41 protein-coding genes and 1 pseudogene (1 of these 42 running past the window's edge) are annotated in these 57,671 nt (G+C 74.0%); 16 read left to right on the top strand and 26 right to left on the bottom strand.

Annotation, left to right across the window (positions count from 1 at the left end):
* Both ACIG3E_RS28745 and ACIG3E_RS28740 read right to left on the bottom strand, forming a co-directional pair.
* Positions 1–178, bottom strand: the start of a protein-coding gene (locus ACIG3E_RS28745) for an MBL fold metallo-hydrolase (RefSeq protein WP_399622298.1). Its footprint begins 692 nt before the window's first position; only the first 178 of its 870 coding nucleotides appear in the window; the start codon lies at positions 176–178; its stop codon lies off the left edge, out of view.
* Between the two features lie 177 nt (positions 179–355).
* Positions 356–1,417, bottom strand: coding sequence for an alkene reductase (locus tag ACIG3E_RS28740; RefSeq protein ID WP_399622296.1), 1,062 nt, complete (start codon positions 1,415–1,417; stop codon positions 356–358).
* A gap of 116 nt (positions 1,418–1,533) precedes the next feature.
* Between ACIG3E_RS28740 and ACIG3E_RS28735 the strand changes: the two genes are divergently transcribed.
* A complete protein-coding gene (locus ACIG3E_RS28735; RefSeq protein WP_399622295.1) occupies positions 1,534–1,905 on the top strand; it encodes a MerR family transcriptional regulator in 372 nt (123 codons plus the stop codon).
* Positions 1,906–1,962: 57 nt separating this feature from the next.
* Here ACIG3E_RS28735 and ACIG3E_RS28730 read toward each other — a convergent pair whose 3' ends face one another.
* Entirely contained in the window at positions 1,963–2,838 is an 876-nt protein-coding gene (locus tag ACIG3E_RS28730) for a cupin domain-containing protein (protein WP_399622293.1), read from the bottom strand.
* Between the two features lie 70 nt (positions 2,839–2,908).
* Between ACIG3E_RS28730 and ACIG3E_RS28725 the strand changes: the two genes are divergently transcribed.
* The gene (locus ACIG3E_RS28725; protein WP_399622291.1) at positions 2,909–3,505 is read left to right on the top strand and encodes a TetR/AcrR family transcriptional regulator; all 597 of its coding nucleotides are present in this window, start codon (positions 2,909–2,911) and stop codon (positions 3,503–3,505) included.
* Positions 3,506–3,582: 77 nt separating this feature from the next.
* On the opposite strand, the gene ACIG3E_RS28720 is transcribed toward ACIG3E_RS28725, so the two are convergent.
* On the bottom strand, positions 3,583–3,954 hold the full coding sequence (locus ACIG3E_RS28720) for a winged helix-turn-helix transcriptional regulator (protein ID WP_399622290.1): 372 nt from the start codon (positions 3,952–3,954) through the stop codon (positions 3,583–3,585).
* A 93-nt stretch (positions 3,955–4,047) separates the two neighbouring features.
* Between ACIG3E_RS28720 and ACIG3E_RS28715 the strand changes: the two genes are divergently transcribed.
* Positions 4,048–4,887: an SDR family oxidoreductase gene (locus tag ACIG3E_RS28715; protein WP_399622289.1), complete on the top strand. Its 840-nt coding sequence runs from the start codon at positions 4,048–4,050 to the stop codon at positions 4,885–4,887.
* 7 nt (positions 4,888–4,894) lie between these two features.
* Here the strand turns inward: ACIG3E_RS28715 and ACIG3E_RS28710 are convergent, their stop codons facing one another.
* Positions 4,895–5,272: a nuclear transport factor 2 family protein gene (locus ACIG3E_RS28710; protein ID WP_399622287.1), complete on the bottom strand. Its 378-nt coding sequence runs from the start codon at positions 5,270–5,272 to the stop codon at positions 4,895–4,897.
* Positions 5,273–5,492: 220 nt separating this feature from the next.
* Between ACIG3E_RS28710 and ACIG3E_RS28705 the strand changes: the two genes are divergently transcribed.
* Both ACIG3E_RS28705 and ACIG3E_RS28700 read left to right on the top strand, forming a co-directional pair.
* Positions 5,493–6,254, top strand: a complete 762-nt coding sequence (locus ACIG3E_RS28705) for an HAD family hydrolase (protein ID WP_399622285.1) — start codon at positions 5,493–5,495, stop codon at positions 6,252–6,254.
* On the top strand, positions 6,251–8,596 hold the full coding sequence (locus ACIG3E_RS28700; RefSeq protein ID WP_399622284.1) for a glycoside hydrolase family 65 protein: 2,346 nt from the start codon (positions 6,251–6,253) through the stop codon (positions 8,594–8,596). The genes ACIG3E_RS28705 and ACIG3E_RS28700 overlap by 4 nt, the downstream gene beginning before the upstream one ends.
* Positions 8,597–8,650: 54 nt before the next feature.
* Here ACIG3E_RS28700 and ACIG3E_RS28695 read toward each other — a convergent pair whose 3' ends face one another.
* The 4 genes from ACIG3E_RS28695 to ACIG3E_RS28680 all read right to left on the bottom strand — a co-directional run bounded on the left by ACIG3E_RS28695 (position 8,651) and on the right by ACIG3E_RS28680 (position 11,511).
* The gene (locus tag ACIG3E_RS28695) at positions 8,651–9,508 is read right to left on the bottom strand and encodes a class I SAM-dependent methyltransferase (protein WP_399622282.1); all 858 of its coding nucleotides are present in this window, start codon (positions 9,506–9,508) and stop codon (positions 8,651–8,653) included.
* Between the two features lie 27 nt (positions 9,509–9,535).
* Entirely contained in the window at positions 9,536–9,880 is a 345-nt protein-coding gene (locus ACIG3E_RS28690; protein WP_399622281.1) for a VOC family protein, read from the bottom strand.
* 14 nt (positions 9,881–9,894) lie between these two features.
* Positions 9,895–10,071, bottom strand: coding sequence for a CopG family transcriptional regulator (locus ACIG3E_RS28685; protein WP_399622279.1), 177 nt, complete (start codon positions 10,069–10,071; stop codon positions 9,895–9,897).
* Between the two features lie 66 nt (positions 10,072–10,137).
* Positions 10,138–11,511 carry a serine hydrolase domain-containing protein gene (locus ACIG3E_RS28680; protein WP_399622277.1) on the bottom strand — a complete coding sequence of 458 codons (1,374 nt, stop codon included), beginning with the start codon at positions 11,509–11,511 and terminating at the stop codon, positions 10,138–10,140.
* 104 nt (positions 11,512–11,615) lie between these two features.
* Here ACIG3E_RS28680 and ACIG3E_RS28675 point away from each other — a divergent pair, with 104 nt between their 5' ends.
* Positions 11,616–12,320, top strand: a complete 705-nt coding sequence (locus ACIG3E_RS28675; RefSeq protein ID WP_399622276.1) for a TetR/AcrR family transcriptional regulator — start codon at positions 11,616–11,618, stop codon at positions 12,318–12,320.
* A 108-nt stretch (positions 12,321–12,428) separates the two neighbouring features.
* On the opposite strand, the gene ACIG3E_RS28670 is transcribed toward ACIG3E_RS28675, so the two are convergent.
* Both ACIG3E_RS28670 and ACIG3E_RS28665 read right to left on the bottom strand, forming a co-directional pair.
* Positions 12,429–13,019 (bottom strand): lytic polysaccharide monooxygenase, encoded by a 591-nt coding sequence (locus tag ACIG3E_RS28670; RefSeq protein WP_138957939.1) that lies wholly within the window; start codon positions 13,017–13,019, stop codon positions 12,429–12,431.
* Positions 13,020–13,273: 254 nt separating this feature from the next.
* Positions 13,274–13,732 (bottom strand): carboxymuconolactone decarboxylase family protein, encoded by a 459-nt coding sequence (locus ACIG3E_RS28665; protein WP_399622274.1) that lies wholly within the window; start codon positions 13,730–13,732, stop codon positions 13,274–13,276.
* Between the two features lie 86 nt (positions 13,733–13,818).
* On the opposite strand from ACIG3E_RS28665, the gene ACIG3E_RS28660 reads away from it, so the two are divergent.
* On the top strand, positions 13,819–14,694 hold the full coding sequence (locus ACIG3E_RS28660; protein WP_399622273.1) for a sigma-70 family RNA polymerase sigma factor: 876 nt from the start codon (positions 13,819–13,821) through the stop codon (positions 14,692–14,694).
* Between the two features lie 46 nt (positions 14,695–14,740).
* Here ACIG3E_RS28660 and ACIG3E_RS28655 read toward each other — a convergent pair whose 3' ends face one another.
* Entirely contained in the window at positions 14,741–15,136 is a 396-nt protein-coding gene (locus ACIG3E_RS28655) for a winged helix-turn-helix transcriptional regulator (protein ID WP_399622271.1), read from the bottom strand.
* Between the two features lie 136 nt (positions 15,137–15,272).
* Here ACIG3E_RS28655 and ACIG3E_RS28650 point away from each other — a divergent pair, with 136 nt between their 5' ends.
* The 3 genes from ACIG3E_RS28650 (at position 15,273) to ACIG3E_RS28640 (ending at position 17,732) form a co-directional block, all read left to right on the top strand.
* Positions 15,273–15,704, top strand: a complete 432-nt coding sequence (locus ACIG3E_RS28650; protein WP_399622269.1) for a PPOX class F420-dependent oxidoreductase — start codon at positions 15,273–15,275, stop codon at positions 15,702–15,704.
* Between the two features lie 133 nt (positions 15,705–15,837).
* Entirely contained in the window at positions 15,838–17,280 is a 1,443-nt protein-coding gene (locus tag ACIG3E_RS28645; RefSeq protein WP_399622268.1) for an MFS transporter, read from the top strand.
* A complete protein-coding gene (locus ACIG3E_RS28640) occupies positions 17,280–17,732 on the top strand; it encodes a MarR family winged helix-turn-helix transcriptional regulator (protein ID WP_242714742.1) in 453 nt (150 codons plus the stop codon). Before ACIG3E_RS28645 ends, ACIG3E_RS28640 begins: the two co-directional genes overlap by 1 nt.
* Positions 17,733–17,801: 69 nt before the next feature.
* On the opposite strand, the gene ACIG3E_RS28635 is transcribed toward ACIG3E_RS28640, so the two are convergent.
* Positions 17,802–18,719, bottom strand: a complete 918-nt coding sequence (locus ACIG3E_RS28635; RefSeq protein WP_399622266.1) for a LysR family transcriptional regulator — start codon at positions 18,717–18,719, stop codon at positions 17,802–17,804.
* Positions 18,720–18,790: 71 nt separating this feature from the next.
* Here ACIG3E_RS28635 and ACIG3E_RS28630 point away from each other — a divergent pair, with 71 nt between their 5' ends.
* Complete coding sequence (locus ACIG3E_RS28630) at positions 18,791–19,708, top strand: dihydrodipicolinate synthase family protein (RefSeq protein WP_399622265.1); 918 nt, start codon at positions 18,791–18,793, stop codon at positions 19,706–19,708.
* 30 nt (positions 19,709–19,738) lie between these two features.
* Complete coding sequence (locus ACIG3E_RS28625; protein WP_399622263.1) at positions 19,739–19,993, top strand: hypothetical protein; 255 nt, start codon at positions 19,739–19,741, stop codon at positions 19,991–19,993.
* A 123-nt stretch (positions 19,994–20,116) separates the two neighbouring features.
* Here ACIG3E_RS28625 and ACIG3E_RS28620 read toward each other — a convergent pair whose 3' ends face one another.
* Positions 20,117–22,243, bottom strand: a complete 2,127-nt coding sequence (locus ACIG3E_RS28620; protein ID WP_399622261.1) for an ATP-binding protein — start codon at positions 22,241–22,243, stop codon at positions 20,117–20,119.
* A gap of 243 nt (positions 22,244–22,486) precedes the next feature.
* Between ACIG3E_RS28620 and ACIG3E_RS28615 the strand changes: the two genes are divergently transcribed.
* Positions 22,487–24,664, top strand: coding sequence for an MMPL family transporter (locus ACIG3E_RS28615; RefSeq protein ID WP_399622259.1), 2,178 nt, complete (start codon positions 22,487–22,489; stop codon positions 24,662–24,664).
* Between the two features lie 623 nt (positions 24,665–25,287).
* On the opposite strand, the pseudogene ACIG3E_RS28610 reads toward ACIG3E_RS28615, so the two are convergent.
* The 4 genes and pseudogenes from ACIG3E_RS28610 to ACIG3E_RS28595 form a co-directional block, all read right to left on the bottom strand.
* Positions 25,288–25,774: pseudogene (locus ACIG3E_RS28610) on the bottom strand (AMP-binding protein); the annotation flags it as partial.
* A gap of 147 nt (positions 25,775–25,921) precedes the next feature.
* On the bottom strand, positions 25,922–27,511 hold the full coding sequence (locus tag ACIG3E_RS28605) for a bifunctional 3-(3-hydroxy-phenyl)propionate/3-hydroxycinnamic acid hydroxylase (RefSeq protein ID WP_399622257.1): 1,590 nt from the start codon (positions 27,509–27,511) through the stop codon (positions 25,922–25,924).
* 19 nt (positions 27,512–27,530) lie between these two features.
* Positions 27,531–28,469: a fumarylacetoacetate hydrolase family protein gene (locus ACIG3E_RS28600; protein WP_399622255.1), complete on the bottom strand. Its 939-nt coding sequence runs from the start codon at positions 28,467–28,469 to the stop codon at positions 27,531–27,533.
* Positions 28,470–28,504: 35 nt separating this feature from the next.
* A complete protein-coding gene (locus ACIG3E_RS28595; RefSeq protein WP_399622253.1) occupies positions 28,505–29,650 on the bottom strand; it encodes a VOC family protein in 1,146 nt (381 codons plus the stop codon).
* Between the two features lie 135 nt (positions 29,651–29,785).
* On the opposite strand from ACIG3E_RS28595, the gene ACIG3E_RS28590 reads away from it, so the two are divergent.
* Positions 29,786–30,421 carry a TetR/AcrR family transcriptional regulator gene (locus ACIG3E_RS28590; RefSeq protein ID WP_399622251.1) on the top strand — a complete coding sequence of 212 codons (636 nt, stop codon included), beginning with the start codon at positions 29,786–29,788 and terminating at the stop codon, positions 30,419–30,421.
* Positions 30,422–30,610: 189 nt separating this feature from the next.
* On the opposite strand, the gene ACIG3E_RS28585 is transcribed toward ACIG3E_RS28590, so the two are convergent.
* A complete protein-coding gene (locus ACIG3E_RS28585) occupies positions 30,611–31,210 on the bottom strand; it encodes a TetR/AcrR family transcriptional regulator (protein ID WP_399622249.1) in 600 nt (199 codons plus the stop codon).
* A gap of 220 nt (positions 31,211–31,430) precedes the next feature.
* On the opposite strand from ACIG3E_RS28585, the gene ACIG3E_RS28580 reads away from it, so the two are divergent.
* Both ACIG3E_RS28580 and ACIG3E_RS28575 read left to right on the top strand, forming a co-directional pair.
* Positions 31,431–32,372 carry an alpha/beta hydrolase family protein gene (locus ACIG3E_RS28580; RefSeq protein ID WP_399622247.1) on the top strand — a complete coding sequence of 314 codons (942 nt, stop codon included), beginning with the start codon at positions 31,431–31,433 and terminating at the stop codon, positions 32,370–32,372.
* A 140-nt stretch (positions 32,373–32,512) separates the two neighbouring features.
* Positions 32,513–33,175, top strand: a complete 663-nt coding sequence (locus ACIG3E_RS28575) for a class I SAM-dependent methyltransferase (protein WP_399622245.1) — start codon at positions 32,513–32,515, stop codon at positions 33,173–33,175.
* A gap of 101 nt (positions 33,176–33,276) precedes the next feature.
* Here the strand turns inward: ACIG3E_RS28575 and ACIG3E_RS28570 are convergent, their stop codons facing one another.
* The 7 genes from ACIG3E_RS28570 to ACIG3E_RS28540 form a co-directional block, all read right to left on the bottom strand.
* The gene (locus tag ACIG3E_RS28570) at positions 33,277–34,329 is read right to left on the bottom strand and encodes an HAD-IIIC family phosphatase (protein ID WP_399622554.1); all 1,053 of its coding nucleotides are present in this window, start codon (positions 34,327–34,329) and stop codon (positions 33,277–33,279) included.
* Between the two features lie 89 nt (positions 34,330–34,418).
* The gene (locus ACIG3E_RS28565) at positions 34,419–35,540 is read right to left on the bottom strand and encodes an acyl-CoA dehydrogenase family protein (RefSeq protein ID WP_399622553.1); all 1,122 of its coding nucleotides are present in this window, start codon (positions 35,538–35,540) and stop codon (positions 34,419–34,421) included.
* Positions 35,541–35,613: 73 nt separating this feature from the next.
* Positions 35,614–35,886 (bottom strand): acyl carrier protein, encoded by a 273-nt coding sequence (locus tag ACIG3E_RS28560; RefSeq protein WP_399622243.1) that lies wholly within the window; start codon positions 35,884–35,886, stop codon positions 35,614–35,616.
* A complete protein-coding gene (locus tag ACIG3E_RS28555) occupies positions 35,886–36,797 on the bottom strand; it encodes a 3-hydroxyacyl-CoA dehydrogenase family protein (protein WP_399622241.1) in 912 nt (303 codons plus the stop codon). Before ACIG3E_RS28555 ends, ACIG3E_RS28560 begins: the two co-directional genes overlap by 1 nt.
* A gap of 28 nt (positions 36,798–36,825) precedes the next feature.
* The gene (locus ACIG3E_RS28550) at positions 36,826–42,975 is read right to left on the bottom strand and encodes a type I polyketide synthase (protein WP_399622239.1); all 6,150 of its coding nucleotides are present in this window, start codon (positions 42,973–42,975) and stop codon (positions 36,826–36,828) included.
* Positions 42,976–43,000: 25 nt separating this feature from the next.
* The gene (locus tag ACIG3E_RS28545; protein ID WP_399622237.1) at positions 43,001–53,065 is read right to left on the bottom strand and encodes an SDR family NAD(P)-dependent oxidoreductase; all 10,065 of its coding nucleotides are present in this window, start codon (positions 53,063–53,065) and stop codon (positions 43,001–43,003) included.
* The coding region (locus ACIG3E_RS28540) for an SDR family NAD(P)-dependent oxidoreductase (protein WP_399622235.1) at positions 53,062–57,671 on the bottom strand (4,610 nt) is incomplete at its 5' end. The genes ACIG3E_RS28540 and ACIG3E_RS28545, both read right to left, overlap by 4 nt.

Raw genomic sequence — 57,671 nt, 5'->3', positions numbered from 1 at the left:
GACGGATCGACCGGGTGGGGCAGGCGAAGGCGGCGGCGTGTAAGCGCTGGTTCTCCGCCGCGTCGCGCGGCGGCCGCAGGATCCGCGACTTCCCGTCGGCCTCGCCGATCAGGTCGGGCGCGAACTGCCGCGCGACATCGCAGTTGGTGCAACGGTCGTCCACGTACCATCCGTCCACGACGGGCTCCTTCGCGGGAAGAGGGCCCGGGCAGCGGACTCCGCCCGGGTGCCCTTCCAGGAATATCCCGCCCGTGGACGGAACCGGTAGGCCGTGCCGACCTTGTGTTTCGGGCCGTACGGCTCTCTCAGGGCCCGCCAAATCCGGAGGAACCGTGACGCGGCGGGCAGGCGGTCGTCAGTCGAGGTAGCCGGAGTCCCCTCCCTGGAACCACAGTTCCCGGTCGAGGGTGCGCAGCGGCGCGCCGGTGCGGAAGCGTTCGACGAGGTCGGGGTTGCCCAGATAGGCACGCCCGTAGCTGACCAGGTCCGCACCCCGGGCCAGCCAGTCCTCACCCTGCGCCCGGGTGCTTTCGTCGGGGCCGATCTGGCCGCCGGGGTTGATGATGAAGGCGGTCGGCCAGCTCTTGCGCAGGCCGAGCAGGAGGTCGTCGGGCGCGGTCGCCAGGACGTGGACGTAGGCGAGTCCGAGCGGGGCGAGGGCGTCGAACAGCGCGGCGTACAGGTCCGGCACGTCGTCCTCGACGACGTCCCAGACCTGGCCGCCGGGGGAAAGGCGGATGCCGACGCGCTCGGCACCGATGGCGTCGGCGGTCGCCTCGGCGGCCTCGACGGCGAAGCGGATGCGGCCCGCGACGGAGCCGCCGTACGCGTCGGTGCGGCGGTTGGCGTTGGACGACAGGAACTGCTGGATCAAGTACCCGTTCGCGCCGTGCAGTTCGACGCCGTCGAAGCCCGCGGCCACGGCGCGGCGGGCCGCGTACGCGTACGCCGCCGCCTCTGCCCCGACCTCCGTCAGCGTCAGGGCGCGCGGCACGGGCGCGGGCTTGCGGCCGTCCGCCCCGCCGAACCCGACGAACACCTCGCCGCGCAGCGCCACCGCCGAAGGCCCCACGGGGTGCTGCCCGGCGACGTCCGGGTGCCCCACGCGTCCGCCGTGCATGATCTGGGCGAAGATGCGCCCGCCGTTGGTGTGCACCGCGGAGGTGACGGGCCGCCAGGCGGCCACCTGGGCCTCGTTGTACAGGCCGGGCGTGTTCGGGTTCGACTGACCGAGCAGGCTCGGCTGGACGCCTTCGCTGACGAGGAGTCCCGCGGTGGCGCGCCGGGCGTAGTAGGCGGCGGTCGACGCCGTCGGCAGCCCGTCCGCGCCCACCCTCGCCCGGGTCATGGGAGCCATCACGATGCGGTTCGGCAGGGCGAGTTCACCGAGGCGGAATCCCTCGAAAAGGCTGGTCATGGTGGTGCCTCTCAGGCCGCGGGAGCGCGGGCCGGGGGTTTCCGGCCCGTTCCTCGGCTACGCTAAAACCTGACATCGACGTCAGGGGCAAGGTGAGAGAGGCCACAGGGGGCCACATGCGCATCGGCGAACTCGCGACCCGCACCGGCGTGAGCGTGCGATCACTGCGCTACTACGAGGAGCAGGGCCTGCTCAGTGCCCAGCGCAGCCCGAGCGGCCAACGGCACTACAGCGCCCGTGCCGTGGACCGCGTCCGGCTGATCCAGCAGTTGTACGGCGCGGGGCTGCCGAGCAGGTCCATCCGTGAGGTCCTGCCGTGCGCGGCCACGGGCGAGGCGACACCGGAGCTGATCACCTGGCTCGCGGGCGAGCGCGACCGGATCGACCAGCGGATCGACGACCTCCAGGACACCCGGGACCGCCTCGACGACATCATCGCGACGGCGACCACCGCGCTGCGCACCGGGCGGCCCTGCGCGGTGTCGTGACCTGCCGTCAGGCCCCGGCCGCCCGGACCGCACGTTCCGGTGAAGGCCCCCAGGGAGTCACTCCTCGTAGGTGATCCCGTACGGGGCCGCGACGCGGTTGAGCGCGGCCGCGTCGAGCCTGCCGCCGACGCCGACCCGCGCACGGGCCTCGATCGTGGCCTCGACGAAGCGCTCCCAGCCGCCGGGCGCCGAGATCTGGAGCACCCTGGGCGGCGGCGTCGAGCCCGGCCGCAAGGCGTGCGGGACGCCGTGCGGCAGCAGGACGAACTGCCCCTCGGCGGCGGTGTGCACGCGGCCGTCGTACTCGACGGCCAGCTCGCCTTCGAGTACGTAGATGGCCTCGTCGGCCTCGTGGTGGACGTGCCGGGGTATGTCCTGGGCGACGACGACCTCCAGGAGCGAGAAGCGGCCCTCGGTGTCCTCCGTACGCGCCTTCACGCAGAACGCGGGCGGCACCGCGACGCGCCCGGGGCGCGCCTGCCCCCGGTCCAGGACGATGAACCGATCCGGGTCGCCGGGCCCTTCGGCCACACCACCGAGGCGCGTCGACGCCTCCCCCGACGCCGACGCGCGCAGGAACTCCTCCCGCGCCCCCGGCGCCACGAGATACAGAGCGCGCACGGGTGCGGCGGACAGGCCGTGCACGCGGTGACGCGCCCCGCGCGGCAGCAGGGCGCACATGCCGGGGGCGATCCGGTGCGTGACCCCGTCGCGGTCGACGCCCAGCTCCCCTTCCAGGACGTGGACGAAGACATCGCACTCCTCGTGGACGGACGACGGTACGGGGTGTGCGCCCCGGCTCTCCAGCAGGGTGAACCGGCCTTCGGTGTCGGCCGCGTCGGCCTTGACCAGGAGTGACGGCGACGACGGCGGTGGGGTGCGGCTGGGGCGGGACGCATCGGCATCGAGCAGAATGAAGCGATTCTTGGACATGCGATACCCTTCCAAACGGAATCGGATTCCGCTTCCGATTCGGTTCGACTATGGAGAGGACCCCGCCCCCATGTCAACCCCGCCCCGGCGCCCGCGCGCCGACGCCGGACGCAACCGAACTCGCGTACTGGAAGCCGCCGTCGCGCTCTTCGCCGAGCGCGGCGCGGAGGTGCAGATGGCGGAGGTGGCCAAGGCCGCCGGTGTCGGCGTCGGCACCGTCTACCGGCACTTCCCCACCCGGCAGGTCCTCATCGAGGCGGTCGCCGAGCAACGCTTCGTGGAGATCCTCGCGTTCGCGCGGACCGCGTGCCCGTCGGCTCCTTCGGCGCGCGCGGCCCTGGAGAGCCTCATGCTCCACATCGGCCGGGTCCACGAGCAGGGCCGTACGCTCTCGCTCGTGATCGAGTCGGCCCTGGGCGCCACGTCGCCGCGCGGCCAGGTCGGCGCCGAACTCAAGGACGTCGCCACCGAGATCCTCGACCGGGCCAGACAGGACGGCACCCTCCGCGCCGACGCCACGTTCGGCGACCTCTACATGGTCGTGGGCGCGCTCGCGGCGGTGGCCCGCGCGGATCTGGGCGACTGGAGGCGGTTCGTCACCATCACGTTGACCGGCCTCGCGCCACCGGCGCCGCCTGGACCGGGCACCGCGCGGGCGACGTCGTAACCCGACCGGCCACCCGCTCCCTGGCCGGGCCTCCTCGGGTCGGGCCGGACGCGGCCTCGTGGACGACCGCCGCCGCGCTACTCCGTGGCGCGTGGCGGCAGTTGTCGGGTGATCCGGTCGAACAGGTCCGTCAGCGGCTCGCTGATGTCCTTGCCGAACTCGCTCAGCCCGTAGGTGACTTGGGGCGGGGTCGTCGGCTCGACCTCGCGCCAGACCAGGCCGTCCTTGAGCAGGGCGCGCAAGGTCTGGGCGAGCATCTTCTCGCTGATGCCCTGGATGCTGTCGCGCAGCTCGTAGAAGCGAAGGTCGTTGCGCCGCAAGGAGATCAGCACCCAGATGCCCCACCTGCTGGTCACGTGGTCGACCACGTCACGCGCGGGGCAGTCGGTGTGAAACACCTCATACCGAGGCTCCGCGTCGACCGGTGTCACCTGCGCGCCTTCGCTCATATCCGGAGCTTACCTCCGGGTATGTTCTTACGAAAGGTAAGCCCGGCTCCCTAACGTCACGTGCCGTACCGCACAACGAACGAGGAGCCAGACATGATCGTGGTGACCGGCGCTACCGGCAATGTGGGACGGCCCCTGACGCAGGCCCTGGCCGCGGCGGGCGAGCAGGTGACAGCGGTGTCACGGCACGCGGCGGACGTACCCGACGGGGTCCGGCACGTCCGGGCCGACCTGTCCGAGCCGCGGGGTCTCGCCCCCGCGCTGGAGGGGGCGAAGGCGCTCTTCCTGCTGCTGTCCGGCGGTCTGCACGCCCCCGACGCCCGACCGGCCGACCTCATCGACCAGGCCGCGGCCCGCGGGGTCCGCAAGGTCGTCCTGCTCTCCTCGCAGGGCGTGGCGACCCGCCCGCAAGGCCCCTCGCGGGTCGCGATGCGCGCACTGGAGGACGCCTTGCGCGACTCCGGCCTGGACTGGGCCGTCGTGCGACCGGGCGGCTTCGCCTCCAACGCCCTGGCCTGGGCGGAGTCCGTCCGTACGCGAGGAGTGGTCGCCGCGCCCTTCGGCGACGCCGGGGTCCCGGTCGTCGACCCCACCGACATCGCCGAGGTCGCGGCGGCCTGCCTGCTGGACGACCGCCACACCGGCGGGATCTACGAACTGACCGGACCGGAGGTGATCACACCGCGTCAGCAGGCGCAGACCATCGCCACCGCGCTCGGCTCGCCGGTGCGGTTCCACGAACTCACCCGCGCCGAGGCCAAGGCCGCGATGGTCCGGGCCGTACCGGCGGAACTCGCCGACGACACCCTCGACATCATCGCCGCGCCCAACGCCGCCGAGCTCCGCGTCAGCCCGGACGTGGAACGCGTCCTCGGGCGCACGCCGCGCTCCTTCGGCGACTGGGTCGACCGCAACATCGCCGCCTTCCGCTGAGGCGGGCTCATGACGAGGGCGGCTCGATCTCCCCCGCGAAGACGATGATCTGGTCGATGAGGCTGCGCCGCAGATGGACGACGTCCGTGCCCGCGAGGCGGGGGCCTCCGTCCGGTGTGGTGAACACCCACTGGTAGCGGGCCCACTCGTCCGGCATGTCGACCCCCGAGCAGCGCACCATCGTGCCCGTGCCCGCCGGGTGGCGCCGGATGTCGAGCACGAACCGCTCGACCGCCTCGATGCCCTCACTGCGGCCCAACGGCCCCCAGAACACCACGTCGGAGGTGAGGGCCTGGGCGAGCAGCGTGGTCACGTAGCCGTCGTTCGAGGCGTTGAAGGCGGAGATGAACGTGTCGATCGCCGATCGCGCGGTCTCTTCCTGCATGCACCAGTCATACCAGGCGCATCGCGGACCGCGCCCGTGCCGGTCTCGCTCTGCGCACAGGGGGCTGCCCAACGGGTGCTGAGGAAGACACGAGAGCCCTCTGGGCGCTCGGTGAGTGAAGTGGAGCACCCCCCGGGTCGGCGGGGCCCGAGACACCCGGTCGGCCGACAGCATGTGCGTCCCGCTTGTTCAGAGGCGCCCGACCGGGAACACGCCCTTCATGACGAAACAAGGTCCCCATCTGACCGAGCTCGGCCTTCCGGACACCGTCCGGGCCTGCCTCTTCGATCTCGACGGTGTGATCACCAAGACGGCCGTCGTCCACGCCGCCGCCTGGAAGGAGGCCTTCGACGCCTTCCTTCGCGTGCGGGAGGGCGACGGCTTCCGGCCGTTCGACCCGGTCGCCGAGTACGACGAGTACGTGGACGGCAGGCCGCGCGCCGACGGGGTGCGCTCCTTCCTCGCCTCCCGGGGCATCGACCTGCCCGAAGGCAGTCCCGACGACCCACCGGACCGGCCCACGGTCCACGGCGTGGGCAACCACAAGAACGCCCTGCTCCTGGAGAAGATCCGCACCGGCGGCGTCGAGGCCTACGACGGCACCCTGCGCTACGTCGCGGCCGCGCGCGCAGCGGGGCTGCGCACGGCGGTGGTCTCCTCCAGCGCCAACTGCCGCGACGTCCTGCGCTCGGTCGGGGCGGAGTCGCTCTTCGAGGTGCGCATCGACGGGGTGGTCGCCGCCGAGCGGAAGCTCCCGGGCAAGCCGCGGCCCGACACCTTCCTCGCGGCGGCGGGCGACCTCGGCGTCGAGCCCGCGCAGGCCGCGGTCTTCGAGGACGCGCTCGCCGGGATGGACGCGGGCCGCTCGGGCCACTTCGGCTACGTCGTCGGAGTGGACCGCGTCGGCCAGGCGGACGCCCTGCGGGCCCACGGCGCCGACCGGGTCGTGGGCGACCTCGCGGAGCTCGGGGGCGCGGCATGATCACTCACGCGTCCTACGGCGTCGAGCCCTGGTGCCTGCGCGAGAACGTCCTGAACTTCGACGTCCTGCCGCAGAGCGAGTCGGTGTTCGCCCTGTCCAACGGCCACGTGGGCTGGCGCGGCAACCTGGACGAGGGCGAGCCGCACGGCCTGCCCGGCTCCTACCTCAACGGCGTCCACGAGACCCACCCGCTCCCCTACGCCGAGGCGGGCTACGGCTATCCGGAGTCCGGGCAGACGGTCATCAACGTGACCAACGGCAAGGTCATCCGTCTCCTGGTGGACGACGAGCCCTTCGACCTGCGCTACGGCCGCCTGGTCGCCCACGAGCGGGTCCTCGACCTGCGCGCGGGGGTGCTGCGGCGCACCTGCGAGTGGACCTCCCCAGCCGGTCGCACCGTGCGGGTGCGCTCCACCCGTCTGGTGTCGTTCACCCAGCGTTCGGTGGCCGCCGTCGCCTACGAGGTCGAGGCCGTGGACAGCCAGGTCCGCGTGGTGGTCCAGTCGGAGCTGGTGGCCAACGAACAGCTGCCGAAGCCCGCCAAGGACCCCCGCGCGTCGGCCGTCCTCGAGTCGCCCCTCGCACCGGAGGAGCACTTCGCGCGGGAGGGGCGCCTGCGCCTCGTGCACCGCACCCGGCGCAGCGGGCTGCGGGTCGCCGCGGCCGCCGACCACACCGTCGACGGACCCGACAGGACCCGTACCGGCAGCGAGTCCGGCGACGACGTCGCCCGGCTCACCGTCACCTCCGTCCTCGAACCGGGCCAGCGGCTGCGCCTGGAGAAGGTCGTGGCCTACGGCTGGTCGAGCACGCGGTCCCTGCCCGCCGTGAGCGACCAGGTCGACGCGGCGCTCGCGGCGGCCACCGACACCGGCTGGACGGGCCTCGCCGACGAGCAGCGGGCCTATCTGGACGGATTCTGGGCGCACGCGGACGTCGAGGTCGACGGCGCGGAGGAGATCCAGCAGGCCGTCCGCTTCGCGCTCTTCCACGTCCTCCAGGCGGGGGCGCGGGCCGAGCAGCGCGCGATCCCGGCGAAGGGCCTGACCGGCTCCGGCTACGACGGCCACGCCTTCTGGGACACCGAGACGTTCGTCCTGCCGCTGCTGACGTACACCGCGCCGGACGCGGTGGCCGAGGCGCTGCGCTGGCGGCACTCGACGCTGCCCGCCGCGCGCGAGCGGGCCGCGCAGCTGGGGCTGCGGGGAGCGGCGTACCCCTGGCGCACGATCGAGGGGGCGGAGGGGTCCGCCTACTGGCCGGCCGGGACCGCGGCCTTCCACGTCAACGCCGACATCGCGGACGCCGTGGTGCGCTACGTGGAGGCCACCGGCGACGGGCAGTTCGTCCGTGACACCGCGGTCGAACTCCTGGTGGAGACGGCCCGGCTGTGGCGGTCGCTCGGCCACCACGACGCGCACGGGGCGTTCCACATCGACGGTGTGACGGGCCCGGACGAGTACAGCGCGATCGCCGACGACAACACGTACACGAACCTGATGGCGCGCGCCAATCTGCTCGCGGCGGCCGACTTCGCCGAGGCCCATCCCGAACCGGCCGCCGCGCTCGGCGTCGACGACGAGGAGAGCGCGGCCTGGCGGGACGCTGCGGAGGCCATGCACATCCCGTACAACGCCGATCTCGGGGTGCACGAGCAGCACTCGGGGTTCACCCGCTACCAGCGCTGGGACTTCGCGGCCACCCGGCCCGACCAGTACCCGCTGATGCTGCACTTCCCCTACTTCGACCTCTACCGCAAGCAGGTCGTCAAGCAGGCGGACCTCGTGCTCGCCATGTACACCTGCTCCGCCTTCTTCGACGAGGAGCACCTGGCCCGCAACTTCGCCTACTACGAGCCGCTCACCGTCCGCGACTCCTCCTTGTCCGCGTGCGGCCAGGCGGTCATCGCGGCCCGCACCGGCCATCTGTCCCTCGCCTACGACTACCTGGTGGAGGCGGCGCTGATGGACCTGGAGGACCTGGAGAACAACACGCGCGACGGGCTGCACATCGCCTCCCTGGCCGGGACGTGGACGGCGCTCGTCGCGGGCTTCGGCGGGATGCGGCGCTGCGGGGACACGCTGGAGTTCACCCCCCGGCTGCCCGAGCGGCTGAGCCGGGTCACGTTCAAGCTCCAGCTGCTCGGCCGGTGCCTGCGCGTGGAGGTGCGCGCGACGGCGGTCACGTACACGGTCCTCAGCGGCCCGGAGCTGACGATCCATCACTACGGTGAGCCGCTCACCCTCAGCCCCGAGGAGCCGCGCAGCCGGGAGCTCCCGGACCTCAAGCCCCGGCCCGCCCCCGACCAGCCGCCGCACCGCCGCCCGCACGCCCACCCCTGAGCGGGGGCGGCCGTGACCCTGCGGGCGGGCGCCGCGACGTGCCCGCCCGAGGGGTCAGACGGTGGCCAGCAGGAGGTCCTCCCCGGTCGACGGGCGCAGGCCGTCGGCGCGGTCGGCGAAGTAGCGGGCGGCGAGCGCGCCGCCCGAGACGTGCCGGACGTCGTGGAAGCCCGCCTCACGGGCGAGGTCGAGCATGTCCTGCGGGGCGTAGAAGCTGATGAACGGCGTGCCGGACGCGCGGGCGCCCTCCGCGCTCGCCCGCAGGCCGGGCCGGTCGGCGGGGTCGACGAGCTCGGCCGGAAGCATGAAGGTCATGGCCAGCGTGGAGCCGGGGGCGAGGGCGGCGACCTCGCGCAGCGTCGCCGTGGTGGTCTCCTTGGTGAGGTACATGCTGACGCCGGTGGAGACCACGACCGCGGGTCGGCCAGGGTCGAAGCCCGCGGCGGCCAGCGCCTCGGGCCAGGGCTCGCCGGACTCGAAGTCGACGGGCACCAGATGCAGCCACTCGGGGATGTCGTGGCCGAGTTCGGCCAGGCGGCGGCGCTTCCAGGCCTGGGTGCCGGGCTGATCGACCTCGAAGACGTGCAGGCGGGCGGCGAGTTCGGGCCTGCGCTGGGCGAAGGTGTCCAGGCCCGCGCCGAGGATGACGTACTGGGTGACGCCGTGCTCGGCCCGCTCGGCGATGAGGTCCTCGATGAAGCGGGCGCGGGCGACGATGGCCGCGCGGAAGCCACTGGTGGTCCGTGGATCCATGTCCGGCCGCTCGCGCCAGCCGTCGGCGGGGGCCGCGAGCCGCAGGCCGACCTCGTCCTCCAGCACGTGCGGCGGTGCGTCGACTTCCAGGTGCAGGGCCCGCCACAGGGCGGTGCGCAGTGCGGTGTTGTCCGGTATCTCGGTCTGCTCGACTGACATGGTGCGCCCTCTCGTCGTGGTCAACCGTCAGTTCTTGCCCGGGGCCTGGAGGCTCCACAGCCGCCCGTCGGGGTCACGGACGGTCATCTCCCTGGTTCCGTAGTGGGTGTCCTCGAAGGGGGTGACCACCTCGACGGCGGAGTCGGCGGGGAACGCGTCCGCGTCCGGCACCTTCAGGACGAGCCGCGTCCGCGGCTCCTGGCTCTCGGGGACCTCGGTGATGAACACGTACGGCCCGTCGCCGTTGCGGAGTTGGCCGGAGTTGTGGTCCGTCGAGAACTCCAGTGCGTAGCCCAGCTCCTGGAAGAACTTCGCCGCCTTGCCCCAGTTGTGCGTCTCCAGGAAGACGGCTTCGATGCCTTCGGTCGCCATGTCAGGCCTCCCTCTCAGTCCGCCCCGCCCGATCGCTGGTCCCGCGCGTGGGCGTCGTCGAGGTAGGCGCGCAACGCCTCGGCGGTCAACGCCGACAACGACATGCCCGATTCGATGGCGCGGAACTTGACCTGCTTGATCAGCGCGAGCGGCAGATACACGTTGAACTGTTTGACTTCCTCATCACCCACGTCGGCGATGCTAGCATCCTAGCAAGCCAGGTCGCCGAGGTGTTCGATGGCGGGAGAGCGCGGGCGTCAGGGCGCCTCCACCCTGGTGAAGAGGCGGCCGCCGAGGTCGATGCCGGTGACCGTGCCGTCGGCGTCGCGGGAGAAGTAGCCGCGCTCCCCCTTGAGGCCGCCTTCCAGGACGAGGTACTCGTCGCGGCCGCCGGGGAGGAAGGCGATGGCCGCGGGCGGGTAGCCGGGAGGCATCTCCTCGTCCGAGGCCTCGCGGATCTCCGGCTTGATCTCGACGGCCAGGGTGAGGCGGGTGCCGTCGGCGGCGACGTCGACGTTCATGGCGTCGATGTCGTAGCGGCCCGCGACCTGCCGGGCCGGTGCGTCGTCGTACGGGAGCGGCTCCGGCTCCTTCTCGACGACGCCGAGGTAGTGCTCCAGGGCCCACTTCACGACGGACTGGTTGCAGGTGTAGCCGTCCGGGCCGACGTTCGACAGGGCGACCACCGCGAAGTTCCGCTCCGGCACGATGAGCAGTTCGGCGAACTGTCCGTTGCCCGAGCCGCCGTGCCCGACCCCCCGGACGCCGTCCAGGTCGCGCAGGAACCAGCAGACGCCGAAGCCGTCACCGAGCGAGCTGGAGCGCAGGTCGACCGTGCGCTCGCGCATGCGGTGCAGCGCCTCGGCGGGCAACACGCCCTCGCCGTCGCCGAGGTGGAACCGCGCCCAGCGCAGCAGGTCGCTCGCCGAGGAGGCGAGGCCGCCGCCGGGGTTGTCGGCGCGCGCGCCCTCCCTGAAGGCTCCCCACGGCCGGGCGGGCCGCAACGCGCCGTCGTCGTCGCGGTTGTAGCCCACCGCGAACGGGCGGACCATCACCTCGGCCAGGCCGTAGACGGTGTCCGTCAGGCCCACCGGCTCCAGGACGAGCGAGGCCACCGCCTGCTCGAAGGGAAGGTCCGTGACCTTCTCGATGATCCGCCCGAGCACGTTGTACCCCGCCTGGCTGTACGAGGCGCGGGTGCCGGGCTCCGCGATCTGCGGCAGTTCGTGCAGCCTCGCCACGAGCCCGGTCAGGGAGCGGTCGCCCCGGCCGTCGTCGATCAGGTTCCAGTCCAGGCCCGCGGTGTGGTTGAGCAGGTTCAGGACGGTGATCCGCTCCGCCGCGCCCTCGTCGGCGAGCCGCAGCTCGGGGACATAGCGCCGCACCGGGGCGTCCAGGTCGACCTTCCCCTCGGCGACCAGGCGCATCAGGGCGGTCGCGGTGAACGTCTTGGACACCGACGCCAGGTGGAACAGCGTCTTCTCGTCGACCGGCGTCGGGGCGCCGAGGCTCGTCACGCCGTGCGACGCGAAGACCTCCTGACCGTCCATCAGGATCCCCACGGACAGCCCGGGCACCCCGAACTCCACGGCCCGCGCCGTGACCGCCTCGGCCAGCTTCTCCTGCGACATCGCCCCCCCTCCGGGCACTTGAACTAAGTACGAGTGCAGCGTAGACCGCCTCTTGAACTAAGTGCAAGAGTGGGCATGAACTAAGTGCAAGTAGGGTGTCCTTCATGGCGCGAGAAACGCTCACCGCAGACCGGATCGTCCGCGCGGCCATCGAGCTCCTGGACGACGAGGGCCTCGACGGCCTGAACATGCGCAGCCTGGCCCGGCGGCTCGGCTCGGCCGCCACGGCCGTCTACTGGCACATCAAGACCAAGGACGAGCTGGTCCGGCTCGCCAGTGACGCGGTCTGGCAGGAGGTCGAGCTGCCGGACCTCGACGCCACCGACTGGCGCACGGCCGCCACCGCCCAGGCCGCCGCCATGCACGCGATGCTCACCCGGCACCCCTGGCTCGGCCAGGCGTTCGGCAGCCACCTCATGCACGGCCCGGGCCAGGCGCGCTTCGACGACCTCAGCCTCGCGGTCTACGAGAAGGCGGGCTTCGCCGCCGACGACGCGGACCGGGCCGCCGCCACGGTGTTCATCTTCGTCCTCGGCAGTGCGCTCGGGCCCGCCGCTGAGGTCTCGCTGAAGCGCCGCCTCGGCAAGAACGGCGCGGACGCCGAGCAGTTGATGGCCGACGCCATGGCCCGGGCCGCCGAGGACGCCGAGCCCTACCCGCGGCTGCGCGCACGCCTCGGCACCACCTCCGCCGAGCAGTACGCCGCGGCACCCGACGACACCTTCGCCTTCGGCCTCGGGGCCATCCTCGACGGCTTCGAGGCCCGGCTCGCCGCGGAGCGCGCGGCCACAGCCGTGCGGAGCGGGTGAACGCGCGCGGCACCACAGCGAAAAGCCCCGGGTCGGTGACCGACCCGGGGCCAGGTCCCGGCGTTCGCCGATGAGCCGGGGAGGTGGTGGCGAGATGCGCGGGACCCGTCAGAAGCGCACGTCGGAGCAGGCGTAGAAGGCGTTGCCGGTGTCGGCGATGGTCCAGACACCGAGGATGAGGTGACGGCCGGTCTTCTGGGGCAGGGTCCCGGCGTGGGTGACCGTGGAGCCGGGCAGACGGCCGCCGAAGGCGACCGTGAGGAACGGCTGCGGGTCAAGGTCGGCCCTGGTCAGCGGCTTGGTGGCGTCCCAGCCGTCCTTGGTGATGTAGTAGCGGAAGTCGGTGGTGGCGTGGCGGGCGGTGATCCGCCAGACGAAGGTGTGGCTCTGGCCCGCGGTGAGGCTGGTCGTCGGCCAGTTGCCGCCGCGCGGATCGTCCAGTTCGTGGAAGCGCCCGATGCCGCCCGAGCAGATGTTCCCGTCGGCGGGCCCGCGCGCGGGGAACCCCTTGGGCCCCTCCACGCTCGGCGGCTCCCACTGGATCTGCCCGCAGTTGCGGACGGTGCCGTTGCCGCAGAGCTGCTGGCGGCTGACGGGCGAGTCGGTGTAGCCGTGGCCCTGGGCGCTGCCGCTGGTGGCGAGCACGGCCGTGCCTGCGAGACCGAGGCCCAGGAGTAACGAGGTGAGCTTTCTGCGCATGCTGCGCTCCCGTGGTCCGAGGGTGCGGGTGGGGGCGGACGCGCACCCTCGGACGCACTGCCTGCGCGAACGGTGAGGGCGAGGCGGCAGTACGGAAACAACCGGAGGGCACACGTCCGACGCGGTCTAGACCAAGTTCGAGACTAGCCCCAGGGTTTGGTCATGTCCATACCAATGACAGCTCGTCAGGGCGAGCGGAGCGATCTGACCACCTCGTGCGCCGCTCCCTTCGTCGCCGCCGTGCGCGGCCCGGCTCAGCCCCAGGTCTGACCGGCCGGTTCCTTGATGGTGCGGTTGATCCGGTTGAAGAAGTTGGTCAGCGCGATCTCCAGGTTGAGCGCGCCGATCTGCTCCTCCGTGAAGTGGGCGTTGACCTCGTCCCAGAGCGCGTCGGTGACGCCCTCCGCACCGTCCTGCAGCCGGGTCGCGCCCTCGGCGAGGGCCAGTGCCGCGCGCTCCGCGTCCGTGTAGAACGGCGCCTCACGCCACGCCGCCACGCCGTGCAGCCGCTCGTCGGTCTCACCGGCCTTCTTCCCTCCGGCGACACCGGCGTAGACGCACGCCGAGCAGCCGTTGATCTGGCTGGCCCGCACATGGACCAGCGCGAGCAGCTTCGGGTCGACTCCCCCGGCCGCGATCGCCTTGTGGAGGTGCTGGATCGCGGTCCACACGTCCGGGTTGCTGGCCTTCTTGTTCTTGAGCCGGTTCTCCATGCGAGAGTGCACTCCTCCATCGGGTTACGTCGCCGGGCTCGTGCCCGTCACCCCTATGACGGAGCAGCTTCGAGAGAGGTAACACCATGTCCGGCACCCACCCCGCGGATCCGATCGCCGATGCCTTCGAGGCCCACCGCGACCGCCTCCGAGCCGTCGCCCACCGCGTGCTCGGCTCGTACGCCGACGCGGAGGACGCGGTCCAGGAGGCGTGGCTGCGGCTTCAGCGCCAGGACGCCGACACCATCGACAACCTCGGCGGCTGGCTGACCACCGTGGTCGGCCGCATCAGCCTCGACGTGCTGCGCTCGGGCCGGACCCGCCCCGACGTCCCCCTCGACGACCGGCTTCCCGAGTACACCGTGACGCTCGACGACGCCCCCGCTCCCGAAGAACTCGTGGCGCTCGGGGACTCCGTCGGCCTCGCGCTCCTCACGGTCCTCGACTCGCTGCGCCCGGACGAACGCCTCGCGTTCGTCCTGCACGACGTGTTCGCCGTGCCCCACGGGGAGATCGGCACCATCCTCGGCAAGTCCGCGGACGCCACCAAGATGCTCACCAGCCGCGCCCGCAGGAAGGTGCGCGCGGCCCGGCAGCCGGAAGGCACCGGCCGACAGCGACGGGAGGTGGTCGGGGCCTTCCTGGCGGCGGCCCGCGAGGGGCAGTTCGAGCAGCTGTTGCAGGTCCTGCACCCCGAGGTGGAGTTCACCGTGCACGCCCCGGGCGGCCGGTTCGTCACGATCGGGGCCACCGAGGTCGCCGCCCGCGCCCGGGTGGCGGGCAGCGCGGCTCACGGCCGTACGGTGACCGTCAACGGCCGCCCCGGTGTCCTCTCCTGGAACCAGGACGGCACCCCGGCCGCCCTCCTCGCCTTCACCGTCACCGACGGCCGCATCACCGCAATCGCCGCGGTCGTCGACCCGGCCCACCTCGCGCTCATGGACCTGCCGGAGCCGGAGTGACTCCCTGCGGGAGACGGCGGCTCACCGACCCTTGACCGCGGTGGAGTTACGGCGTCTCCGGGCGCTCCTGGGTGTCACCCGCCGGGGTGGCGTGGGTGGTCGCGGGTGCGTGCCGGGCGGCCCAGGCGGTGAGGCCGGTGAGCTGGGCGTACAGCTCGCGCGCCTCCTCGGTGGCGGTGTACTCGACCTTGGGCGGCACCGTGGGGTACACCGTGCGGGTCAGCATGCCGTTGGCTTCGAGGTCGCGCAGCGTCAGGGTGAGGATCCGGCGGCTGATGCCGTTCAGCGAACGTTCGAGTTCGGCGAAGCGGACGGGCCCCCGCGTGGTCTCGCTCAGGACCCCGAGGCTCCACTTGCCGCTCACCCTGCCGAGCACGTCGAGGACGGTGCAGACCTCGCGGCCCGCGGCCTCCGCCGCGGTGCACGCGTTCTTACGTGACATAAATGTGCCTTCTTCCGTTGTGCGGCGTGCTCTTCGAGGATGAGGTGCGGGCACGTCGGTGCCCCCGCGGGAGACGGCCTCGGCCCCTCGCGGCGATCCACACGCTCGACGAGCGACGAGAGACGAGGAACGACGAGTGAACAACGTCCGCAGGACGGAAGAGCTTCCCGCACCGGTGGTGCTCGACTCGGCGGTGAGGGAGCTGCTCGACGGGCGGAACTTCGCCGTGGTGGCGACGCTGAACCCCGACGGCGGCCCCCAGACGTCCGTCGTCTGGGTCGGGAGGCGGCAGGACACCGTGGTCTTCTCCACGACCGCGGGCCGGAAGAAGGCGCGCAACCTCGCCCGGGACCCGCGGATCAGCCTGACGGTGTACGACCTCGCGAACCCGTACCGGTCCGTGGAGATACGGGGAACGGCTGAGTTGCTGCCGGACCCCGACAAGGCGCTGCCGCGCGAACTGTCGCAGCGGTACCTCGGCGAGGACCCCCCGGCGGAGCCGGATGACGTCGTCCGCCTGGTCGTACGGATCACCGCGGCGAAGGTGATCGCGATAGCTCTCCAGTAGGTACCGCGGCAGGGGTTCAGCCGGTGCCTCGCCGAAGGGGGCCCGCAGCACCAAGAGCCGGGCACGACAACACAGCCCATTCACTTGTACTCTTACAATGATTTCACTCATACAAGTAAATCGGAGCTCCGTCATGCCCGACGCCCCCTCTCGGCGGCCCTGGCTCGTGCTCGCCATCTGCTGCATGAGCCTGCTGATCGTCAGCCTCGACAACACGATCCTGAACGTCGCCCTCCCCTCCATCCAACGGGATCTGCACACCTCCGTGTCCGGACTCCAGTGGACCGTCGACGCCTACACGCTGGTCCTGGCAAGCCTGTTGATGTTCTCCGGGTCGACGGGCGACCGGGTGGGCCGCCGCCGGGTCTTCCAGGTGGGGCTCGTCGTGTTCACCGCGGCCTCGCTCCTGTGCAGCCTCGCCCCCGGCCTCGGCTGGCTCGTCGTCGCGCGGATGCTCCAGGCGGTGGGCGGCTCGATGCTGAACCCCGTCGCCATGTCGATCATCACCAACACCTTCACCGACGCCCGGGACCGCGCCCGCGCCATCGGCGTGTGGAGCGGTGTCGTGGGCATCAGCATGGCCGCGGGACCGATCGTGGGCGGAGCCCTGGTGGAGTCCGTCGGCTGGCGGTCCATCTTCTGGCTCAACGTGCCGATCGGCCTGGCCGCGCTGTTCCTGACGCGTCGGTACGTACCGGAGTCACGGGCCCCGCGGCCCCGGCGGATGGATCCGGTCGGCCAGGTCCTCATCGCCGTGCTCCTCACCTCGCTCACGTACGCGATCATCGAGTCGCCCGAGCGCGGCTGGGCCTCGCCCCTCGTCGTCGGCTGCGCGGCCGCGGCACTGGGCGCGCTGCTCGGTCTGCTGTGGTTCGAGCCGCGGCGCAGCGATCCCCTCATCGACCTGCGCTTCTTCCGTTCCGCACCGTTCTCGGGAGCCACCGCGATCGCGGTCGTCACGTTCGCCGCGCTGGGCGGCTTCCTGTTCGTCAGCTCCCTGTACCTGCAGAACGTACGGGGCTACGACGCCTTGCACGCCGGGCTTTTCATGCTGCCGATGGCGGTCATGGCGCTGCTGGCCGCACCGGTGTCCGGCCGCCTCGTGGCCGCCCGGGGGCCGCGCCGTCCGCTGCAGCTCGCCGGGGCGGCGCTGTGCGCGAGCGCCGTGCTCCAGGCGCTCACCTACGCCGAGTGCCTTCCCACGTCCGTGCTCGTCGTCGCGTATCTGCTCTTCGGTACCGGCTTCGGCCTGGTCAACGCACCCATCACCAATACGGCGGTGTCGGGGATGCCCCGCGCGCAGGCGGGTGTCGCCGCGGCCGTGGCCTCCACCAGCCGCCAGATCGGCCAGACCCTCGGCGTGGCCGTCATCGGCGCCCTCATGGCGGGCACGGCCCGCACGGACACGGCGGCCTTCGTCGACGCGGGCCGGACCGCGTGGTGGATCGTCGCCGGGTGCGGCGCCGCCGTACTGATCCTGGGTACCCTCACTACCGGCCGCTGGGGCCGGGCAACGGCGCAGCGCACCGCGCGGCAGTTCGCTGCCGAGGAGACCAAGGAGAAGCTGAACGCCTGATGGAGCGCCTGCACGCCGACAAGGGCCCCGAGAAGGACGACGACACCGCCAGGGCGGCGGCCCGCGCCTGGCAGGGGCTGCACACGCTCCTGCTGGAGCGCCACGACCTCCGCAAAGCCGTCTCCGAAGCCCTCGGCATGAGCTTCAGCCGGGTGCGGGCGCTGCGTCGCCTCGCCGCGGGGCCGATCAGCCTGCGGGAGCTGGCCGAGCGGCTCGGCGCGGACCCGCCCTACACCACGGTCATCGTCGACGACCTCGTGCGCCGCGGCCTGGCCGAGCGCATCACCAACCCCACCGACCGCCGCTCCAAGCTGGTCCACCTCACCGAGGACGGCCAGGAGAAGGCCGAGCGGGCCGTCGCCATGCTCACCACCCCGCCCGACGCGCTGCTCGCCCTGCCCCGGGAGGACATCGAGGCGCTCGACCGGGTCGTGGCGAAACTCCTCGACTGAGCCTGCCCGACCCTTCGGGCGGCGCTCCCCCGTCGTCCACGAGCACGTAGAAGCGGGTGCCGTCCTGGCTCACGGCGCGGCGGCGCTCCCCGCCGTCACCGCCGCTGTCGCCGCGGCCACGAAGGCGGCGATCGCCGGGTGGCCCGCGCTGCCCGCGCGGAAGGCGACCTTCGAGCGCCGGAACAGGGGCAGTTCGGTCAGGGCCAGGCCCGCGGGGCCCTGCGCGGTGGCCGTTTCGGGGACGAGACCGGCGCCTTGGCCGGTGGCGGCCAGGGCCAGGACCGTGCGGAAGTCGTTGACCTGGTGGCGGATGCGCGGCTGGAACCCGGCCGCCTGGCAGGCGCGCACGGCCATGGCGTGGCCGGTGGTGCCGTCCCGTGCGGTGATCCACGGGGCGTCGGCGTAGGCCCCGAGCAGTTCCGCCAGGGTCTCGCCGCGGCCGGTGGCCCGGGTCGCGGCACTGGTGACGAGGTACATCGGCTCGTCCACCAAGGGGATCTCGTCGACGGTGCTGTCCGGTGTCGCGGGGACGAAGTCGTAGTCGTGGACGAGGGCCACGTCGAGCTCACCGGCCCGCAGGCCGTCGGAGACGCGCGCGGAGTCGATCTCCCGCACCATCGGCTCCAGCGCGGGGTGCCGCCGGGCGAGCTCGGCCAGGGCCGCGGGCACGATGGTGTGGCCGCCGGAGGGGAAGGTCCCGATGCGCAGCGGCCCGCCGACGCCCTCCCGCGCGCTGGCCAGCTCGGAGACCGCCACCTCAAGGCGTTGCAGCACCGCGTCGGCGTGGGTGACGAGGGTCCGGCCCGCGGGGGTGAGCACCACCCGTCTGCCGCTGCGCTCCAGCAGGGGCACGCCCGCCTCGCGCTCCAGGACGCCCAGTTGCTGGGAGACGGCGGACGCGGTGAAGGTCAGCGCCTCGGCCACGGCGGCGATGGTGCCCCGCCGGTCCAGTTCGCGCAGCAGGGAGAGACGACGTACATCGAGCATAAGTTCAGCTTAGGCATGGAGATAGAAATCGGAAATGGATCTACCGGGTGGGTGTGCGCCAGGGTTGAGCCATGAAGCCCGAACCGAACTTCCACGGCCTGTACGTCCCCTTGGTGACCCCCTTCACCGACGACCTGCGCCTGGCCCCCGACGCGCTCGCCCGCCTCGCCGACGAGGCGCTCTCGGCCGGTGCGTCCGGCCTGGTCGCACTCGGCACCACCGCGGAGGTGGCCACGCTGACCGAGGCGGAGCGGCAGACGGTGGTGCGCGTCTGCGCGGCAGCCTGCCGGGCGCACGGCGCCCCGCTGATCGTCGGTGTCGGCACGGGTGACACCGCGGCCGCCATCAGGTCGCTGCGCGCCCTCGCGGCCACCGGCGACGCGGCGGCGGCGCTGGTCCCCGCGCCGCCCTACGTCCGGCCCGGCGAGGCGGGGACGGTGGCGCACTTCACCGCGCTGGCCGCGGAGGGCGGCGTACCGCTGATCGTGTACGACATCCCGTACCGCACCGGGCAGTCGCTGAGCGCGCGCACCGTCGCCGCGCTCGGCAGGCTGCCGGGGATCGTCGGGACCAAGCACGCCACCGGCGCGCTCGACGCGACCACGGTGGAGCTGCTCGGCTCTCCCCCGCCCGGCTTCGCCGTGCTCGGCGGGGACGACGCCGTCATCTCACCGCTCGTCGCGGCGGGCGCGCACGGCGGGATCCTCGCGTCGGCCAACCTCCGCACCGCCGAGTACGCCGAGCTGATCGCGCTGTGGCGGCGCGGCGCCGCCGGGCCCGCCCGCGCGCTCGGAGCGGATCTCGCCCGGTTCTCCGCCGCCCTCTTCGCCGAGCCGAACCCGACCGTGATCAAGGGCGTGCTGCACGCGCAGGGGCGCATCCCCAGCGCCGCCGTCCGGCTGCCGCTGCTGCCCGCCTCCCCCGACGCGGTCCGCCGGGCCCGGGACCTCGCGCGACAACTGCCCCTGAGTGAGCCCGCCTTGGTGTGACGTACCGGCCGAGGGACCTTCGGGCTTCGGGTGGAGGAACTCGCGGGCCTGGTCCGCGGCGCGGGCGATTCGCTCGCTGACGAAGCCGATGAAGCCGACGAAGCGGGCGTTGTTCTCCAGGCGCGCGGCGGCCGGGGTGCCGGTGCCGAGGACGCCGATGCCGGGTGCGACAGCAGGCCGGTGTCCCGGACGGCGGCGATCGGACCGTCGACGTCGTCGAGGCCAGAGCGCTGCTTGCGGGCGTTGTCGATGGCCCGGCGGGCGGTGACAGCCTCCCGCGTGTGAGGGCGGCGCTTTGGAGAGGCGCCCTTGGACCCGCGTGGCCGGTCTTGTCGCAGAGGGGCCGTGCGGTCGCTGTGTCCCGCAGGGACGGACGGGGGTCGTGGAGGCTCTGCGGTGGGTGCCGCGTCAGGGCGGCGGTGGGAAGGTGGAGTTGAGGACGTGTGCGATGCCGGTGTGCAAGTGGGTGGCGCGGCCGTCGTCGAAGGCGTGCCGGTAGGCGTCTGGTCCGAGGGCTTCGAGGGTCCTGCGCTCGCAGATCTCGTGGGCGGCCACCACGGCGGGGATGCCCGCCTGTGGCCGGCCTAGCGTCTCCCACAGCTGCGCGGCCAGGCCGAGGAGCCACGCGGCCTGCGTGCTGCGGCCCGCGGCGAGTGCGGCGCGGGCCAGCGACTCCAGGGCCATACCGGTGCCCACACCGTCACGCAGCCGGTGTTTGACCAGCAGCGCGGCCCTGGCGTGCTCGCGCGCCTGATCGAACCGGCCGAGGGCCAGCTCGGCCTGGGAGCGCACGAAGTCACCCCAGGCGCGCATGCTGCGCTCGCCGTTGCGCTCGCAGGTGGCACTCAGCTCGTCCAGCCAGACGAGGGCCTCCTCGAAGCGTCCCGCGGCGACGAGGCAGTGCGTGCCGAAGACCAGAGCGGCCAGAGGGAGCAGGGTAAGGGGCTTGTCGCGCCAGTCCGTGGCGAGTTGGGCCTCGACCCGTGAGACCACCTGTGCCAGCTCGCCGCGCAGCACCGACACCCGCAGCTCGGTGGCGGCCGCGTAACTGCGCTCGGTGTCACCGAAGCGTGCGGCCAGAGCGGTGCACTCGGCGGCCCGTTCCTCCAGGGCAGGCAGATCGCCGAGGTAGACCAGCACGGGCCCGCTGGCGTACAGGGCCTTCACCCGGACCGGGGTGGGGGCGGTGTCGGCGGCCAGGGCCCGGTCCAGATAGTGCCTGCCCTCCTTCAGGAACCCGCACCCGTACCAGAAGAACCACAGAGCCGCCGCCATCTCCAGCGCGGCATGGCCCTCGCCCTCGGCCTCGCCCTCGGCCTCGGTCAGGCTGTACTCCAGCGCGGCGCGGAGGTTGTCGTGCTCGTCGCTCATCCGGTCGTACCAGGCGAACTGGTCGGGCCCGATCCAGGCGGCGTCGCCCCTGCGGGCCACGTCCAGGTAGTGGTCGCGGTGGCGGCGCCGCAGTGTGCCGTCCTCGCCGAGGCCGCGCAGCCAGTGGGCTCCGTACTCGCGGATGGTGTCCAGCATCCGGTAGCGCTCGCCGACTCCGATCGGCTCCCAGATCAGGATCGACTTCTCCGCCAGCGCGTGCAGGATGCCGGGGACCTGCTCACCGCCGACGAGCTCGTCGGCGCACACCTGGCGGGCCCCTTCGACGTCGAAGGTGCCGGAGAAGACCGACAGGCGGGCCCAGACCAGGCGTTCGGCGGGAGTGCATAGCTGATGGCTCCAGCCGATCGCGGTACTCAGCGCTTGGTGCCAGGGCGGGTCGGCCTCGTAGTCCGTGGCTTCGGTGTTCCCCAGGACGGTGTACCGGTCGGCCAGGCGCTGGTTCAGCTCGGCCACCGGGAGTTCGCGCAGCCGGGCCGCGGCGAGTTCCAGGGCCAGCGGCAGCCCTTCCAGACGGCGGCACAGGGCAGCCAGATCGGCGCGGTTGGCGTCGGTCACGGCGAACCCGGGCACCACCTCCGCGGCCCGGTCGGCCAGCAGCACCACCGAGTCGGCCACCTCACCCCCGCCGGCCCCGTCGGTGCCGGGCACCGGGAGCGGGTCGAGGCCGAGCACCTCCTCCAGGTGCAGGCCCAGCGGGCGGCGGCTGGTGGCCAGGATCCGCAGGCCCGGCGCGACCGACAGCAGCGTCGCCGCCACCTCCCTGCACTCCTCGAAGAGATGCTCGCAGGTGTCCCACACCAGCAGCGTCTCCCGCCCGGCCAGATACTCGGCGACCACCTCCAGCATCGGCCGTGTGGTCTGGTCGGCCAGCGGCAGCGCCTCGGCGATCGCGTACGGCAGCACTCCCCAGGCAACGGTCAGCGGGGACAGCTCCACCCACCAGGCCCCGTCCGCGAAGCCGGGCTGCAGCTCGCTCGCCGCCCGCCGGGCCAGCCGCGTCTTGCCCACTCCCCCGACCCCGGTCACGGTCACCATCCGCGACCGCCCGAACAGCCGGGCCATCTCCTCGAGCTCACCCCGCCGCCCGACCAGGCGGCCGGATTCCCCAGGCAGGTTGCCCACCCGCCGCTCCGCCGCCACCATGACAGCCCCCCCTTCCCGATCCCGCCGCGGTTGCGCTGACGCGGTGACTCGGTGCTATCAACACGCCGGGCCCGCCCGCAGCACTTCGGCCGCTTTGCCCACCGCCCGTCACCCGGAAGTGAGAACGGGCGCCGCGTCCTGCGATCCGTGCGCGACCCAACGCAAGGCTGGCCCAAAATGCACAATTTCATCCGTTTTGAGATATTCATCAGAAGATTCATGACGTGACGACCGGAGCGTGCCATGGCCACCTTTCTCTACCGTCTCGGGAAGCTCGCGTTCCGGCGCCGCAGGCTCGTTCTCGCTCTGTGGGCGGTGGTGATCGCCGCGGTCGTGGCCGGTCTCGGAGTGGCCGGTGAGGACACCGACGACACGTTCACGATTCCTGGATCGGAGTCCCAGCAGGCCCTCGACACCCTCCGGCGGGTGTATCCGGCGGGTGGCGGTACCAGCGCGCAGATCGTGTTCACCGCCCCCGAGGGAGAGCAGGTCACCGCGCGGCAGTACCAGGCGGGGATCGCCGCGACGCTCAAGGAGGCCGCGGCCGCTCCGCAGGTGGCCGGGGTCCTGTCGCCCGAGCAGACCCGGGCCGTGTCCAAGGACGGCCGCGCTGCCCTCGCCCAGGTCCAGTACTCCGTCCCCAACGCGAAACTCGAAGACGGCTCGCTGGACTCCCTTGAGGACACGATCGCCCCGGCCGAGAAGGCCGGGCTCACGGTGTCGGTGGGTGGCCAGGCGTACAACAGCACCGGTGTCGACATCAGTGCCAAGGAAGTCGTCGGTGTCGTCATCGCCCTGATCATCCTGGTGATCACGTTCGGCTCGCTGCTCGCGGCCGGGATGCCGGTGCTCACCGCCGTCATCGGCGTCGTGATCGGCGCGGGTGGGCTGCTCCTGGTGAGCCACCTGACGACGATCTCCTCCACGGCGCTGACCCTGACGGTCATGCTGGGCCTCGCGGTCGGCATCGACTACACGCTGTTCATCCTCTCCCGCCACCGGGACCAGCTCAAGGCGGGTATGGCCACCGACGAGTCGGCGGCCCGCGCGATCGGCACCTCCGGCAGTGCGGTCGCCTTCGCGGCGCTCACCGTGATCATCGCCATGGTCGGCCTCTCCGTCGTCGGCATTCCCTTCCTGACCGCGATGGGCCTTGCCGGTGCGGGGGGTGTGGCGATCGCCGCGCTCGTCGCCCTCACCCTGTTGCCCGCGCTCCTTGGATTCGCGGGCGAGCGGCTGCGGCCGAAGCCGAAGAAGGCGGACGCGCCGGGCGACCGGGCCGAACCGCAGCAGACGCTGGGCGCCCGGTGGGTGCGGGCGGTGACCCGCGTCCCCGCCCTCACCGTCGTTCTGGTGACGGCCGGGCTCCTGGTCGTCGCCTGGCCCGCCCGCGATCTGCAACTGGCTCTGCCCGACAACGGCAGCGCCGCGAAGTCCACCACCCAGCGCGAGACCTACGACACCATCACCAAGGAGTTCGGCCCCGGCCTCAACGGCCCGCTGCTGATCCTCATGAACACCGGAGGCGCCAAGGCGTCCTCCGCCCAGGAGCTGACCGGGCAACTGAACACCGTACGTCAGGACTTGGCCGCCACCAAGGGTGTCGCCCTCGCCTCGGCCGCCCAGCAGCTCAGCTCCGAGTACGCGCTGTTGACCGTGGTGCCGACCACCGGCTCCGGGGACGAGGCCACCAGCGACTTGGTCAAGGCGCTGCGGGACAAGGAGTCCTCGGTCCGGTCCGGAACCGGGATCTCGTACCAGGTCACCGGGCAGACCGCCGTCAACGTCGACGTGTCCCAGAAACTCAGCGACTCGCTGCTGACCTTCGCGATCGTGGTCGTGGGCCTGTGCCTGCTGATCCTCCTTGTGGTCTTCCGCTCCCTCGTGGTCCCGGTCAAGGCGACGGTCGGTTTCCTGCTGTCCGTCGCTGCTTCCTTCGGTGCGGTGGTCGCGGTCTTCCAGTGGGGTTGGGCCGCGGACTTCATCGGTGTCACGAGGACCGGGCCGGTCGTGTCCTTCCTGCCGATCATCCTCATGGCCGTGCTCTTCGGACTCGCCATGGACTACGAGGTGTTCGTCGTCTCCAGCATCCACGAGGAGTACGCGCACAGCGGTGACGCCCGCCAGGCCGTCCTGCGGGGCTCGCCCCTGGCGTTCCGGGTGGTCACCGCGGCCGCGCTCATCATGGTGGCGGTCTTCGCCGGCTTCGTCACGATGCAGGACGCCATCGTGAAGCCGATCGCCTTCGCCCTGGCCTTCGGGGTGCTGGTCGACGCCTTCCTGATCCGGATGACGTTCGTGCCCGCCGTACTCATGTGGGTCGGCCAGGGTGGGTGGTGGCTGCCACGCCTGCTGCGGAGGATTCTGCCGAACGTCGACATCGAAGGACGCGATCTGCCCAAGCCGACGACACAGCCGTAGAGCCAGGGGCAGGGCGATGGCGAGCCGGTGGTCATGCGGTGGTTCTGCCCTCGCGGCGCTGGGCGCCCAGTTCCGCGTAGTGCGCGAGGAGGTCGGGGTTGTCCACGGCAGCAGGGTTGACGACTGTTCGGCCGGGGCGCCCTGGAGCAGCCGCTTGACCGGGACCTCCAGCTTCTTGCCGGTGCGGGTGTGCGGGATGCCCGGCACTGCGAGGACCTCGTCGGGGACGTGACGCGGTGAGGCGCCCCCGCGGACGGCGTCGCGGATCTTCTCGCGCAGGGCGTCGTCCAGAGCCACGCCAGACGCCCGGGTAGGTGGAGAAGTAGGCATCGCGGTAGCGGGTGCCGTCGGGGTCGTTCCAGAAGTGCAGCGGCATCGACGGCATGGGGCGGGTGACGACCAGCTCGCCGACCTGGTCGGTGACCGGGTGGCCCGCACTGTCGTAGGCGGCCAGGGCCACGCCGAGGCGGGCAAGGACAACTCCCCTGCCCAGATGGGGGTGTTGGGCGCTGCCTGCGAAGCCGGAGACACGTCGGTGCCACCGCTGGTGGAGCGAGCAGCACATGACCGCCGACGTGGTCGCGAACCCAAGGGTAGGCGGAGGCCGGCAGGGCGGAGCCGGTGCAGCCGACCACGCGGACCGCGGACAGGTCGTGCGTGGACGGGGTGATGCCGAACTTGGCCATGCCCAGGAGATACTGGGGGCTGGTGCCGAAGACGGGGACGCGGTGGCGGGCCGCGAGTTCCCAGAGGATGCCGGGCCGGGCTGAGGGTGCCGGGCTGCCGTCGTAGGTGCAGGTCGTGGCGCCGGTCAGCAGGGTGGAGGGGACCAGGTTCCACATCATCCAGTGGGGTGGTGGTGTACCACAGGAGGCGGTCGCCCGGGCCGAGGTCCGAGTGCAGGCCGAGGGTCTTGAGGTGCTCCAGGAGGACACCGCCGTGGCCATGGACGATGCCCTTGGGCAGGCCGGTGGTGCCGGAGGAGAAGACGACCCGCAGGGGGTGATCGAACGGCACCGGCGTACAGGAGAGTTCTTCGGTACGGGTGGTGGCGTCCTGCCACGGCACCACCGGCGAGGGGTACGCCTGCGAGGGCCATGGCAGTCCCACGTGGTCCACCAGGAGCGTCGCCTGCGACGTCGGGAGGGCGTGGGCGAGTTCGAGGGTGGCGTAGTCGTCGGGGGCGATGCCCTGGCGCCGGGCGAAGTCCGCGATGCGGCTGGCGGCAGCCGTCCCGGGGTCGAGCGTGAAGAAACATCAACAGGCTGTCCGGGAGCGGCTGTTCGGGTGGTCCGGGCGTCGTGTGGTGTGCAGCAGCGGCGCCCAGGCGGCGGTCGCGGTGAAGTCGCGCGCGCCGGACGGGACGACGTCCAGCACGATCCGGTCGGGGCGCAGCAGGACCGCGTCCGCGCGCCCGGCGTGCAGCCAGGCGGTGAGCTTGCCGTCGTCTGAGAGGTCGGTCACCGGGATCGCAGGGATGCCGAGACCGCGGGTGAGCGCGGTCAGCCAGGGGCCGGGTTCGGTGGCGGTCAGCACCGCGAAGGAGTCACCGAGGGCCTCGTCGAGGCGGGTACGCCGTCCGTCGACGCGCACCCAGGGCTGCGGGCAGTGCGTGCCCGCCAGGCCCCGGTGGGCGGTGCGCCGCACGAGCGGTCCGGCGGTCAGGGGCGGGCTGAGGTCGCGGCCGGTCAGCCTGGGCAGGCCGGGTATGCGGCAGGCGGCGGCCAGGAGCCTGCGGCGAAGGGCGGCGGCGCCGTCCTGGCCGCCGGTCATGGCCCAGCCCAGGGCGACCGCAAGCCGGATCACATGCCGTGCGTGGGGCTTGCGTTCGCCCTCGTACGTGTCCAACAGCCGCTCTGGAGAGCCTTGTTGGAGGACGCGGGCCAGCTTCCACGTGAGGTTGTAGGCGTCCCGCAGGCCCGCACACAGGCCCTGGCCGATGAACGGCGGGGTGAGGTGGGCGGCGTCGCCGAGCAGGAAGACCCGGCCGCTGCGCCAGCGGTCGGCGACGCGGGCCCGGAAGGTGTACTGCGTCTCGCGGACGATCTCGAAGTCCCCCGCGTACGAGGGCGGCAGCCACGGGGCGGCCAGGTCGCGCACCGGCTGCTTCGCCCCCTCGCGCTGACGGAACTCCCAGCGGTAGCGGTCCTCGCCCACCCGCATGAAGGTCGCCGGTCGTTCCGGGTCGCAGACCTGGTCGACACCCTCCCAGCAGCGGACGTCGGCTGTGGTCCTGACGTCGATGACGGTCCAGTCCTCCTCGAAGCGCAGGTCTTCCCAGACGGCGCCGACGGCTTCGCGGGTGAGGCTGTTCGCACCGTCGCAGCCGAGCACCGCCTCGGCCCACAGTGCGTGCTCGCCGTCGTCGTCGCGGTAGGCGACCCGTACGGGGCCGGTGGTGTTCGGGCCGATGCCGGTCACCTCCACGCCACCTCTGAGCTCGCACTCCGGGCGCCGGGCCAGGGCGTCGCGCAGCACGCGTTCCAGTTCGGGCTGGTCGAACATGGTGGTCTGCGGGTAGCCGTGCAGACCGTGCGCGGAGCGGCGGAACTCGGCCAGCACCCGGTGCCGGGCATCGAGCAGCCGCAGCCCGTTCGACGGGCGGGAGATCGCGGCGAACTCCTCACCGACGCCTGCGGCCTGGAGGATCCTGCGCACCTCGTCGTCGGTGGCGACGGCGCGCGGAAGCGGATAGACGTCCCGGTGGCGCTCCAGGACAACACTGCGGATTCCGCGCCGCGCCAGGAGCAGGGCGGCGGTCACGCCCACCGGCCCGGCGCCGACGATCACGACGGGCACACCCACGGCTTCCACGACGGACACACGTGCGGTTTCATCAACGGTCATGTGCGGCTCACCTCGGGAGTCAGTTCGCGTCCATGACGGGCGTGCGCTGCTCGCCGAGGTCGATCCGGCCGTCCGGGGTCGCGATCGACGCCGTGATCACGTCACCCGCGCTCAGGTAGTGCGGGTTCTTCGCCTGGCTCTTGAAGAACGCCTTCCACTTCACCGCGGGCGGCAACAGGGCGCCGATCTTCTCGACCGCCTTCGGCGGCGCCTTGAGGGCGGTGCCACCGGGCGTACCGGTGAGCAGCAGGTCACCGGCGTCCAAGGTCTGGAAGCGGGCCAGCAGTGTCAGCGCCCGCGCCGGGCGGACGATCATGTCGGCGAGGGTGCGGTCCTGCCGCAGCTCCCCGTTGACGCTCAACTTCAGCCGGAGGTCCAGGAGATGGGCGAAGTCCTCCGGCTCCAGCAGGGCCAGGTGCGGCCCGGTCGGGGTGAAGGTGGGGTACGACTTGCTCTCGTAGAACTGCGTCTTGGTCAGCTGGACGTCACGGGCGCTGATGTCGTTGGTGACGACGAGCCCGGTGACGTACGACGGCAGGTCCGGCTCCTCGACGACGGTGCCGACGGGGAGCGGCGCGCCCATGACGAGGCCGAGCTCGATCTCGTAGTCGAGGAGCTTCACGTGCGAGGGGCGGACGACGGCCCCTCCGGGTCCGCTGACCGAGCCGGACGCCTTGCGGAAGAAGGCGGGTGGGATGTCGCCGGTGAAGCCTGACTCGCGGGCGTGGCTGCGGTAGTTGACCATCTGGGCGACGACCCGGCAGGGCGTGGTGACCGGCGAGAGGGCCACCAGGTCGGCGAGGGGCGCGCCCGCCTCCCCGGAGGCGGCGGCCTCACGGACGGCGGCGCGGTCGGCAAGGAGCTCGGCGGTAGTGGCGGCCTTGGTCTCGACAGGGACGGCGCGGTCGCCTCGGGCGACCCACCAGCCGTCGGCGGTGCGCAGGATATTGATGCTCATGTCAGTGCCTTTGTCAGGGATCGGCGTGCGGAGGTTCAGGAGTTGGCGGCCTTGAGCAGGCCGAACAGTCGCGCCCGGTCCAGTTCGTTGTCACCGCGCAACGCCTCGATGACCTCGCGGACCCGCTGCGGGGAGGGACGGGAACCGAGGAAGTCACGGGTGGCGGGCGGGCCCCACTGGGCCAGACCACTGCTCGACATCGGCGCCCAGCCGGGCTCCACGTCGCAGGAGAACAGGTCGCCGTCGGCGAAGTGCTCCAGCATGAAGCGGTCGGGGTCACGCCAGTAGTCGAAGAGCTGGCTGCCCTGGAGGTGTCGGCCGATTCCCCAACTGCGCTGGTAGCCGCGCTCTTTGAGGTACTCGCCACCAGCGGCGATGGAGTCCAGGTCGGTGACCTGGTAGGCGGAGTGGACATACCCGGTGCCCGGCCCCAGATGCATGGCCAGTGTGTGGTGGTCGGCCGGTACGTCGCCCAGGTCGCAGCGGATGAACGCCATCGTCGGACCGCGGTCGCGCTGGCCGTCCAGGAACAGGAAGTCGGAGACGATCATCCCGAGGGTGTCCAGGTACCAGTCCAGGGCCCGGCCGAACACCCGCGTCTCCAGCACCACATGCCCCAGCCGCTGGATGCGCGACGGTTCGCGCGGCGGGCGCTGGATGGCGTTGGTACGCCGGTGATCCGTACCGAAGTTGAGGAGCAGCGGCCGCTGTTCCGGCAGCGCCGGGAGCCGCTGACCGCAGTGCACGACCCGCACCGGGAAGCCCGACGGATCGAGCAGATCCACCACCTTGCCGCCCCCGGGCACGTCGGCATCCCGTACCGATGCCCCGGTGGCGCGGGCCAGCCGGTCCAGGTCACCCCGCTCGGCAGCCCGGAACGCGGGGCCGATGAAACGGGACGTGTGCCCCTTGCGGATCACCATGCACGGCGGACCGGCGAAGGTACCGCGCAGCCATAGCTCCCGCTCGGTGCGCGCCGCGATTCCGAAGCCGAAGTCCCCGGCGAAGACCTCGGCGCGCTCCAGATCCGGCTTCTCGAACTCAAGCCAGGCCAGGTCGGCCACCTTGATCACGGGGTTCCGGGAGCGGCCGGGGTGTTCGCCGCGCCGGGCGCCCTGCTCACCGTGGAGGTCCTGGTGGGCCGTGATGACGTCGGCCCCGTCGACGCGAGGTTCAGACATGGCGCCCTCCAAGCGACATCGCCGTAGTGATGAAATCATCAGCTTTGACAGTTGCATCGTCAAGGTGTCCGCAGCGAGTAATGATGAAATCATCAGGACTGTGAGCGTCATCGTCCCGGTGGTTAGACTCGGCACATGCCCACGCAAGCCCCGCCCAGCAACCGGTTCGAGCGGCGCCGCGCGGAGACCCGCAGGGCTCTCGTGCGGGCGGCCCGGCAGATACTCGCCGACACCGGCGACACCGGCGCGAGCATCCAGGCCATCGCCGGGCGCGCGGACGTTGGCTTCGGCTCCTTCTACAACCACTTCGACTCCAAGGCGGAGCTGTTCGAGGCGGCGGTGGTGGACGCCCTGGAGGAGTTCGGACAGAACTTCGACGAGCGCCTGGCCGGGATCGACGACCCGGCGGAACTCGTCGCGGCAGGCTTTCGGCTCAGCGCCCGCATGGCCGACTCCCACCCGGAGCTGATGCAGGTCCTGCGCCGCCGGGGCCTGGGGCACGTTCACGCGGACAACGGACTGGCCCGCCGGGCGCTGCGCGACCTCCAGGTCGGCATGGCCTCCGGCCGCTTCACCACCCTCGACCCGACGGTCACCCTGTCCGCACTGGGCGGAACCCTGCTGTCCCTGGTGGAACTGCGATTCGCCCGCCCCGAGGTGGACGGCGACGAAGCCGCCCTCCACCTCGCCGAGATGGTCCTGCGCATGCTGGGCCTGTCGGCCGACGACGCCCACGAGGTCGCCCGGCGGCCCCTCCCCGGCCTCGACTGAACCCGGGGCCCCAGTCCCTCGACGCGACCGTCGAGGGACTGCTGGACGGGGCATTTCCCCAGGTGAAGCACCGTTAACCGGGGCAACGGACATGCCGGTGAACGCCATGGAACCGGTCCGGCTTCGCCATGACCTGACGGTCGGCGCGCCCCGGTCCCCATCGGGTCGCGAAGGGCGGAACCCGCGCGATCAGCGCGACTGGCGCAGGCCCGCGACGAGGAGCGCGACCAGCTGGCGGGGGTCGTAGCGGGGGTCGCTCTCGGCGCCGATGCAGAGGTTTCCGATGCCGCGCATCAGCTGGTAGGCGTCGGCGCCGGGCCGGATCTCGCCCGCGACGGCGGCAGCGTCGAGGAGTTGGGCGCACACCGGCAGGAGGCGGTCGAGGAAGTAGGCGTGCAGCGCCTCGAAGCCGGTGCTGTCGCTTCGCATCGCGGCGGCCAGGCCGTGCTTGGTGACCAGGAAGTCGACGAAGAGGTCGGCCCACTTCCCGAGGGCGGCATGCGGGGTGGGGCCCGCCGCCAGCAGGGCCGGGCCCGCCTCGGCGCAGGCGTCGACCTGATGGCGGTAGACGGCGATGATCAGGTCCGCCCTGGTCGGGAAGTGCCGGTAGATCGTGCCCATCCCGACCCCGGCCTCGGCCGCGATGTCACGCACCGGGGCCTCCACCCCGGAGGCAACGAACACGGCGGCCGCCGCGTCCAGCAGGGCCTGCTGATTGCGCCGGGCGTCCTTGCGCCTGGACCCCGCCGCGCCAGCCGCGCCCTCGCCACCCGCGCCGCTCTCGTCCATCGCGGTACCCCTCTCGAAACGAACCCTTGCGAAGCGGAACAGCGCTCCGTATCGTTGGCGGAGCAACGTTCCGCTTTGCTCATGATGCCAGAGCGGGGGCGCGGCCCCGAGGGCTGCCGTGCGCCCCCGTGCCCTCCGGGTCCTGCTCCCGCGCCCGCCCCGGCACCCCTGCGTGCCGGGCCCGCAGCGCCACGTACACCGAACGGAAGCGCTCACCGACATGCCCCACTCGCAGATCGCCCCCGCACAGAAGACCGCGCACGCACCCGCCACAGTGGTGTCCGCGAAGCCCGTCGTCCTGCCCGCCCCGGGCCGCGGCGAGGACCTCCAAGTCCGCGTGTCCGCCCCCGCGGCCGGCGGTGACCTGCCCGTCGTCGTCTTCTCGCACGGCTTCGGCTGGTCGATGAACGGCTACGCCCCGCTCGCGGACCACTGGGCCGCGCACGGGTTCGTGGTCGTCCAGCCCACCCATCTCGACTCCAGGACGCTCGGCATCCCCGCCGACGACCCCCGTACGCCACGGATCTGGCGCTTCCGCGTCGAGGACCTCACGCGCGCCCTGGACGGACTCGACACGCTCGAAGCCGCCGTGCCGGGCCTGAGCGGGCGCGTCGACCACGACCGCGTCGCCGTGGCGGGCCACTCCTGGGGGGCTCAGACGGCGAGCACGCTCCTGGGCGCGCGCGTCCTCGACGCCGACGGCGTACCCGGTGAGGACCTGTCCGACCCCCGCGTCTCGGCGGGGGTGTTGCTCGCGCTCACCGGGCTCGGCGACAGCCTGACTCCGTTCGCCGTGGAGCACCTCCCCTTCATGAGGCCGTCCTTCACCACCATGACCGCGCCCGCGCTCGTCGTCGCCGGGGACAGTGACGACTCCGCGCTGTCCACGCGCGGACCGGACTGGTTCACCGACGCCTACACGTACAGCCCTGGCGACAAGAGCCTGCTCACCCTGTTCGGCGCGGAGCACTCCCTCGGCGGCATCCCCGGCTACGCAGCCGCCGAGACGACCGACGAGAGCCCCGCACGGGTCGCCCTCCTCCAGCGACTCACCACCGCCTTCCTGCGCGGCGCCCTCCACTCCGAGAACGCCGCTTGGCGGGATGCGGTCACCGCATTGGAGCAAGACCCCGAACCGCTGGGGAAAGTGCAGAGCAAGTGAGGTCCGCTCCCAACCCGGCCGTGCGCAGGCCGAAATGCCCACAGGCACCTATGAATTGACCCACAAGAACCGGTACTCGGTGTTACGCTGAATCGGCAGAATCCCCATTTTGTGCGCCTCGCAGAGAAGGGCACCGCCCCATGGCTCACCAGGTCGATTCCACCGACACACTCCTCTCCTACGTCCGTGACGTATCTCTACGGGACGACGACATCCTCAGAGAGCTCCGGGAGGAGACGGCACTGCTGCCCGGTGGTGCGGCACTGCAAGTCATGGCGGAGGAAGGCCAGTTACTGGGCCTGCTCGTCGGGCTCGTCGACGCCCGGGCCGTGCTGGAGATCGGCACCTTCACCGGATACAGCACCCTGTGTGCCGCTCGGGTGCTCCCCGCCGACGGCACGATCGTGACCTGCGACATCAGCGACCGGTGGCCGGACGTCGGCGCCCCGTACTGGAAGCGGGCCGGTGTCGACGACCGGATCGACCTGCGGATCGGGGACGCGGTGGACACCCTGGACGGACTGCTCGCCGAGCGCGGGCCCGGCGCCTTCGACCTCGTCTTCATCGACGCCGACAAGGTCAACTACCCGACCTATTACGAGAAGTCCCTCGCCCTCACCCGCAGCGGCGGCCTCATCGTCATCGACAACACGCTGTTCTTCGGGCGGGTCGCCGATCCGGAATTCGACGACGCCGACACGGTGGCCATTCGTGAATTGAATACGACGCTCGCCGACGACGCGCGTGTGGATATGTCGCTGCTCGTGATGGCGGACGGCATCACCCTCGCCCGTAAACGCTGAGGATGTGACGGAAGGAATCGCCCGGTACGAGTGGCGCTCGTACCGGGTTTCCCCTTTCCAAGACACATTCCAGACCGGCTTTCCGGGCCGGATCCGTCGTTCTAGCTCAGATCCACCGCGCGCACCGCGATCGTCGTCGACGCCGGGCGCCCCTCGGGGCGCAGATGCAGGCGCTGGAGGTGCTCGTCCGCCGCCTGCGGGAGCGTGGCCACGCAGGAGCAGGGGTCGTCGTCCGTGAAGCCCGCGAAGCGGTAGGCGATCTCCATCATGCGGTTGCGTTCGGTGGGCCGGAAGTCGGCCACCAGATGGGTGCCCGCCCGGGCCGCCTCGTCCACCAGCCAGTTGAGGAGGGTGGCCCCGGCGCCGAAGGACACCACGCGGCAGGAGGTGGCGAGGAGCTTGAGGTGCCAGGCCTGCGGTCGGCGCTCCAGGAGCAGCACGCCGACCGCCCCGTGCGGGCCGAACCGGTCGGTGAGCGTGACCACCAGGACCTCGTGATCCGGGTCGGTGAGCAGCCGCCGCAGATCGGCGTCGGAGTAGTGCACGCCGGTGGCGTTCATCTGGCTGGTGCGCAGGGTGAGTTCCTCCACCCGCGACAGCTCGTCGCCGGTGGCGCGGCTGATGCGCATGTCCAGGTCGAGGGAGCGCAGGAAGTCCTCGTCGGGTCCGGTGGCCTCGGCGCGGGCGGCCTCGCGGCGGAAGCCCGCCTGGTACATCTCGCGCCGCCGCCGGGAGTCCACCGTCCGCAGGGCCGGGGTGAACTCCGGCAGGCCCGGCAGGTCCAGGGCCGCGTCGGCCGGGTAGCAGCGGACCTCGGGCAGGTGGTGGGTGACCTCGGCCCGCTCGGCGGGCTGGTCGTCGATGAAGGCAATGGTGGTGAGGGCGAAGTTGAGGGTGTCGGCTATCCGGCGCACGGACTGCGACTTGGGGCCCCAGCCGATCTGCGGCAGCACGAAGTACTCGGCGAGGCCGAGCTCCTCCAGGCGGGCCCACGCCGTCTCGTGGTCGTTCTTGCTCGCCACCGACTGCAGGACGCCCCGGGAGTCCAGCTCCACTATGACGTCCCGGACGGCGTCGGGCAGGGTCACCTCGCCGTCCTCCAGGAGCGTGCCCCGCCACAGGGTGTTGTCGAGGTCCCAGACCAGGCACTTCAGTACGGGAGCGGCGGGCGGGGCGGACGCGTCGCGCGTCCCCGTCGTCACCGCGGTCGTGTTCGCTCTGGTGGTCGTCACTCCGGTTCCCTTCACGCGCTGCCGAGGACGTGCCGCGCCAGCATGAGCTGACACATCTCGTTGCTTCCTTCGATGATTTCCATCAGCTTGGCGTCGCGGTGGGCGCGGGCCACGGGGTGGCCGTCCTGGGCCCCGGCCGAGGCCAGGACCTGGACGGCGGTGGCCGCGCCGCGGGCCGCGTTGCCCGCGCTGACGTGCTTGGCCAGGACGGTGGCGACGACCTGGTCGGGCGAGCCCTCGTCCCAGCACCGCGAGGCGTGCTCGCAGGCCCGCGTCGCCGTCCGCTCGGCGACGTACAGCTCGGCGAGATGGCGGGCCACGAGCTGGTGCTCGCCCAGCGGGGCGCCGAACTGCTCCCGGGTGGCCGCGTGTCGGGCCGCCGCCGTGAGGCAGCCGCGCAGGATGCCCACGCACCCCCACGCCACGGACATGCGCCCGTACGCGAGGGCGGTGGTCACCAGGAGCGGCAGGGGCAGCGCCGTGCCGCCGAGGACGTGCGTCGCGGGCACCCGCACCCCGTCGAGGGAGATGTCGGCGTGCCCGGCCGCGCGGCAGCCGAGCGGGTCGGCGACGCGGGTGACGCGGACGCCGGGGGTGTCCGCGGGCACGACGACCGCCACGGCGTCGTCCCCACCGGCCGCCCCCGAGCCCGGCTCCGAGTCCGCCTCCGCGTGCTCTGTGCCCTCCGCGTACTTGCCGAACACGACGAGGAGGTCGGCGTAGTGCGCGGCGGTGACCCAGACCTTGTGGCCGTCGAGCACGACCGTCTCGCCGTCCCGGCGGACCCGGGTGGTCATCGCGGAGAGGTCGCTGCCCGCGGCGCGTTCGCTGAAGCCCGCCGCGGCGAGCTCGCCGCCGGTGAGCCGGGGCAGGAACGCCGCCTGCTGCTCGGGGGTGCCGAAGCGCTCGATCGTCCAGGCGGCCATGCCCTGGGAGGTCATGACGCTCCGCACCGAACTGCACAGGCTGCCGACGTGCGCGGTGAACTCGCCCGCGGCCGCGCTGTCCAGACCCCAACCGCCGTACTCCGCCGGGACCTGGGCGCACAGCCGTCCCTCGGCGCCGAGGCCGCGCAGCAGGCCGACGGGCAGCAGACCCGCGCGGTCCCAGGCGTCGGCCTCGGCGGCTATCAGGCCGGTGACGGCGGCGCTCGCCTCGTCGAGGGCCGCCGGGGAGCCCGGGCCGGAAGGGGCGGTCAGCGGGCGGTCACTCACCGGCTTCCCCGTCCGCCGCCGCCCGGAGGCGGCCGACGAGCGCCGTCATCGACGCGACCGTACGGAAGTTGTCCAGGCGCAGATCGCCGCCGCGCACGGAGACGCCGAACGACTTCTCCAGGTGGACGACCAGCTCCATCGCGAACAGCGACGAGAGGCCGCCGGAGGCGAACAGGTCGACGTCGGCCCCCCAGGAGCGCTTGGTGCGCGCCTCCAGGAAGCGCATGATCTCCTTCTCGGTGGCCTCGCTGTCGAAGCTGTTCATCAGTTCTCCTCCTGATACGCGTAGAATCCACGGCCGCTCTTGCGGCCGAGTTCGCCCCGGCGGACCTTGTCGAGCAGCAGGTCGCAGGGGCGGCAGCCGTCGTCTCCGGTGCGCTGGTGCAGGACTTTCAGGGAGTCCACCAAGTTGTCGATGCCGATGAGGTCGGCGGTGCGCAGCGGCCCGGTGGGATGGCCGAGGCAGCCCTCCATGAGGGCGTCGACGTCCTCGGCGGTCGCGGTGCCCTCCTGCACCACCCGGGCCGCGTCGTTGATCATCGGGTGCAGGACGCGGCTGGTGACGAAGCCGGGTGCGTCGCGGACCACGACCTGCTCGCGCCCCAGCGCGGTGAGCAGCGCGCCCGCGGCGGCCATGGTCGTGCCGCCGGTCCGCGCGCCCCGGATGACCTCCACGGTCGGGATGAGGTACGGCGGGTTCATGAAGTGGGTGCCGATGACGTCCTGGGGGCGCTCGGCGTACCCGGCGAGTTCGTCGATGGGAATGGACGAGGTGTTGGAGATCAGCGGGGTGCCGGGGCGCACCCGCGCCGAGACCTCGGCGAGCGCCTTGGCCTTGAGTTCGGTGACCTCGGTGATGGCCTCGACGACGGCGGTGGCGTCGCCGACGCCGTCCGTGCCGGTGGCCCGGGCCAGGGCCCCGGTGGTGGCGCCCGCCGGGAGCCGTCCCATGAGCTGGGCCATGCGCAGCTCGCGGTCGATGTCGTCCTGGGCCCGGTCGAGCCGCTCGGCGTCGACGTCGACGAGCAGGACCGGGACGCCGTGCCCGAGGGCCAGGGCGGTGATGCCCACGCCCATGACCCCGGCGCCGAGGACGGCGATCCGGTGCGGGCCGTGGTCGGCGCGCGGGCTGGGGGCGGTGTGCGTCTCGGGGGCGGTGGGTGGCGCTTGCGTCATGCGCCTCTCCTAGGTCGCTGATGGGTGGTCAGGGCGTGGTGCGGGGTGGGAGGTCGACGACCTCGGTGAGCCAGTCGGAGACGGCGTCCGCGGTGGTGGTGACGTGCTTCTCCATCAGGGAGAAGTGGTCGCCGGGCACGTCCACGACGGCCCGCGCGGTGGGCCAGCTGGAGCGCCAGTCACCCGCGTCGGGGTCCGGTTCGCCGAGCGGCTCGGAGGCGCGGACGAGCAGGGTGGGCGCCCGCACGGCGGGGGGTGTCCAGGTGTCGAGGAGGCGGAAGTAGCGGCCCATGGCGGTGAGCCGGGTGCCGTCCATGGGGGTCGCGCGCTCCTCGCGGGCGAACATCCCGCCGACCAGGACGTCGTTGAACTGCGTCATCCCCGTGTTGTCCGACAGGTACGTGTCGAGGAGGACCACGGCGGCCGGGCCCGCGCCCAGCTCCTCCAAGCGGGCCGCGACGCCGTGCGCGAGCGTGCCGCCGGAGGAGGAGCCCAGCAGCACCAGGGGCCGCCCGCCGAGCTCCGCGCGCAGGGTCCTGGCCTGGAAGTCGAGCAGCGCGGCGAGGTCGGCCGGGACCGGTTCGCCGGGCAGGAAGCCGGGGGCCGCGAGGGCGCTGACGCCGTACCGGTCGCGGAACCGCGCGGCGAAGCGGGCGTACTGGTGGGCGCCGCCGAGCGCCACGACGGAGCCGAAGCAGACCAGTTCCGGGGCGCCGTCGTGCGGGCACAGGCGGAGCAGTTCGGGCTTGGCCGGGGCCGCGAGGAGTTCGGCGCCGGTGCGGAAGTCGGGGCGCAGCGCGGCGGCGTTCTTCAGCAGGGCGATGCCCTCGTCGACGCGGCCGAGTTCGCAGGCCTGGCGGAAGAGGGTGCCGACGGGGTCCGTGGCCGGGCCCGGCGCGGGTCCGTCGGCGGCGGCCGGTTCCGCCTCCTGGGCCAGTTCGGTACGGAGCCGCTCGGCGAGGCGGGCGGGGGTGCCGCTGTCGAGGACCGTGGTGGGGCGCAGCCGCAGGCCGGTGCGGGCGGCGAGCCGGTTGCGGAGCTCGACGGCGGTGAGCGAGTCGAAGCCGACGGAGAGGAACGCGTCCTCGGCGTCCAGGGCCTCGGGCGTCGCGTGGCCGAGCACGTCGGCGGCCTGGGCCAGGACGAGGTCGAGGAGGATCCGCCCGTGCTCGCCCGGCGCGGCGGCGAGGCGCTGCCGCAGCGGCGCACTGTCGGCCGCGGGGCGCGGCCCGGCGGGCGCCGCCTTGACGAGGGCGCGCAGCAGCGGCGGCACGGCCCGGTCACGATAGGCGGCGAGGTCGAGGTGGACGGGGACGAGGACGGGCTCGGCCAGGGCGAGCGCGCGGTCGAACAGGGCGGTGCCCTCCTCTGCGGAGAGGCCGCGCACGCCGCTGCGGCGCATGCGCCGCAGGTCGGTGTCGGACAGCTCGGCGGTCAGGCCGCCGCGCTGCTCCCAGAGGCCCCAGGCCAGCGAGGTGGCGGGCAGGCCGAGGCGGTGGCGCTCCGTCATGAGGGCGTCGAGGCAGGCGTTGGCGGCGGCGTAGGTGGACTGGCCGGGGCTGCCGAAGACGCCCGCGGCGGAGGAGTAGACGACGAAGGCCGTCAGGTCGGCGGCCCGGGTCAGGTCGTGCAGGTGCCGGGCGCCGTCCGCCTTGGGCCGCAGCACGGCGCTCAGCCGCTGCGGTGTCTGTGCGTCGAGCAGCCCGTCGTCGAGGACGCCCGCGGTGTGGACGACGGCCCGCAGCGGGTGCTCCGCGGGGATGCCGTCCAGGGCCTGGGTGAGGGCCGCGCGGTCGGCCACGTCGCAGGCCGTGACGGTGACGTGGGCGCCGGACTCCCGCAGTTCCTGGGACAGTTCGGCCGTGCCCGGCGCCTCGGCGCCCCGGCGGCCGAGCAGCAGCAGGTGGCGTACGCCGTGCCGGGTGACCAGGTGGCGGGCGATGATGCCCGCGAGGACGCCGCCCCCGCCGGTCAGCAAGGCGGTGCCGTCCGGGTCGAAGGCGGGGCTCCCGGCGTCCGGAGCCGCTGCCGCCCGCGCGAGTCGAGGCGCGTACAACACGCCGTTGCGGAGGGCGAGTTGAGGCTCTTCGGCGGCCAGAGCCGCGGGCAGGGCCGCGGTCGTGGCGGCCGGGTCGTCGGTGTCCAGGAGGACGAAGCGGCCGGGGTGTTCGAGCTGGGCCGCGCGCAGCAGCCCCCAGACGGCCGCGCCCGGCACGTCCACGGGCTCGGTGCCGGGTCCGGCCGCGCCCCGGGTCAGGACCACGACCGGAGCCGACGCGGCCACGGGGTCCGCAAGCCGGGCGCGCAGCCGCTCCAGGACGGCCGCCGCGGCGGTGTGCACGGCCTCGGGCCCCTCGGCCCCGGCGACCGGCGGGCAGGGCAGCAGGAACGCGTCGGCTTCGGAAGGGCGCGAGCCCGCGAAGTCGTCCGGCAGGAGCCGCGCGTCGCGCTCGGCGAGGAGCGCCCAGCGCGCCCCGGCCTCGGGCGCGGGCACGGCGGGCCGGTCGACCGGCGACCAGTCGACGCGGTACAGCGAGCGATCGGCGACGCGCAGCCCGTCGTACGACGCCGCGCGCAGCGTCAACGCGCCGATGTCGGCGACGGTCCGGCCGCCCTCGGTGGTGACGCGCACCGTCACGGCGTCGTCGCCGTCGGGCCGCAGGGCCACGCGCAGGGCCTGTCCGGTGCCCGGGCCGAGGGTGACCCGGCTCCACGAGAACGGCAGCGGTACGGCGTCGCCGGTGCCCCCCGTGGTGCGCAGGCCGGTCGTCTGCAGGGCGGCGTCGAGGAGCGCCGGGTGGGCCACGGCGAACGGGTCCGGCGTTCCGTCGGGCAGGGCCACCTCGGCGTACAGGTCGTCCCCGTGTCCCCAGGCTGCGCGCAGCCCGCGGAAGGCGGGCCCGTACGTCACTCCCCGGGAGGCCATGGCCTCGTACAGGTCGTCGACGTTCAGCGGTGCCGCGCCCTCCGGGGGCCAGGGCGCCCGGCCGGGGGCCGCGTGCTCCGCCGGGGCGGGGGCGAGGGTGCCGCCCGCGTGCTGGGACCAGGGCTCGCCCAGCGCCGCGTCCCCGGCCCGGGAGTGGAAGGCGAGCGCCCGGCGGCCCTCGGCGTCCACCGGGCCCACGGTGAGCCGGAGGTGAACGCCGCCAGCCGCCTCGTCGCCGTCGGGCAGGAGCAGCGGCGCGGCCAGGGTCAGCTCCTCGACCTGGGCGCAGCCGAGCAGCGCACCGGCGTGGGCGGCCATCTCCAGGAAGGCCACGCCGGGCAGCAGGACGGCACCGGCGACGGCGTGGTCGGCGAGCCAGGGGTGGGCGGCCACCGAGAGGCGGCCGGTGAAGAGGGTGCCGCCGTCCGGCAGGTCGACGGCCGCGCCGAGCAGGGGGTGCCCGGCGTCGCTCTGCCCGGTCGAGGCCGGGTCGCCGGAGGGGGCGGGCGCGTCCAGCCAGTAGCGCTGCCGCTGGAAGGCGTACGTCGGCAGGGCGACGCGGCGCGCGCCGGTGCCCTCGTAGGCGGGCCGCCAGTCGACGGGCAGCCCGGCCGCGTACGCCTCGCCCAGGGTGAGCAGCAGGCGCCGTGTGCCGCCGTCGTCGCGGCGCAGGGTTCCGATGACCTGGACGTCGTCGGCGCCCGCGTCGGCCGCCGTGTCCGCGATGCCGTAGGTGAGCACCGGGTGGGCGCTGGCCTCGACGAAGTAGCCGTAGCCCTGGTCGAGAAGGCCGCGCACGGCCTCCTCGAAGCGCACGGTCCGCCGCAGGTTGCGGTACCAGTACGCGGCGTTGAGCGCGGCTCCGCCGTCCAGCCAGGCAGCGTCGACGGTGGAGTAGAACGGCACGTCGGCGGGGCGCGGCGCGAGGTCCGCGAGGGCGGCCAGGAGGCGCTCCTCGATCTCCTCCACGTGCACGGAGTGCGAGGCGTAGTCGACGGGGATCACGCGGGCCCGCACGTCCTGGGCGACGAGGGCGGCAACGACACCCTCCACGGCCTCGGGATCACCCGAAACAACCGTGGTCGCGGGCCCGTTGACAGCCGCGACCGACAACCGGTCACCCCACGGCTCCAAGTGCGGGCCAAGGTCCGCGGCGGACAGCGGCACGGACGCCATACCACCGCGCCCGGCCAGCTCCCCGAGGGCCCGGCTGCGCAGCGCCACGACCTTCGCCGCGTCATCCAGGGACAACGCGCCCGCCACACAGGCGGCCGCGATCTCACCCTGGGAATGCCCCACCACCGCGTCCGGCTCGATCCCGTACGACCGCCACAGCTCCGCCAGCGACACCATCACCGCGAACAGGGCAGGCTGCACCACATCGACGCGCTCCAGCGACGGCGCACCATCAGCGCCGCGCAGCACGGCCTCCAACGACCAGTCCACGTACGGGGCGAGGGCCCGCTCGCACGCGGCCATGCGCGCCGCGAACACCGGCTCCGCGTCCAGCAGTCCGACCGCCATGCCCGGCCACTGCGAACCCTGCCCGGGAAAGACGAACGCGGTCTTGCGGCCGCCGCGCGGGGCGGTGCCGGTGGCGCCGTCGGCGAGCAGCTCGCCGCGGGCCAACGCGCCGAGCCCGTCCAGGAGTTCACCGCGGTCAGCGCCGACGACCACGGCCCGGTCCGGGAACCGGGAGCGGCCGGTGGCCAGGGAGAGGCCGATGTCGGCGGGGCGCAGGGACGGGTCGGCCAGGACGTGGGCGTGCAGGGCGGCGGCCTGGCCGCGCAGGGCCGCCGGGCCCTTGGCGGACAGCGGCCAGGCGACGGGGCCCTCGTACGCCTCGGCGGGCTCCTCCGCCTGCTCCTCGGGTGCCTGTTCCAGGACGAGGTGGGCGTTGGTGCCGCTGGCCCCGAAGGAGGAGACCCCGGCGCGGCGCGGGCGGTCCGTCGCGGGCCACGGCGTGGCGGCGGTGAGCAGCGAGACGGCGCCCTCGCTCCAGTCGACCTGTGGGGTGGGCCGGTCGACGTGCAGCGTGCGCGGCAGCAGGCCGTGGCGCAGGGCCAGGACGGTCTTGATGACGCCGCCGACTCCGGCGGCGGCCTGGGTGTGGCTGAGGTTGGACTTGAGCGAGCCGACCCACAGGGGCCGTCCCGCGGGCCGGTCCTGGCCGTAGGTGGCGAGCAGGGCCTGCGCCTCGATGGGGTCGCCGAGGACGGTGCCGGTGCCGTGCGCCTCGACGGCGTCGACCTCGGCGGGGGCGAGTCCGGCGCTGTCGAGGGCCTGCCGGATGACGCGTTCCTGGGCGGGGCCGTTGGGCGCGGTCAGGCCGTTGCTCGCGCCGTCCTGGTTGACGGCGGAGCCGCGGATGACGGCGAGGACGGGGTGGCCGCCCCGGCGGGCGTCGGAGAGGCGCTCCAGGAGGACCATGCCCGCGCCCTCGCCGAAGCCCGCGCCGTCGGCGGCGGCGGAGAAGGACTTGCTGCGCCCGTCGGGCGCCAGGCCGCGCTGCCTGCTGAAGCCGACGTAGAGGCCGGGCGTGGCCATCACGGTCACGCCGCCCGCGAGGGCCAGCGTGGCGTCGCCGGAGCGCAGGGCCTGGCAGGCCAGGTGGATGGCGACCAGGGAGGACGAGCAGGCGGTGTCGAGGGTGACCGCGGGGCCTTCGAGGCCCAGGGTGTAGGCGACGCGGCCGGAGGCGACGCTGGCGATGGAGCCGGTGCCGAGGAAGCCCTCCAGCTCGTCGGGGACGCGGTCGAGGCGCGAGCCGTACTCGCTGTAGATGACGCCCGCGTAGACGCCGGTGCGGCTGCCCTTGAGGGAGCGCGGGTCGATCCCGGCGCGCTCGACGGCCTCCCAGGAGGTCTCCAGGAGGAGGCGCTGCTGGGGGTCCATGGCGAGGGCCTCACGCGGCGAGATCCCGAAGAAGCCGGGGTCGAACGCGCAGGCGTCGTGGAGGAAGCCGCCTTCGCGGGTGTACGAGGTCCCGGGCTTGTCCGGGTCGTCGTCGTACACGCCGTCGAGGTCCCAGCCGCGGTCGGCGGGGAAGGCGGTGACGGCGTCGCGCTCCTTGACGAGCAGCTCCCACAGGTCCTCGGGCGAGCCGACGCCGCCGGGGTAGCGGCAGCTCATCGCCACGACGGCGATCGGTTCGCGGGAGGCGTCGGCGAGGTCGCGGTTCTCCTGGCGCAGCCGCTGGTTGTCGAGGAGGGAGGCCCGCAGGGCCGCCACCACCTGGTCGTCGGTGGGCATGTTCTTCCTTTCCTTGCGCGCCGGATCAGGCACGATCGCCGCCGCCCAGTGCCATGCGCACGAGGCCGTCCAGTTCCATCTCCTTGATCGCGGCGGGGTCGTCCGCCGGGTCCGCTCCCCCGCCGTCCGCGCCGGTCGGGGCCTGGGCCTCGGGTTCCGTGAGGCGCAGCAGCGCGTCCAGGAGCCCGGCTTCGCGCAGCCGTGCCACGGGGACGGCGGCGAGGCGGCGTTGGAGCTCCCGGTCGCCGTCCGGGTGCCGGGGGACGGCGGGCGCGGTGGCCGGGGCGAGGCGCGCGGTCACGTACGCGGCCGCGGCGGCCGGGGTGGGGTGGTCGAAGACGAGGGTCGCGGGCAGGCGCAGGCCGGTCGCCGCGTTGAGGCGGTTGCGCAGGTCGACGGCCGTCAGGGAGTCGAATCCGAGGTCCTTGAAGGCCTGGTCCGGGTCGATGGCGTCGGGGCCGCCGTGCCCGAGGACGTCGGCGACGCGGGCCCGCACCACCTCCTCGATCCGCTCCCGGCGCTCCTCGGCGCCCAGTGCGGCCAACTGCTCGCGCAGCGAGGCCACGTGGGCGGCGTCGGCGCCCGCAGCCGTGGGCCGGGCGGCGCGGACGAGGCCGCGCAGGAGCGGGGGCACGGTGCCGCTCGCGGCGCCCGCCCGCAGCCGGGCCGCGTCGAGGCGCACGGGCACGAGCAGGGCGTCGGCGCGGCGCAGCGCCGCGTCGAACAGGGCGAGCCCCTGGGCGTCGGCGAGCGCGGCGACCCCGCCGCGGGCCATCCGCCGCAGCCCGGTGGCGTCCAGCGTCCCCGTCATGTCACTGGCCCGCTCCCACAGGCCCCAGGCGAGGGACTGGGCGGGCAGCCCGTCGGCGCGGCGGCGCTGGGCCAGGGCGTCCAGGTAGCCGTTGGCGGCGGCGTAGTTGGCCTGGCCCGCGTTGCCGATGATGCCCGCGGCGGACGAGAAGAGGACGAACGCGGACAGCGGCAGGCCGCGGGTCGCCTCGTGCAGGGCGAGGGCGCCGTCGACCTTGGGCCGCAGGACGCGGTCCAGGCGCTCGGGCGTGAGGGAGGCGACGACCCCGTCGTCGAGGACGCCCGCGGCGTGCACGACCGCGGTGAGCGGGCGCGCGGCGGGCACGCCCGCGACGAGCCGCGCCACGGCGTCCGGCTCCGCGACGTCGCAGGCCGCGAACTCCGCCTGTGCGCCCAGGGCCCGGAGGTCTGCCAGGAGTGCCTCGGCACCGTCCGTCTCCGCGCCGCGCCGTCCGGCCAGGAGCAGGTGGCGCGCCCCGTGCCGGGCCGCGAGGTGCCGGGCCACGAGCCCGCCGAGGGCCCCGCCCGCGCCGGTGATCAGGACGGTGCCGTCCGGGTCGAGCGGCACGGGGGCCTCGTCGGCGCTGTCCGGCGCCTCCACCCGGGCGAGCCGGGCGACGCGCACCTCTCCCCCGCGCACGGCGAGTTGGGGCTCGCCCAGGTCCAGGGCGCCGGGGAGCGCGGCGAGCAGCTCGTCGTGGTCCGGCGCGTCGGCGAGGACGAAGCGGTCGGGGTGCTCGGACTGGGCCGAGCGCACCAGGCCGCGCAGGGCGGCGGCCGCCGGGTCGCTCACCTCGTCGTCGGGCCCGGCGCACACGGCCCCGCGGGTGAGGAACACCAGGCGGGCGTCGGCGAACCGGTCGTCGGCGAGCCAGTCCTGGAGGAGCGTGAGGGTGTCGCGTACGAGGGTGCGGACGGCCGCCGCGTCGTCTCCGGCGGCTTCGGCGCGGGGCACGAGGACCACGTCGGGCACGGGTGCGCCCCGGTCGACGGCCGCGGCGAGGTCCGCGAGACCCGCGTAGGTGTCGGGCAGCGGCAGGCCGGGGCCGAGCGCGGCCCAGCGGGCGGGCGGCACGGGACCCGCGGGCGCCGGGACGGGCACGGGGGTCCACTCCAGGCGGTACAGGCAGTCGTGCGCCGCCGGTGCGGTGGCGCCGCGCAGGGCGTCGACGTCGACGGGGCGTACGGCGAGGCCGGTGACCGTGGCCACCGGGCGGCCGGAGGGGTCGCTCGCGGTGAGCGACACCGAGCCGTCGCCGCCCTGGGTCAGGCGCACCCGCAGCTCGGTGGCGCCGGAGGCGTGCAGGGTGACGCCGGTCCACGCGAACGGCAGCCGCGCGGTGCCCGGTTCGAGGTCGGGGCCGCTCCCGGTGCCGGGGGCGAGCCACAGGCCCTGGAGCGCGGCGTCGAGCAGGGCGGGGTGGATGCCGAAGGCGGCGGCCTCCGGGTGCTGGTCCTGGCCGAGGGACACCTCGGTGAACAGGTCGCCGCCGCGCCGCCAGGCGGTGCGCAGGCCCTGGAAGGCCGGGCCGTAGCCGTACCCGGACGCGGCGAAGCGCGCGTACAGGTCGCCGACGTCGACCGGCTCGGCACCGGCCGGGGGCCAGCTGCCCGCGGCCACCGGCGCGTCCTGCCCGGCCGCCTCGGCCAGGGTGCCGGTGGCGTGCGCCGTCCACGGGGCGTCGCTGGCGTCCTCCGGCCGGGAGTGCACGTCCAGGGTCCGGCGGCCGGTGGCGTCCGGGGCGCCCACCCGCACCTGGAGGCGGACGCCGCCGGACGCGGGAAGCACCAGCGGCGCCTGGAGGGTGAGTTCCTCCACGACGGGGCACCCGGCCTCGTCGCCCGCGCGCACCGCGAGGTCGACGAACGCGGCGCCGGGCAGCAGGACGACGCCGGACACGGCGTGGTCGGCGAGCCAGGGGTGGCTGCGCACCGAGAGGCGGCCGCTGAGCAGGACCTCACCGGTCTCGGCGAGTTCGACGGCCGCCCCGAGCAGCGGGTGCCCGGTGCTGCCGAGGCCCGCGGCGGTGACGTCGCCGCCGGTCTCGGGGCCGGGCACCGCCCAGTACGCCTGGTGCTGGAAGGCGTACGTGGGCAGGTCGACGCGGCGGGCGCCGGTGCCCGCGAAGAGCGGCGACCAGTCGACGGGGACGCCGTGGGCCCAGGCCTCGCCGAGGGAGAGGAGCAGGCGTTCGGTGCCGCCCTCGCCGCGCCGCAGCGTCCCGAGCACGGCGGCGTCGGCACCGGCCGACCCCAGGGTCTCCTCGACCGCGGGGATGAGCACCGGGTGCGGGCTGACCTCGATGTACGTGCGGTGTCCCGCGGCCGCGAGCGCGCGCACCGCGGACTCGAAGCCCACCGTGCGGCGGAGGTTGGCGTACCAGTAGCGGGCGTCCATCCGGGAGGTGTCCAGCCACTCGTCCGTCACCGTGGAGTACAGCGGGACGTCGGCGGTGGTGGGTTCGATGTCCTTGAGCGCGCTGAGGAGTTCGGCTTCGAGGCGGTCCATGTGGTTGCAGTGGGAGGCGTACGTGACGTCGACGCGCCGGGCCCGTACGCCGTCCGCCGCGCAGGCCTCGAGGAGGGCGTCCAGGGCGTCGGTGTCGCCGGAGACCACCACGGCCGACGGGCCGTTGACGGCCGCGACCGACAGGCGTCCGGGCCAGGCGGCGATCCGGTCGGCGGCCCGCGGCGCGGGCAGCGCGAGCGAGACCATGCCGCCGTGCCCGGCGAGCCTGGCGATCGCGCGGCTGCGCAGGGCGACGACCTTCGCCCCGTCCTCCAGGGTGAGCGCGCCGGCCACCACGGCGGCGGCGATCTCGCCCTGGGAGTGTCCGACGACGGCGTCGGGGACCACGCCGTAGGCGCGCCACAGCCGTGCCAGCGACACCATCACGGCGAACAGGACGGGCTGCACCACGTCGACGCGGTCCAGGCCGGTGCCCTCGCGCACCACATCCAGCAGGGACCACTCGACGTGCGGCGCGAGCGCGGCCGCGCAGGCGTGCAGGGCCTCGGCGAACTCCGGCGCCTCGTCGAGGAGTTGCCGGGCCATGCCGGTCCACTGCGAGCCCTGTCCCGGGAACATCAGGACGGTGCGCCCGTCGGTGTCCGCGAGACCGCTCACGGCGGGGGCCGCGCCCGTGACCCACTCCCGCAGGGCGGGCAGGAGCCGGTCGTGGCCGCCGACGAGGACGGCGCGGTGCGGGAAGGCGGTGCGGCCGGTGAGGGACAGGGCGACGTCCACCGGGTCGGGCGTCCCCGTACTCACGCCCGCGCCCGGGCTCGTCAGGTGCTGGAGGAGGCGTCCGGCCTGGTCGCGCAGGGCGTCGGCGGACCTGGCCGACAGGACCCAGGGCACGGCGGGGGCGGTGCGGGTGCGCTCCGGCGCCGGTGCGGCGGGCTCCGGGGCCTGTTCCAGGACGACGTGGGCGTTGGTGCCGCTGAGCCCGAAGGAGGAGACGCCCGCGCGGCGGGGCCTGCCCGTGTCGGGCCACTCCTCGGCCTCGGTGACGAGCGCCACGTCGCCCGCGCTCCAGTCCACGTGGGTGGTGGGCGTCTCGGCGTGGAGCGTGGCGGGGACGGTGGCGTGGCGCAGGGCCAGGACCGTCTTCATGACGCCCGCCACACCGGAGAGGGCTTGGGTGTGACCGATGTTGGACTTCAGGGAGCCGACGAGGAGGGGGCGCCCCTCGGGCCGGTCCTGGCCGTAGGTGGCGAGGAGCGCCTGGGCCTCGATGGGGTCGCCCAGGGTGGTGCCGGTGCCGTGCGCCTCCACCACGTCGACGTCCGCGCCGGAGAGTCCCGCGTCGGCGAGCGCGGCGCGGATGACGCGCTGCTGGCTCGGTCCGTTGGGGGCCGAGAGGCCGTTGCTCGCGCCGTCCTGGTTGACGGCGGAGCCGCGCAGGACGGCGAGGACGGGGTGGCCGTCGCGGTGGGCGTCGCTGAGGCGTTCGACGAGGAGGACTCCGGCGCCCTCGCTCATGCCCATGCCGTCGGCGGTGTCCCCGAACGCCTTGCAGCGGCCGTCGGCGGCGAGGCCGCGCTGCCGCGAGAAGCTGATGAGGGCGCCGGGCGTCGCCATCACGGCGACGCCGCCGACGAGGGCGAGTGAGCAGTCCCCCGCGCGCAGCGCCCGGGCGGCCAGGTGCAGCGCGACCAGCGAGGAGGAGCAGGCGGTGTCGACGGTGACGGCGGGCCCCTCCAGGCCCAGGGTGTAGGCGACGCGGCCGGAGACCACGCTGGGCGCGCTGCCGGTGAGGAGGTGGCCCTCGCCCTGTGTGGAGCGGGCCACGGCGGAGGCGTAGTCGCTGTAGTTGACGCCGGTGAACACGCCGGTGCGGCTGCCGCGCAGGGCCTGCGGGTCCAGGCCCGCGCGCTCCAGGGCCTCCCAGGAGGTCTCCAGGAGGAGGCGCTGCTGCGGGTCCATGGCGAGGGCCTCGCGCGGGGAGATGCCGAAGAACGCCGGGTCGAAGTCGGCCGCGTCGTGCAGGAATCCGCCGTGCCGGGTGGTGACGGTGCCCGGGTTCTCCGGGTCGGGGTCGTAGAGCGCGTCGAGGTCCCAGCCACGCCCGGTGGGGAATCCGGTGACGGCGTCGCCGCGGTCGGCCAGGAACCGCCACAGCTCGTCGGGCGTGGTGATGCCGCCGGGCAGACGGCAGCCCATGGAGACGATGGCGAGCGGCTCGTCGGCGGCCCCGGGGGCGGGCTCCTGGGTCTCCCGTGCCGCTTCCTCCGCGCCGAGCAGGCGGGCCTTGAGATGGTCGGCGAGGGCGGTGGCCGAGGGGTGGTCGAAGACGAGGGTCGACGGCAGGCGCAGGCCGGTCGCCCGGGTGAGGCGGTTGCGGAGTTCGACCGCGGTCAGGGACGCGAAGCCGAGCTCCTGGAAGGCCCTGCCGGGCGGCACGGCGTCGGCGGAGTCGTGGCCGAGCACGGCGGCGGCGTGCTCGCGGACGAGGCCGAGGAGCAGCCGGGACCGGTCGGCGGGCCGCCGCAGCGCGGCGAGGCGTCCGCGCAGCTCGGCGGCCGCCGGGGCCCGGTCGTCGCCGTCCTGCCCCGCCAGGGCGCTGCGGGCCTCGGCGACGCCCGTCAGGAGCGGGCTGGGGCGGCCGGAGGTGAACACCGGGGCGAACCGCTCCCAGTCGACGTCGGCGACGGTCACGAGCGTCTCGTCGTCGTCGAGGATCCGCTGGAGGGCGGCGAGGGCCCGCTCGGCGTCGATGCGGGGCAGCCCGTGCTCTTCGAGGTTGAACAGGTCGGCGTCCGCGCCGGTGGCGGGCGGCGCCCACGGGTTCTCGGCCCGCCAGATGCCCCAGTCGACGGTGGTCGCGGTCAGGCCGCGGCCGCGCCGGTGCTGGGCGAGGGCGTCGAGGTGGGCGTTGGCCGCGGCGTACGCGCCGTGGTCGCCGCTGCCCCACACGCCCGCGATGGACGAGAAGAGGACGAACGCGTCGAGCTCGCGGTCGAGCAGCGCGTCGAGGTGGGCGGCGCCCGCGGCCTTGGCGGCGACGACGTGCTCGTACGCCTCGACGGGGATGGTGTCCAGCGGGGCGAGCGCGATGTACGCGGCGGCGTGCACGACGGCGGTGACGGGGGTGCCCTCGGCGTCGAGTCCGGCGAGGAGCCGCTCGACCTGGGCGCGGTCGGCCAGGTCGCAGCCGGGCATCGTGACCGTCGTACCGAACGCGGCGAGCTCGGCGGTGAGTTCGGCGGCTCCGGGGGCGTCGGCGCCGCGCCGTCCGGGCAGGACGAGGCGGTCGGCTCCGGCGCGCGCGAGCCAGCGGGCGAGGTGGGGGCCGAGGGCGCCGGTGCCGCCGGTGAGCAGCACCGTGCCGCGGGGCCGCCAGGTGCGGCCGGGGCGGGCCGCGGGGCGGGGCGCGCGGACCAGGCGCCGGGCGTGGAGGCCGCCCGCGCGCACGGCGAGCTGGTCCTCACCGCCGACGCCGCCGAGCGCGGCGCACAGCCGTTCTCCGGCGCGGGCGTCGAGCGCCTCGGGCAGGTCGATCAGACCGCCCCAGCGGCGCGGGTGTTCGAGCGCGGCGACCATGCCGGTGCCCCACACCTGTGCTTGCGCGGGCGCGGTGACCGGGTCGTCCGTCCCCGTGGAGACGGCTCCTCGGGTGGCGCACCACAGCGGTGCCTCGGTCCCGAGGTCCCCGAGCGCCTGGACGAGGGCGAGGGTGAGGGCGGTGCCGGTGGGGAGCCCCGGGTGGCGGGGGTGCGGCCGGTCGTCGAGCCCGAGCAGGGAGAGGACTCCGGCGAGGGCGCGTCCGTCGGCGGCGCCGGTGAGGGCGGCGGCGAGCCGGACGCGGTCGCTGCCGCCGTCGGCGGTCGCGGCGACCTCGGCCGTGAGCACCTCCGCCCCGTGGGCGCGCAGGGCGCGTACCGTCCCGTTCTCGTCGTGCCCCTCGGGGGTCAGGACCAGCCACGTCCCGTCGAGCGCGGGGGCCGCCGGGTCGGGGACGGGCTGCCAGTGGACGCGGTAGCGCCAGTCGTCGTACGGGTCCTCGGTGGTGCGGCGGTCGGCGGCGGGCGCGGCGGGCGTGAGCCAGTGGCGGCGCTGCTGGAAGGGGTAGGTGGGCAGGTCGACGCGGCGGGCGCCGCGGCCCTCGTACACGCGGGGCCAGTCCACGGGGACGCCACGGGCCCACAGTTCGGTCGCGGAGGTGAGGGCGCGGCGCAGGCCGCCCTCGTCGCGGCGGAGGGTGCCGGTGACGACGGGGGCGACGGCGCCCGCGTCCTCGGCGGTGTCCTGGACGGGCCCGGTGAGGACCGGGTGCGGGGACGCTTCGAGGAACACGCCGTGGCCCTGCTCGGCGAGGGCGCGGACGGCGGGGGCGAAGCGCACGGTCTCGCGGAGGTTGCGGTACCAGTACGCGGCGTCCATCGTCGTGGTGTCCAGCCACTCCCCCGTGACGGTGGAGAACAGGGGGACGTGCGCGGCGGCCGGGGCGATCCCGGCGAGGGCCGTCAGGACCTCGTCCTGGACGCGCTCCACGTGGGCCGAGTGCGAGGCGTAGTCGACGGGGATCGTACGGGCGCGGACGGCGCGTTCCGCGCAGCGGGCGGTGAGCTCGGCGAGGGCGGCCGCGTCGCCGGAGACCACGACGGCGGCGGGCCCGTTGAGGGCGGCGACGGACAGGCGTCCGGCCCACGGGGCGATCAGTTCGTCGGCCCGCTCGCGCGGTACGGCGAGGGAGACCATGCCGCCGTCGCCCGCGAGCGCGGCGATGGCGCGGCTGCGCAGGGCGACGACCTTCGCGCCGTCCTCCAGGGACAGCACACCGGCGACCACGGCCGCCGCGATCTCGCCCTGCGAGTGTCCCACCACGGCGTCCGGCACGACGCCCCAGGAGCGCCAGAGCGCGGCCAGGGACACCATCGTGGCGAACAGCGCGGGCTGGACGACGTCGACCCGGTCGAGCGGCGCCGCGCCCGGCGCGGCGCGCACGACGTCCCGCAGCGACCAGTCCACGTGCGGGGCGAGCGCGTCCTCGCAGGCGGCCATGGAGCGCGCGAACTCAGGGGCGGTGTCGAGGAGTTCGCGTCCCATGCCGGGCCATTGGGAGCCCTGTCCGGGGAAGACCAGGGCGGTCCGGCCGGGCGCGGGCTCGGCGACGCCGGTGACGGCGGCCGCGGCGTTCTCCGGGTCCCGGGCCACCTCCGTGAGGAGGGAGAGGAGTTCGTCGCGGTCGGCGGCCGTCACGGCGGCCCGGTGCACGAAGGCCGTGCGCGTGGTGGCGAGCGCGTGGCCGATGTCGACGGGGCGGGCCTGTGGGTCGGCGGCGACCCGCGCCTTGAGGCGTACGGCCTGGTCGCGCAGAGCGGCGGCGGTGCGCCCGGAGAGCAGGCAGGGGACGGCGGCGGGGGTTCCGGGAGCGGGGGCCTCCGCCAAGGGCTCGGGCTCGGGGGCCTGTTCCAGGATGACGTGGGCGTTGGTGCCGCTCATGCCGAAGGACGAGACGCCCGCGCGCCGCGGCCGGTCGGTGGCGGGCCACTGCCGGGCCTGGGTCAGGAGGGCGACGGCGCCCGCGGCCCAGTCCGCGTGCGGCGTCGGCTCGGTGATGTGCAGGGAGCGGGGCAGCAGGCCGTGGCGCAGGGCCAGGACCGTCTTGATGACGCCCGCGACTCCGGCGGCGGCCTGGGTGTGGCCGATGTTGGACTTCAACGAGCCCAGGAGCAGGGGCTTTTCGCGCTGCTGTCCGTAGGTGGCGAGCAGCGCGTCGGCCTCGATGGGATCGCCGAGGGTGGTGCCGGTGCCGTGGGCCTCAACGGCGTCGACGTCCCGCGCCGCGAGTCCGGCGTCGGCGAGGGCGGCCTGGATGACGCGCTGCTGGGAGGGTCCGTTGGGGGCGGTGAGGCCGTTGCTGGCACCGTCCTGGTTGACGGCGGAGCCGCGCAGGACGGCGAGGACGGGGTGGCCGTTGCGGCGGGCGTCGGACAGGCGCTCCAGGAGGAGCATGCCGACGCCCTCGCCCCAGCCGGTGCCGTCGGCGGCGGCGGAGAACGGCTTGCACCGCCCGTCCCCGGACATCGCGCCCTGGCGGCTGAACTCGGTGAACACGGAGGGCCGCGCCATCACCGTCACGCCGCCGGTCAGGGCGAGCGAGCACTCGTCGGCGCGCAGGGCCCGGGCCGCCTGGTGCAGGGCGACGAGCGACGCGGAGCAGGCGGTGTCGACGGTGACGGCGGGCCCCTCCAGGCCCAGCGCGTAGGCGACGCGCCCCGACATGACGCTCATCGAGTTGCCGGTCATCAAGAAGCCCCGCACGGTGTCGGATGCGCCCGTGCCCAGCTGGGCGTAGCCCTGGTCGATGGCGGCGGCGAACACTCCGGTGCGGCTGGCGCGCAGGGACGCCGGGTCGATGCCCGCGCGTTCGATCGCCTCCCAGGCGGCCTGGAGCAGCAGCCGCTGCTGCGGGTCCATGGCCACGGCCTCGTGCGGGGACACGGCGAAGAACTCGGCGTCGAAGTCGGCGGCGCCGTCGATGAACGCGCCCCGGCAGGGCACGCCGTCCGCCGTGAGCAGCGCGGTGTCCCAGCCGCGGTCGCCGGGCACGGTCGTCACGGCGTCGCGGCCCGCGACGAGGAGGTCCCACAGCCCCTCGGGGGTGCGGACGCCGCCGGGGAAGCGGCAGCTCATCGAGACGACGGCGATCGGCTCGTGGCTCCTGGCCTCGGCCTCGCGCAGCCGTCGGCGGGTGTCGCGCAGGTCGATGGTGACGCGGTTGAGGTAGTCGCGCAGCTTCTGCTCGGTCTGCGGGCCCTGGACGGGACTCACGAGATGCCCAGCTCCTTGTCGATCAGGTCGAAGATCTCTTCGTTGGTGGCGGACTCGATGGCGTCGGCCGCGTCCGGCCCTTCCCGCTCCGCGCCGTCGGCCGCGGCCCCTTCGAGGCGGGCGAGGGCGCCGCGCAGCCGCCGGGCGAGGTCCGTGCGCCGTCGGTCGCCGCCTGGCCCGGCGGCGGCCAGTTCGCCGACGAGGGCGTCCAGGCGGTCGAGCTCGGCCGTCCCCGGAGGACCGGCCGCCGCGCCGCCGGTGTCGGCGAGGAGCCGCTCGGCGAGGTGGCGCGCGAGCGCGTCGGGCGTGGGGTGGTCGAAGACGAGCGCGGCGGGCAGCCGCGTCCCGGTGCCGGAGGCCAGCCGGTTGCGGAGCTCGACACCGGTGAGGGAGTCGAAGCCCAGGTCCTTGAACGGCCGCTCCCCGCCGATCAGTTCGGTGGAGGCGTGGCCGAGCACGGCGGCGGCGTGGCCGCGCACCAGGTCCAGCAGGACGCGGTGCGCCTCGGCGGGGGCCAGGTCCGCCAGCTGCGCGGCGAGCGAGGTCCCGGCCGGTGCGGCGGCCGCGCGCGGGGCGGGGGCGCGCCGGGCGGTCGGCAGGAGTCCGCTGAGCAGCGGCGGCAGCGGGGAGCCGGTGGCGGTGGCCGCGCGCAGGGCCGCGGTGTCGACGGCGGCGGCCAGGACGTGCGGCTGGGCCGCGGTGAGGGCGGCGTCGAAGAGGGCGAGCGCCGCGTCGGTGGTGAGGGCCCCGACGCCGCCGCGCGCCGTCTTGCGTACGTCGGCGTCGCTGAGGTGCGCGGTCAGGGCGCTGCGCTCTTGCCACATGCCCCAGGCGACGGACACGGCGGGCAGGCCCTCGGCGCGGCGGGCGGCGGCCAGCGCGTCGAGGGCGGCGTTGGCGGCGGCGTAGTTGGCCTGTCCGGCGCCGCCGAGCAGCGCGGCACCGGACGAGAACAGCACGAAGGCGGCCAGGTCGTGGTCGCGGGTCAGCTCGTGCAGGGCGAGTGCGGCGTCCGCCTTGGGCGCGAGGACGCGGTCGAGCCGCGCGGGGGTGAGCGCGGCGACGGTGGCGTCGTCGAGGACTCCGGCGGCGTGGACGACCCCGGTCAGGGGGTGGGCGTCGGGGACCTCCGCGAGGAGCCCGGCCAGGGCGGCGCGGTCGCTCACGTCGCAGGCGGCGACGGTCACCTCGGCGCCCGCGCCGGTGAGGTCGCGCACCAGGTCCTCGGCGCCGGGGGCCTTCATGCCGGTGCGCCCCGTCAGGAGCAGATGGCGGACGCCGTGCGCGGTGGCCAGGTGGCGGGCGACGAGCCCGCCGAGCGTGCCGGTGCCGCCGGTGATCAGGACGGTGCCGTCGGGGTCGAGGGGCGCGGGCAGGGTCAGGACGTTCTTGCCGATGTGGCGGGCCTTGCTCAAGTGCCGGAAGGCCTGCGGGGCCTGCCGCAGGTCCCAGCAGGTGACGGGCAGCGGCGTGAGGACGCCCCGCTCGAACAGGGACAGGACCTCGGCGAGCATGGCGCCCACCCGTTCCGCGCCCGCCTCCATCAGGTCGAAGGCCCGGTAGCGCACGCCGGGGTGGTCGCGGGCCACCTCGTCGGGGTCGCGTACGTCGGTCTTGCCCATCTCCACGAAGCGTCCGCCGCGCGGCAGCAGCCGCAGGGAGGCGTCCACGAACTCCCGTGCCAGACAGTCCAGTACGACGTCCACGCCGCGGCCGCCGCTGGCGTCGAGGAACCGCTCGGCGAAGTCCAGGGTGCGCGTGGAGGCGATGTGCCCGTCGTCCAGGCCCGAGCCGCGCAGCACGTCCCACTTGGCCGGGCTCGCCGTGCCGTACACCTCGGCCCCGGCGTGCCGGGCGAGCTGCACGGCGGCCATGCCGACGCCGCCCGCCGCCGCGTGCACCAGGACCGACTGGCCCGCGCGCAGGCCGCCCAGGTCGAACAGGCCGTAGTACGCGGTGAGGAAGACGATCGGCACCGCGGCGGCCTGCGCGAAGGTCCAGCCCGCGGGGATGCGGGCGAGGGTGCGCCGGTCGGCGACCGCCGTGGGCCCGAAGGCCCCGCCGAAGACGCCGAGGACGCGGTCGCCGGGCGCGAGGTCGTCGACGCCCGGGCCCACCTCCAGGACGACGCCCGCGCCCTCGCTGCCGAGGACCGCCTGGTCGGGGTCGAGCCCGAGCGACACCACCACGTCGTGGAAGTTCAGGCCCGCGGCCCGTACGGCGATCCGGACCTGGCCCGCGCCGAGGGGCGCGAGCGCGGCCGGGGCGGGGACGGCCGCGAGTCCGTCGACCGCGCCGTCCCCGGCGAGCCCGACCGTCCAGGCCGCCTCGTCGCCCACGGGCGGCACGAGGGTGTCCCGGCCAGGGCCCGCGGTGAGGCGGGGCACGAGCACTTCGCCGTGCCGCACGGCCGTCTGGGGCTCGCCCCCGGCGAGCACGGTGGGCAGGGCGGCACGGGACTCCGGCAGCCCGTCGAGGTCCACGAGCACGAAGCGGCCGGGGTGCTCGGTCTGCGCGGTCCGCAGCAGCCCCCACACGCCGGATTGGGCCAGGGCGGCCGCGCGGTCGCCGGGCCCGGTGCGCACCGCGCCCCGGGTGACGACGGCGAGGGTGGCGTCGGCGAACCGCTCGTCGGCCAGCCACTCCTGCACCAGCGCGAGGCCATGGGCGGTGGCGGCGTGCAGCGACGCGACCTGGTCCCCGGGGTCTTCGCCGCCGTCGGGCCACGGGCAGTCCGCGACGACCACGGCGGGCACGGCGGCGTCCGGCTCCGCGCGCAGGTCCTCCAGGCGGGCCCAACTCCCCTCCCCCAGCGTGCCATCGGCGTCGGGCGCGGGCACCCACTCCACGCGGTGCAGCCCGTCCCGGCCCCGTCCCGCCTGCCGCAGCCCGCCCGCGGCCAGGGGGCGCAGCGCGAGCGAACCGGCCGACAGGACCTCCTGCCCCGCGAGGTCGTACACGGCGAGGCCGACGGCGTCCGGCCCCTCGGCGGTGAGCCGCACCCGGACGGCCGTGGCCCCCGCGTGGTGCGCGGTGACGTCGCTCCAGCTGAACGGGAGGCGCGCGGTGTCGTCACGGCCCGGCAGCAGCGCGGCCGTCTGGAGGGCGGCGTCGAGCAGCGCCGGGTGCAGGGCGTAGGCGGGGGCGTCGGCGTGCTGCCGCTCGTCCAGGACGAGTTCGGCGCACACCTCGCCGTCCCGCGCCCAGGCCGCGCGGATGCCCTGGAACGTGGGCCCGTACGCGTACCCGGCGGCGGCGAAGCGCTCGTACAGGCCATCGACGTCCACGGCCTCGGCGCCGGGCGGCGGCCAGGCGAGGAGCGCGGGCCCGGCGGGCCGTCCGGCCGGGGCGACGGTACCGGAGGCGTGGGGCGTCCACGACGGCTGCCCGCCCTCGGCTCGGCGTTCGGCTTCGCGCTCGGCCCGCGAGAAGAGGTCGAGCGCGCGCCGCCCGTCCGCGTCGGGCGCGCCGAGCCGCACCTGTACGAGGACGGCGCCCTCCTCCGGCAGCACGAGCGGTGCGCCCAGGGTGAGTTCGTCGACCGTGGCGCAGTCGGCCTCGGCGGCGGCGCGCAGGGCGAGCTCCAGCAAAGCGGTGCCGGGCAGCAGGGCGACGCCCTGGACGGTGTGTTCGGCGAGCCACGGGTGCGTACGCCGGGAAAGCCGTCCGGTGCACAGGAGTTCATCCGTGTCGGCGATCTCCACGGCGGCACCGAGCAGCGGGTGACCCGTCGTCCCCAGGCCCGCCGAAGCGACGTCCCAGCTCGTCGTCGGGACGTCCAGCCAGAGGCGGCGCTCCTGGAAGGGGTAGGTGGGCAGCTCGACGCGGGTGGCACCGGTGCCCTCGAACAGCGGCGACCAGTCCACGGAGAGGCCGTGGACATGGGCCTGCCCGAGCGCCAGGAGCATGCGCTCCAGACCGCCCTCGTCGCGGCGCAGAGTACCCAGCACCACAGCGGTACTGTCGGCCGACTCCAAGGTCGCTTCGACCGCCGTCGTCAGGACCGGGTGCGGACTGATCTCCACGAACGCACCAAAGCCCTCCCCTGCGAGGGCGCGGATGGCGGGCTCGAAGGCCACCGTGCGACGCAAGTTGGTGTACCAGTACCCGGCATCCAAGACCGAGGTGTCCAACCAGTCACCCGTCACCGTGGAATACAGCGGTACCTCTGACGAGGACGGCGAGATCCCCTTCAAGGCCTCCAGGAGCTCGGCCTCGATGCGCTCCACATGGGCGGAGTGCGAGGCGTAGTCCACGTCGATACGACGCGCGCGTACACCCTCGGCCTCGCAGCCCTCCACCAGCTCACCCAGAGCATCGGTGTCACCCGAGACCACCACCGCCGACGGGCCGTTGACCGCCGCCACCGACAAGCGCCCACCCCACGCAGCCAGGCGCTCCTCCACCTCAGCCGACGGCAGAGCCACCGACACCATCCCACCGCTCCCCGCCAGCCGCACAATCGCACGGCTACGCAACGCCACCACCCGCACCCCGTCCTCCAAAGACAAGGCGCCAGCCACCACCGCCGCAGCGATCTCCCCCTGCGAATGCCCCACCACCGCATCCGCCACCACACCAAACACCCGCCACAACCGCGCCAACG

Origin of the sequence: Streptomyces sp. NPDC053474 (assembly GCF_044544845.1) — a bacterium.
Taxonomy (GTDB): Bacteria; Actinomycetota; Actinomycetes; order Streptomycetales; family Streptomycetaceae; genus Streptomyces.
This window is presented reverse-complemented; position numbering and strand designations above follow the sequence as displayed.

Excerpts from the sequence above, each read along its gene's own strand:
- ACIG3E_RS28740 (WP_399622296.1), bottom strand. The coding sequence starts at position 1,417 with ATGACCAGCCTTTTCGAGGGATTCCGCCTCGGTGAACTCGCCCTGCCG.
- ACIG3E_RS28735 (WP_399622295.1), top strand. The coding sequence starts at position 1,534 with ATGCGCATCGGCGAACTCGCGACCCGCACCGGCGTGAGCGTGCGATCA.
- ACIG3E_RS28730 (WP_399622293.1), bottom strand. The coding sequence starts at position 2,838 with ATGTCCAAGAATCGCTTCATTCTGCTCGATGCCGATGCGTCCCGCCCC.
- ACIG3E_RS28725 (WP_399622291.1), top strand. The coding sequence starts at position 2,909 with ATGTCAACCCCGCCCCGGCGCCCGCGCGCCGACGCCGGACGCAACCGA.
- ACIG3E_RS28720 (WP_399622290.1), bottom strand. The coding sequence starts at position 3,954 with ATGAGCGAAGGCGCGCAGGTGACACCGGTCGACGCGGAGCCTCGGTAT.
- ACIG3E_RS28715 (WP_399622289.1), top strand. The coding sequence starts at position 4,048 with ATGATCGTGGTGACCGGCGCTACCGGCAATGTGGGACGGCCCCTGACG.
- ACIG3E_RS28710 (WP_399622287.1), bottom strand. The coding sequence starts at position 5,272 with ATGCAGGAAGAGACCGCGCGATCGGCGATCGACACGTTCATCTCCGCC.
- ACIG3E_RS28705 (WP_399622285.1), top strand. The coding sequence starts at position 5,493 with ATGACGAAACAAGGTCCCCATCTGACCGAGCTCGGCCTTCCGGACACC.
- ACIG3E_RS28700 (WP_399622284.1), top strand. The coding sequence starts at position 6,251 with ATGATCACTCACGCGTCCTACGGCGTCGAGCCCTGGTGCCTGCGCGAG.
- ACIG3E_RS28695 (WP_399622282.1), bottom strand. The coding sequence starts at position 9,508 with ATGTCAGTCGAGCAGACCGAGATACCGGACAACACCGCACTGCGCACC.
- ACIG3E_RS28690 (WP_399622281.1), bottom strand. The coding sequence starts at position 9,880 with ATGGCGACCGAAGGCATCGAAGCCGTCTTCCTGGAGACGCACAACTGG.
- ACIG3E_RS28680 (WP_399622277.1), bottom strand. The coding sequence starts at position 11,511 with ATGTCGCAGGAGAAGCTGGCCGAGGCGGTCACGGCGCGGGCCGTGGAG.
- ACIG3E_RS28675 (WP_399622276.1), top strand. The coding sequence starts at position 11,616 with ATGGCGCGAGAAACGCTCACCGCAGACCGGATCGTCCGCGCGGCCATC.
- ACIG3E_RS28670 (WP_138957939.1), bottom strand. The coding sequence starts at position 13,019 with ATGCGCAGAAAGCTCACCTCGTTACTCCTGGGCCTCGGTCTCGCAGGC.
- ACIG3E_RS28665 (WP_399622274.1), bottom strand. The coding sequence starts at position 13,732 with ATGGAGAACCGGCTCAAGAACAAGAAGGCCAGCAACCCGGACGTGTGG.
- ACIG3E_RS28660 (WP_399622273.1), top strand. The coding sequence starts at position 13,819 with ATGTCCGGCACCCACCCCGCGGATCCGATCGCCGATGCCTTCGAGGCC.
- ACIG3E_RS28655 (WP_399622271.1), bottom strand. The coding sequence starts at position 15,136 with ATGTCACGTAAGAACGCGTGCACCGCGGCGGAGGCCGCGGGCCGCGAG.
- ACIG3E_RS28645 (WP_399622268.1), top strand. The coding sequence starts at position 15,838 with ATGCCCGACGCCCCCTCTCGGCGGCCCTGGCTCGTGCTCGCCATCTGC.
- ACIG3E_RS28640 (WP_242714742.1), top strand. The coding sequence starts at position 17,280 with ATGGAGCGCCTGCACGCCGACAAGGGCCCCGAGAAGGACGACGACACC.
- ACIG3E_RS28635 (WP_399622266.1), bottom strand. The coding sequence starts at position 18,719 with ATGCTCGATGTACGTCGTCTCTCCCTGCTGCGCGAACTGGACCGGCGG.
- ACIG3E_RS28630 (WP_399622265.1), top strand. The coding sequence starts at position 18,791 with ATGAAGCCCGAACCGAACTTCCACGGCCTGTACGTCCCCTTGGTGACC.
- ACIG3E_RS28620 (WP_399622261.1), bottom strand. The coding sequence starts at position 22,243 with ATGGTGGCGGCGGAGCGGCGGGTGGGCAACCTGCCTGGGGAATCCGGC.
- ACIG3E_RS28615 (WP_399622259.1), top strand. The coding sequence starts at position 22,487 with ATGGCCACCTTTCTCTACCGTCTCGGGAAGCTCGCGTTCCGGCGCCGC.
- ACIG3E_RS28605 (WP_399622257.1), bottom strand. The coding sequence starts at position 27,511 with ATGACCGTTGATGAAACCGCACGTGTGTCCGTCGTGGAAGCCGTGGGT.
- ACIG3E_RS28600 (WP_399622255.1), bottom strand. The coding sequence starts at position 28,469 with ATGAGCATCAATATCCTGCGCACCGCCGACGGCTGGTGGGTCGCCCGA.
- ACIG3E_RS28595 (WP_399622253.1), bottom strand. The coding sequence starts at position 29,650 with ATGTCTGAACCTCGCGTCGACGGGGCCGACGTCATCACGGCCCACCAG.
- ACIG3E_RS28590 (WP_399622251.1), top strand. The coding sequence starts at position 29,786 with ATGCCCACGCAAGCCCCGCCCAGCAACCGGTTCGAGCGGCGCCGCGCG.
- ACIG3E_RS28585 (WP_399622249.1), bottom strand. The coding sequence starts at position 31,210 with ATGGACGAGAGCGGCGCGGGTGGCGAGGGCGCGGCTGGCGCGGCGGGG.
- ACIG3E_RS28580 (WP_399622247.1), top strand. The coding sequence starts at position 31,431 with ATGCCCCACTCGCAGATCGCCCCCGCACAGAAGACCGCGCACGCACCC.
- ACIG3E_RS28575 (WP_399622245.1), top strand. The coding sequence starts at position 32,513 with ATGGCTCACCAGGTCGATTCCACCGACACACTCCTCTCCTACGTCCGT.
- ACIG3E_RS28560 (WP_399622243.1), bottom strand. The coding sequence starts at position 35,886 with ATGAACAGCTTCGACAGCGAGGCCACCGAGAAGGAGATCATGCGCTTC.
- ACIG3E_RS28555 (WP_399622241.1), bottom strand. The coding sequence starts at position 36,797 with ATGACGCAAGCGCCACCCACCGCCCCCGAGACGCACACCGCCCCCAGC.
- ACIG3E_RS28550 (WP_399622239.1), bottom strand. The coding sequence starts at position 42,975 with ATGCCCACCGACGACCAGGTGGTGGCGGCCCTGCGGGCCTCCCTCCTC.